Annotated in this window: 50 protein-coding genes and 2 tRNA genes (1 of these 52 only partly in view); 36 read left to right on the forward strand and 16 right to left on the reverse strand. The window is 69.8% G+C overall.

What is annotated here, in order from left to right; all coding sequences use genetic code 11:
* Positions 1–108 (forward strand): transposase (locus ABE488_RS13375; protein WP_346448926.1); only part of this gene is annotated, 108 nt, incomplete at its 5' end.
* A gap of 123 nt (positions 109–231) precedes the next feature.
* Here ABE488_RS13375 and ABE488_RS13380 read toward each other — a convergent pair.
* Complete coding sequence (locus tag ABE488_RS13380) at positions 232–2,043, reverse strand: DUF885 domain-containing protein (RefSeq protein ID WP_346448854.1); 1,812 nt, start codon at positions 2,041–2,043, stop codon at positions 232–234.
* Positions 2,044–2,297: 254 nt separating this feature from the next.
* Here ABE488_RS13380 and ABE488_RS13385 point away from each other — a divergent pair, with 254 nt between their 5' ends.
* On the forward strand, positions 2,298–3,929 hold the full coding sequence (locus ABE488_RS13385; protein ID WP_346448856.1) for a TldD/PmbA family protein: 1,632 nt from the start codon (positions 2,298–2,300) through the stop codon (positions 3,927–3,929).
* Between the two features lie 55 nt (positions 3,930–3,984).
* Here the strand turns inward: ABE488_RS13385 and ABE488_RS13390 are convergent, their stop codons facing one another.
* Positions 3,985–4,542, reverse strand: coding sequence for a hypothetical protein (locus tag ABE488_RS13390; RefSeq protein WP_346448857.1), 558 nt, complete (start codon positions 4,540–4,542; stop codon positions 3,985–3,987).
* A gap of 280 nt (positions 4,543–4,822) precedes the next feature.
* Between ABE488_RS13390 and ABE488_RS13395 the strand changes: the two genes are divergently transcribed.
* From ABE488_RS13395 to ABE488_RS13435, 9 genes are all read left to right on the forward strand, one after another.
* Positions 4,823–6,457, forward strand: a complete 1,635-nt coding sequence (locus tag ABE488_RS13395; RefSeq protein ID WP_346448859.1) for a TldD/PmbA family protein — start codon at positions 4,823–4,825, stop codon at positions 6,455–6,457.
* A 12-nt stretch (positions 6,458–6,469) separates the two neighbouring features.
* On the forward strand, positions 6,470–7,804 hold the full coding sequence (locus ABE488_RS13400; protein ID WP_346448860.1) for a TldD/PmbA family protein: 1,335 nt from the start codon (positions 6,470–6,472) through the stop codon (positions 7,802–7,804).
* A gap of 102 nt (positions 7,805–7,906) precedes the next feature.
* Positions 7,907–8,605: a DUF4159 domain-containing protein gene (locus ABE488_RS13405; protein ID WP_346448862.1), complete on the forward strand. Its 699-nt coding sequence runs from the start codon at positions 7,907–7,909 to the stop codon at positions 8,603–8,605.
* A gap of 25 nt (positions 8,606–8,630) precedes the next feature.
* Positions 8,631–9,632 carry a MoxR family ATPase gene (locus ABE488_RS13410; protein ID WP_346448864.1) on the forward strand — a complete coding sequence of 334 codons (1,002 nt, stop codon included), beginning with the start codon at positions 8,631–8,633 and terminating at the stop codon, positions 9,630–9,632.
* Positions 9,633–9,666: 34 nt separating this feature from the next.
* A complete protein-coding gene (locus ABE488_RS13415; protein ID WP_346448866.1) occupies positions 9,667–10,569 on the forward strand; it encodes a DUF58 domain-containing protein in 903 nt (300 codons plus the stop codon).
* Complete coding sequence (locus ABE488_RS13420) at positions 10,566–11,699, forward strand: BatA domain-containing protein (RefSeq protein ID WP_346448867.1); 1,134 nt, start codon at positions 10,566–10,568, stop codon at positions 11,697–11,699. The genes ABE488_RS13415 and ABE488_RS13420 overlap by 4 nt, the downstream gene beginning before the upstream one ends.
* Entirely contained in the window at positions 11,696–13,948 is a 2,253-nt protein-coding gene (locus ABE488_RS13425) for a hypothetical protein (protein ID WP_346448869.1), read from the forward strand. Before ABE488_RS13420 ends, ABE488_RS13425 begins: the two co-directional genes overlap by 4 nt.
* Positions 13,945–15,774, forward strand: a complete 1,830-nt coding sequence (locus ABE488_RS13430; protein ID WP_346448871.1) for a carboxypeptidase regulatory-like domain-containing protein — start codon at positions 13,945–13,947, stop codon at positions 15,772–15,774. Before ABE488_RS13425 ends, ABE488_RS13430 begins: the two co-directional genes overlap by 4 nt.
* A gap of 16 nt (positions 15,775–15,790) precedes the next feature.
* Positions 15,791–16,135, forward strand: coding sequence for a GFA family protein (locus ABE488_RS13435; RefSeq protein WP_346448872.1), 345 nt, complete (start codon positions 15,791–15,793; stop codon positions 16,133–16,135).
* Positions 16,136–16,274: 139 nt separating this feature from the next.
* Here ABE488_RS13435 and ABE488_RS13440 read toward each other — a convergent pair whose 3' ends face one another.
* The 4 genes from ABE488_RS13440 to ABE488_RS13455 form a co-directional block, all read right to left on the reverse strand.
* The gene (locus ABE488_RS13440; RefSeq protein ID WP_346443742.1) at positions 16,275–16,571 is read right to left on the reverse strand and encodes a hypothetical protein; all 297 of its coding nucleotides are present in this window, start codon (positions 16,569–16,571) and stop codon (positions 16,275–16,277) included.
* Positions 16,572–16,682: 111 nt separating this feature from the next.
* On the reverse strand, positions 16,683–17,819 hold the full coding sequence (locus ABE488_RS13445) for an MFS transporter (protein ID WP_346448873.1): 1,137 nt from the start codon (positions 17,817–17,819) through the stop codon (positions 16,683–16,685).
* A 41-nt stretch (positions 17,820–17,860) separates the two neighbouring features.
* A complete protein-coding gene (locus ABE488_RS13450; RefSeq protein WP_346443738.1) occupies positions 17,861–18,649 on the reverse strand; it encodes a DeoR/GlpR family DNA-binding transcription regulator in 789 nt (262 codons plus the stop codon).
* A gap of 277 nt (positions 18,650–18,926) precedes the next feature.
* Positions 18,927–19,901, reverse strand: a complete 975-nt coding sequence (locus ABE488_RS13455) for a peptidylprolyl isomerase (RefSeq protein ID WP_346448875.1) — start codon at positions 19,899–19,901, stop codon at positions 18,927–18,929.
* A gap of 122 nt (positions 19,902–20,023) precedes the next feature.
* On the opposite strand from ABE488_RS13455, the gene ABE488_RS13460 reads away from it, so the two are divergent.
* Together ABE488_RS13460 and ABE488_RS13465 are read left to right on the forward strand one after the other, a co-directional pair.
* Positions 20,024–20,398, forward strand: coding sequence for a PadR family transcriptional regulator (locus ABE488_RS13460; RefSeq protein WP_346448876.1), 375 nt, complete (start codon positions 20,024–20,026; stop codon positions 20,396–20,398).
* Complete coding sequence (locus ABE488_RS13465) at positions 20,395–21,300, forward strand: sensor domain-containing protein (protein ID WP_346448878.1); 906 nt, start codon at positions 20,395–20,397, stop codon at positions 21,298–21,300. The genes ABE488_RS13460 and ABE488_RS13465 overlap by 4 nt, the downstream gene beginning before the upstream one ends.
* A gap of 214 nt (positions 21,301–21,514) precedes the next feature.
* Here the strand turns inward: ABE488_RS13465 and ABE488_RS13470 are convergent, their stop codons facing one another.
* Together ABE488_RS13470 and ABE488_RS13475 are read right to left on the reverse strand one after the other, a co-directional pair.
* Positions 21,515–22,171 carry a C40 family peptidase gene (locus tag ABE488_RS13470; RefSeq protein WP_346446207.1) on the reverse strand — a complete coding sequence of 219 codons (657 nt, stop codon included), beginning with the start codon at positions 22,169–22,171 and terminating at the stop codon, positions 21,515–21,517.
* Positions 22,172–22,279: 108 nt separating this feature from the next.
* Complete coding sequence (locus tag ABE488_RS13475) at positions 22,280–22,786, reverse strand: C40 family peptidase (RefSeq protein ID WP_346443732.1); 507 nt, start codon at positions 22,784–22,786, stop codon at positions 22,280–22,282.
* Between the two features lie 160 nt (positions 22,787–22,946).
* On the opposite strand from ABE488_RS13475, the gene ABE488_RS13480 reads away from it, so the two are divergent.
* The 4 genes from ABE488_RS13480 (at position 22,947) to gorA (ending at position 27,355) form a co-directional block, all read left to right on the forward strand.
* Positions 22,947–23,426, forward strand: coding sequence for a peptidylprolyl isomerase (locus ABE488_RS13480; RefSeq protein ID WP_346443730.1), 480 nt, complete (start codon positions 22,947–22,949; stop codon positions 23,424–23,426).
* 103 nt (positions 23,427–23,529) lie between these two features.
* Positions 23,530–24,735, forward strand: coding sequence for a DUF418 domain-containing protein (locus ABE488_RS13485; protein WP_346448879.1), 1,206 nt, complete (start codon positions 23,530–23,532; stop codon positions 24,733–24,735).
* Positions 24,732–25,979 (forward strand): FAD-dependent oxidoreductase, encoded by a 1,248-nt coding sequence (locus ABE488_RS13490; protein ID WP_346448881.1) that lies wholly within the window; start codon positions 24,732–24,734, stop codon positions 25,977–25,979. Before ABE488_RS13485 ends, ABE488_RS13490 begins: the two co-directional genes overlap by 4 nt.
* Positions 25,976–27,355: a glutathione-disulfide reductase gene (gene gorA, locus ABE488_RS13495; RefSeq protein WP_346448883.1), complete on the forward strand. Its 1,380-nt coding sequence runs from the start codon at positions 25,976–25,978 to the stop codon at positions 27,353–27,355. The genes ABE488_RS13490 and gorA overlap by 4 nt, the downstream gene beginning before the upstream one ends.
* 20 nt (positions 27,356–27,375) lie before the next feature.
* On the opposite strand, the gene ABE488_RS13500 is transcribed toward gorA, so the two are convergent.
* The 5 genes from ABE488_RS13500 to ABE488_RS13520 all read right to left on the reverse strand — a co-directional run bounded on the left by ABE488_RS13500 (position 27,376) and on the right by ABE488_RS13520 (position 33,349).
* Entirely contained in the window at positions 27,376–27,858 is a 483-nt protein-coding gene (locus tag ABE488_RS13500; RefSeq protein ID WP_346448885.1) for a TA system VapC family ribonuclease toxin, read from the reverse strand.
* A complete protein-coding gene (locus tag ABE488_RS13505; RefSeq protein WP_346443723.1) occupies positions 27,855–28,085 on the reverse strand; it encodes a hypothetical protein in 231 nt (76 codons plus the stop codon). The genes ABE488_RS13500 and ABE488_RS13505 overlap by 4 nt, the downstream gene beginning before the upstream one ends.
* 91 nt (positions 28,086–28,176) lie before the next feature.
* Complete coding sequence (locus ABE488_RS13510) at positions 28,177–28,899, reverse strand: basic secretory protein-like protein (protein ID WP_346448886.1); 723 nt, start codon at positions 28,897–28,899, stop codon at positions 28,177–28,179.
* The gene (locus ABE488_RS13515; protein WP_346448888.1) at positions 28,896–32,258 is read right to left on the reverse strand and encodes a GH92 family glycosyl hydrolase; all 3,363 of its coding nucleotides are present in this window, start codon (positions 32,256–32,258) and stop codon (positions 28,896–28,898) included. The genes ABE488_RS13510 and ABE488_RS13515 overlap by 4 nt, the downstream gene beginning before the upstream one ends.
* Positions 32,255–33,349 (reverse strand): LacI family DNA-binding transcriptional regulator, encoded by a 1,095-nt coding sequence (locus ABE488_RS13520; protein WP_346448890.1) that lies wholly within the window; start codon positions 33,347–33,349, stop codon positions 32,255–32,257. The genes ABE488_RS13515 and ABE488_RS13520 overlap by 4 nt, the downstream gene beginning before the upstream one ends.
* Before the next feature lie 356 nt (positions 33,350–33,705).
* Here ABE488_RS13520 and ABE488_RS13525 point away from each other — a divergent pair, with 356 nt between their 5' ends.
* From ABE488_RS13525 to mdtD, 3 genes are read left to right on the forward strand one after another with little or no spacing between them, the layout of a single operon-like run.
* Positions 33,706–36,471, forward strand: a complete 2,766-nt coding sequence (locus ABE488_RS13525; RefSeq protein ID WP_346448892.1) for a TonB-dependent receptor — start codon at positions 33,706–33,708, stop codon at positions 36,469–36,471.
* Positions 36,472–36,509: 38 nt separating this feature from the next.
* Positions 36,510–37,313, forward strand: a complete 804-nt coding sequence (hutG, locus tag ABE488_RS13530; RefSeq protein ID WP_346448894.1) for an N-formylglutamate deformylase — start codon at positions 36,510–36,512, stop codon at positions 37,311–37,313.
* Positions 37,314–37,356: 43 nt separating this feature from the next.
* Entirely contained in the window at positions 37,357–38,766 is a 1,410-nt protein-coding gene (gene mdtD / locus ABE488_RS13535) for a multidrug transporter subunit MdtD (protein ID WP_346448895.1), read from the forward strand.
* 15 nt (positions 38,767–38,781) lie between these two features.
* On the opposite strand, the gene ABE488_RS13540 is transcribed toward mdtD, so the two are convergent.
* Together ABE488_RS13540 and parE are read right to left on the reverse strand one after the other, a co-directional pair.
* Positions 38,782–39,699: an AEC family transporter gene (locus ABE488_RS13540; RefSeq protein ID WP_346448897.1), complete on the reverse strand. Its 918-nt coding sequence runs from the start codon at positions 39,697–39,699 to the stop codon at positions 38,782–38,784.
* A 171-nt stretch (positions 39,700–39,870) separates the two neighbouring features.
* Complete coding sequence (gene parE / locus ABE488_RS13545) at positions 39,871–41,760, reverse strand: DNA topoisomerase IV subunit B (protein WP_346448899.1); 1,890 nt, start codon at positions 41,758–41,760, stop codon at positions 39,871–39,873.
* Between the two features lie 279 nt (positions 41,761–42,039).
* Between parE and ABE488_RS13550 the strand changes: the two genes are divergently transcribed.
* From ABE488_RS13550 to ABE488_RS13625, 16 genes are all read left to right on the forward strand, one after another.
* Entirely contained in the window at positions 42,040–42,345 is a 306-nt protein-coding gene (locus tag ABE488_RS13550; RefSeq protein WP_346448900.1) for a hypothetical protein, read from the forward strand.
* Between the two features lie 149 nt (positions 42,346–42,494).
* Positions 42,495–44,159, forward strand: a complete 1,665-nt coding sequence (locus ABE488_RS13555; RefSeq protein WP_346448928.1) for a CTP synthase — start codon at positions 42,495–42,497, stop codon at positions 44,157–44,159.
* Positions 44,156–44,455 (forward strand): hypothetical protein, encoded by a 300-nt coding sequence (locus tag ABE488_RS13560; protein ID WP_346448902.1) that lies wholly within the window; start codon positions 44,156–44,158, stop codon positions 44,453–44,455. The genes ABE488_RS13555 and ABE488_RS13560 overlap by 4 nt, the downstream gene beginning before the upstream one ends.
* Positions 44,452–45,285, forward strand: coding sequence for a 3-deoxy-8-phosphooctulonate synthase (gene kdsA, locus ABE488_RS13565; protein WP_346448904.1), 834 nt, complete (start codon positions 44,452–44,454; stop codon positions 45,283–45,285). The genes ABE488_RS13560 and kdsA overlap by 4 nt, the downstream gene beginning before the upstream one ends.
* Positions 45,286–45,426: 141 nt before the next feature.
* Entirely contained in the window at positions 45,427–46,830 is a 1,404-nt protein-coding gene (gene eno / locus ABE488_RS13570; protein ID WP_346448905.1) for a phosphopyruvate hydratase, read from the forward strand.
* A 15-nt stretch (positions 46,831–46,845) separates the two neighbouring features.
* On the forward strand, positions 46,846–47,193 hold the full coding sequence (gene ftsB / locus ABE488_RS13575) for a cell division protein FtsB (RefSeq protein WP_346448907.1): 348 nt from the start codon (positions 46,846–46,848) through the stop codon (positions 47,191–47,193).
* A complete protein-coding gene (gene ispD / locus ABE488_RS13580) occupies positions 47,190–47,906 on the forward strand; it encodes a 2-C-methyl-D-erythritol 4-phosphate cytidylyltransferase (protein ID WP_346443703.1) in 717 nt (238 codons plus the stop codon). Before ftsB ends, ispD begins: the two co-directional genes overlap by 4 nt.
* Positions 47,907–47,993: 87 nt before the next feature.
* Entirely contained in the window at positions 47,994–48,485 is a 492-nt protein-coding gene (ispF, locus tag ABE488_RS13585; protein ID WP_346448909.1) for a 2-C-methyl-D-erythritol 2,4-cyclodiphosphate synthase, read from the forward strand.
* Complete coding sequence (gene truD / locus ABE488_RS13590; RefSeq protein ID WP_346448910.1) at positions 48,482–49,570, forward strand: tRNA pseudouridine(13) synthase TruD; 1,089 nt, start codon at positions 48,482–48,484, stop codon at positions 49,568–49,570. Before ispF ends, truD begins: the two co-directional genes overlap by 4 nt.
* Positions 49,571–49,621: 51 nt before the next feature.
* Complete coding sequence (lexA, locus tag ABE488_RS13595; protein WP_346443699.1) at positions 49,622–50,269, forward strand: transcriptional repressor LexA; 648 nt, start codon at positions 49,622–49,624, stop codon at positions 50,267–50,269.
* 195 nt (positions 50,270–50,464) lie between these two features.
* Positions 50,465–51,499 (forward strand): recombinase RecA, encoded by a 1,035-nt coding sequence (recA, locus tag ABE488_RS13600; RefSeq protein ID WP_346443826.1) that lies wholly within the window; start codon positions 50,465–50,467, stop codon positions 51,497–51,499.
* A gap of 142 nt (positions 51,500–51,641) precedes the next feature.
* Positions 51,642–52,097, forward strand: a complete 456-nt coding sequence (locus tag ABE488_RS13605; protein ID WP_346448912.1) for a regulatory protein RecX — start codon at positions 51,642–51,644, stop codon at positions 52,095–52,097.
* Positions 52,098–52,253: 156 nt separating this feature from the next.
* Positions 52,254–54,896, forward strand: a complete 2,643-nt coding sequence (gene alaS / locus ABE488_RS13610) for an alanine--tRNA ligase (protein ID WP_346448914.1) — start codon at positions 52,254–52,256, stop codon at positions 54,894–54,896.
* Between the two features lie 157 nt (positions 54,897–55,053).
* A complete protein-coding gene (csrA, locus tag ABE488_RS13615) occupies positions 55,054–55,269 on the forward strand; it encodes a carbon storage regulator CsrA (protein WP_346443696.1) in 216 nt (71 codons plus the stop codon).
* A gap of 52 nt (positions 55,270–55,321) precedes the next feature.
* Positions 55,322–55,414, forward strand: a tRNA-Ser gene (locus ABE488_RS13620).
* A 102-nt stretch (positions 55,415–55,516) separates the two neighbouring features.
* Positions 55,517–55,593, forward strand: a tRNA-Arg gene (locus ABE488_RS13625).
* 343 nt (positions 55,594–55,936) lie between these two features.
* Here ABE488_RS13625 and ABE488_RS13630 read toward each other — a convergent pair.
* Positions 55,937–56,346 carry the 3' portion of an energy transducer TonB gene (locus tag ABE488_RS13630; protein ID WP_346448916.1) on the reverse strand. 283 nt of this gene lie beyond the right edge of the window, so 410 of the gene's 693 nt are visible here — the last part of the coding sequence; its start codon lies off the right edge, out of view — the gene reads right to left on this strand; it ends in the stop codon at positions 55,937–55,939.

A 56,346-nucleotide genomic window follows, 5' to 3' on the forward strand; every position in this document is an offset into this window, starting at 1 on the left:
GGCATCAACAACACCATCAAGGTCATCAAACGCCGCGCCTACGGATACCGCGATCAGGAGTACTTCTTCCTGAAGATCCGCGCAGCCTTCCCCGGAATTCAGCGATGAACCATAAAAAAATGGGGTCAATAGAAATGGGGTCTAGAAAATGGGGTCAGAGTGCAATTTCGAGGGATCGCGCTGCATGTCGATCCTGCATTCGAAATTGCACTCTGACCCCGGTTTTGCGGGTTACTGGATGTCTTCGTTGAGCATCAGCTGGCGCGCGAAGCGGACCGGCGGTGCGCCCTGGGCGAGCATGTCGTCGTGGTACTGCTTGAGGTTGAACGTCTCGCCGCGTGCGGCCTCGGCCGCCTTGCGGGCGTCGAAGTGCTCCTGCGCGCCGACGAAGTAGGTCGCCAACTGGGTCGACGACAGCTGCGCGCGCGTCCACTTGCCCTCGGCCTCGCTCTGCTGCTGGAACGTCTGGCGCACCATCAGGTCCAGCGCCTGCTCCTTGGTCCAGTTGTCGACGTGGATGCCCTGGTCGAGGATCGCGTTGGCGACCGCGCGCGCATAGAACTTGAGTTGCATCAGTCGAAACAGCGGGTCGCTGTCGGCGTAGCCGGCGTCGGCCATCATCCGCTCGGTGTACACCGCCCAGCCTTCGGCGAACGGCCCGGAGCGGAACACAGCGCGCAGCGTCGAGGGGTGATTCACCGAATGCGCGCCTTCCAGGTAGTGGCCGGGCATCGCTTCGTGGATCGTCAGCACGTGCAGCATGTGCTTGTTGTACTCGCGCAGGAACGAATCGACTTGGGCGTCGTTCCAGTCTTCGGGAATCGGCGAGATCGCGTAGTAAGTGTCCAGGCCCTTGTCGAGCGGACCGGGCGAATCGCAATACGCCGCCGCGACGCCGCGCTGGAACTCCGGCATCAGGATGATCTTGACCGGGTCGTTGGGCACCGTCACCAGGTCGTGCTTGCGGACGAACTCGGTGGCCACGTCCAGCGTGTGGCGGGCGTACTCGACCACCTCGTCGCGGCCGGGGCGATCGGCATAGGCGACTTCCATCGCCGCCTCGATCGCCGCCTGGCGCTGGTCTTCGGTCGGCTGCGCGGGCGTCTCGGGCGCGCCGTCGCGGCCTTCGAGCACCGTCTGCGCGACGGCATACATCTCGTCGCGGATGCGGGCCAGCTCGGCTTCGGCACGCTGGCGGATGTCCTGGCGCGAGAGCGAAGAGTTGAGCGCGAACTTGAGCTTCTGGTCGTACTTTTCCGCGCCGATGCGGAACTCACCCTTGGCATTGGGCACCAGCGTGCCATCGAGCCAGGTCTGGTGTTCCTCGACCGCGGCGCGCAGCGTCTCGACCGCCGCATCCAGACGCGCGCGATCCTGTCCCTGCAATTGGTCGGCATTGGGCGTGATGAACGTCTCGATCAGCGCCAGGACGCCTTTGTTCTGCGCCGCGACCGTGTGCGCGTGGGTCGGCGGCACCCGCGCCGGATCCAGGTTCTCGCGCGCCTGGGCGAGGATCGCCGGGATCTTCTCCATGCGCTGCGTCGCCGACTTCAGGCGCTCGGGCATCGGCGCGAACTCGCGTGCCATCAATCCGTAGATCGCGCCACCGGCCAGTCCGCTGTAGGTCTGCGGATCCCAGGCCCAGCTCTGCATGACCTCGGTGTCCCAGATGCCGTATTCGAGCTGGTTGCGCAGGATCAGCGCGTCCACGTGGTTCTCGCGCGAGAGCTTGTCGACGTCGATCGCGCCGAGCTCGGCCAGGTAGCGGCGATTGAAGTCCAGGGCCGCTTGCCGACCCGCCGCCGACAGATCGTCGACCTCGGCATCGAAACGGTGGTCGCCGATCTGCGTGGCCGACACCGGCGACAGCGCCATCACCTCGTCGAGGTAGCGCTTCGACAGTTCGGCGAACGCCGCGTCGGCGGGCGAGGGCGCCGTGGCAACTGCGCCGTCCTGCGCGTTGGCGGGGGCGCTCGGCGCCTCCCGGTTGCAGCCGGCAAGGGCGGCGGTGAGCACGGCAACGGCGAGCAGGGAACGACGCATGCGGCAACTTCCAGGCATGGAGACAGCGCGCAAGCATAGAGGCGCCGCCACCGCGCCGCATGTGCCGATCGTGTCGTCTCGGCGCACTGCCCCAAAACCGGGGTCAGAGTGCATTTTTCGCAAGTCGCGCGGCCTTGTGTGAGTCACGTGGCAAGAAATGCACTCTGACCCCGGTTTTGGGGTTGATTTGACGCGTCAGCGCTGCGCGCAGAAGAATCGGGGGCTGTGCGGCCATCGCCGCGGGGGAGAGTGCAATGCGGCGTCGTGACTTCATGGCCCTGGGCGGGATCGGGCTGGGCGGCCTGCTGTTGCCCGGCGGCATCGGCCGGGCGATCGCGGCCGAGGAACTGACGCACGCGCTCGATCCGGCCTTCAAGAAGCGGCTTGCCGATGTCGCCTTGCAGGCCGCGCGCGATGGCGGCGCCGGCTACTGCGACGTGCGCATCGGTCGCTACCTGCGCCAGTACGTGATGACCCGCGAGGCGCGGGTGGAAAACGTGGTCAACGAGGAGTCGATCGGCGCGGGTATCCGCGTGCTTGCCGACGGCGCCTGGGGGTTCGCGGCGACCAATGCCCTTGACCCCGACAGTATTTCCGCGGCCGCGCGCCAGGCGGTGGCGATCGCCAAGGCCAATGCCCGCATCCAGACGACGCCGGTGCAGCTGGCACCGGTTGCGGGCGTAGGCGAGGTCACCTGGCGCACGCCGATCGCCCGCAACGGCATGGCCGTGCCGGTCGAGGACAAGGTCGCGCTGCTGCTCGACGTCAATGCCGCCGCGATCGCCGCCGGTGCCGACTTCGTCGGCTCGCGGCTGTTCCTGGTCAACGAGCAGAAGTACTTCGCCAGCACCGATGGGTCATACATCGACCAGGACGTGCACCGGATCTGGGCACCGTTCACGGTGACCGCGATCGACAAGGCCAGCGGCAAGTTCCGCACCCGTGACGGCCTGTCGGCGCCGATGGGGCTGGGCTACGAATACCTCACGCCGGACCCGGCGCAGCGCTTCGACCTGCCGGGCGGCGTGGTCGCCTACGGCCGCGCCTACGACATGCGCGAAGACGCGGTCGCCGCCGCTCGGCAGGCCCGCGAGAAACTGCGTGCGCCCTCGGTCCAGCCCGGCCGCTACGACCTCGTGCTCGATCCGTCGAACCTGTTTCTGACCATCCACGAGAACGTCGGCCACCCGCTGGAGCTCGACCGCGTGCTCGGCTACGAGGCCAACTACGCCGGCACCAGCTTCGCCACGCTCGACAAGCGCGATGCGGGCTACCGCTGGGGCAGCGAGATCGTGAACTTCGTCGCCGACAAGACCCAGCCCGGGAGCCTGGCCGCGGTCGGCTACGACGACGAAGGCGTGCGCTGCAAGCAATGGGACCTGGTCAAGGACGGCATCCTGGTCGACTACCAAGCCACACGCGACCAGGCGCATCTGTTGGGCAAGACCGAATCCGATGGCTGCAGCTATGCCGATGCCTGGTCGAGCGTGCAGTTCCAGCGCATGCCCAACGTCTCACTGTCGCCGGGCAGGTCGCCGCTGACAGTGCGCGAGATGATCGCCGGCGTCGAGCGTGGCCTCTACATCCACGGGCGCGGCTCATACTCGATCGACCAGCAGCGCTACAACGCCCAGTTCGGCGGCCAGCTGTATTACGAGATCCGCAATGGCGAGATCGTCGGCATGGTCGAGGACGCCGCCTACCAGATCCGCACGCCGGAGTTCTGGAACGCCTGCAGCGCGATCTGCGATGCACGCGACTATCGCCTGGGCGGGTCGTTCTTCGACGGCAAGGGCCAGCCCGGCCAGGTCTCGGCGGTGTCGCACGGTTCGGCGACTGCGCGCTTCGACGGCATCAACGTGATCAACACCGCACGCTCGCTGTAGCGGCGAGCGGGGGCGTCGGGGCGATGCGGGGTCTGCATCGCCCGACGCCGGGCCGCTACAGCGACTGGCAGATCGCGAGCGCGGCCGCGCCGAACGACGGCGGCGGCTGCCCGGCCATCGCGTGCGCAAGCGTCTCGACATGACGGACGCGGTCGGCACCGGCGGGGTGGTCGCCGCTGGCGTGTTCGTCGAAGATCCCGTTCTGTTGCCAGGCCCGTACGCTGGTCAGGACCTCGGGCCAGCCGTGTCCGATCCGCGTCAGCAGGTAGGCGGAAGCGAGATCGGCGATGACCTCGGTGGCCGGCCCGCTGATCCCGTGCAGGCCGATGTCGGCGAGGATCCGTTCGCTCATGCCGTGTCCGGCTTCGTGGGCGAGTGCGAACTTGATCGCGACGTCGTCGTCCAGGCCGAGCAGGCCCTGGCTGGCCTCGATGCCGTAGCCGCCGGGCGCCGGCGCCAGGTTGCCATTGGGCTGGGCGCCCGGCACTTCGATCACGATCGGCACCATCGCCTCGCCGAACACGGTCGGCCGGTCGCCGCCGTAGAACAGCTCGGCGCTCGCGTCGAGCAGGGCGGCGACGGCCGCGCTCGCTTGGGTCGGGGTCAGTGGCATTGCGGTGTCTCCTGATGTCGATGCACCCGGTCGCGGATGCGGGCGTGCAGGGTCGCCGTGGCTGCCCGCCGCGGGCATCGGTCGTGTGCTGGGTTCGGCCTGCGTGACCACCGAGTCGCCGGCACGCCGGATCCGAATCCGCTGGCGGGTCTGTGCCATTCGTCACTGGACGCGGCCGGCGTGGCATGTCATCAATCCGGACGGCGCGTAGGGGACGCGTCGCCATCTCATCGCCAACGTCCGCACCCGCCGCGGACCCTCGCTTTTCGGGAGAGCTGCTGTGCATAGACGCGATTTCCTCGCCCTCGCTGGTGTCGGCGCGGGCGGCTTGTTGCTGCCCGCCGTCTTCGGCAAGGTGATTGCCGCCGAGCAATTGCTGTCCGCGCTCGATGTGGGCGTCAAGAAGCGGTTGGCCGATGCCGGCCTGAATGCAGCGACCGCCGCGGGCGCAAGCTACTGCGACGTGCGTGTGGGCCGTTACCTGCGCCAGTTCGTGATGACCCGCGAGGACAAGGTCCAGAACGTGGTCAGCACCGAGTCGACCGGCGTGGGCGTGCGCGTCGTCGCCGGCGGGGCCTGGGGCTTCGCCGCGACCAACACGCTGACCGAGCAGGGTGTGGCCGAGGCCGCGCACCAGGCCGTCGCGATCGCGCTGGCCAACGCCAAGGTGCAGACCGCGCCAGTGCAGCTGGCGCCGGTCAAGGGCGTGGGCGAGGTCGCCTGGCGCACCCCGATCGCCCGCAACGGCATGGAGGTGCCGGTCAAGGACAAGGTGGACCTGCTGCTGGGCGTCAACGCCGCGGCGCTGTCGGCCGGCGCGAGCTTCGTGAATTCCACGCTGTTCCTGGTCAACGAGCAGAAGTACTTCGCCAGCACCGATGGCTCGTACATCGACCAGGACGTGCACCGGATCTGGGCGCCGATGACGGTGACCGCGATCGACAAGGCCAGCGGCAAGTTCCGCACCCGCGAGGGCCTGTCGGCGCCGATGGGCATGGGCTTCGAGTACCTCGACGGGGCCGCCGCAGGCAAGATCGTCTCGCCCAATGGCGTGGTCAATTACAGCACCTCCTACGACATGCGCGAGGATGCGATCGCTGCGGCGCGCCAGGCGCAGGAGAAGCTGCGTGCGCCATCGGTCAAGCCTGGTCGCTACGACCTCGTGCTCGACCCCTCGCACACCTGGCTGACCATCCACGAGTCGATCGGCCACCCGCTCGAGCTCGACCGCGTGCTCGGCTACGAGGCCAACTACGCCGGCACCAGCTTCGCCACGCTCGACAAGCGCGAGCAGCGCTTCCAGTACGGCAGCGACCAGGTGACCGTGTTCGCCGACAAGACCCAGCCCGGGAGCCTGGGCGCGGTGGCCTACGACGACGAAGGCGTGGCGACCAAGCGCTGGAACCTGATCGACGCCGGCAAGTTGGTCGATTACCAGGCCACGCGCGACCAGGCGCACATCCTGGGCAAGACCGAGTCCGACGGCTGCAGCTACGCCGACGCCTGGTCGAGCGTGCAGTTCCAGCGCATGCCCAACGTCTCGCTGGCCGCCGGCCGCACGCCGCTGAGCGTGGAGCAGATGATCGGCGACGTGGAGAACGGCATCTACATTGTCGGCGATGGGTCGTTCTCGATCGACCAGCAGCGCTACAACGCCCAGTTCGGCGGCCAGCTGTTCTACGAGATCCGCAACGGCAAGATTGCCGGCATGATCGAGGACGTCGCCTACCAGATCCGCACGCCGGAGTTCTGGAACGCCTGCGTCGCGGTCTGCGACGAGCGCGATTACCGCCTCGGCGGCTCGTTCTTCGACGGCAAGGGCCAGCCCAGCCAGGTCTCGGCGGTCTCGCACGGCTCGGCGACCGCACGCTTCAACGGCATCAACGTCATCAACACCGCGCGTTCGCTCGGCTAAGGAGTCCCGACCATGACCATCTTCACCGAAGCCCAGGCCCGCGAACTGCTCGAGAAGACCGTCGCGTTGTCGACCGCCGACGAGTGCACCGCCACACTGTCGGGCTCGATCGACGGCAACATCCGTTTCGCGCTCAACAACGTGTCCACCAGCGGCATCGTCAGCAATGCCGAACTCAGCGTGCAGGTCGCCTTCGGCAAGCGCGTGGGTACGGCCAGCATCAACGCCTTCGACGAGGCCTCGCTGCGCAATGTGGTCAAGCGCGCCGAAGACCTCGCCCGCCTGGCGCCCGAGAACCCCGAGTTCCTGCCGGCGATCGGCAAGCAGGACTATCGCGCCAGTCCGACATTCAGCGAATCCACCGCGGCGATCACCCCGGAGTTCCGCGCGCAGGTCGCAGCCGATTCGATCGCCCCGTGCCGGGCCGAGAAGCTGATCGCCGCCGGCTTCCTCGACGATGGTCGCAGCTTCGTCGCGTTCGCCAACAGCAATGGCAACTTCGGCTACCAGCAGGCGACCAACTTCAACTACACCTGCACCGTGCGCACCGAGGACGGCCGCGGGTCGGGCTGGGTGGGGCGCAACCTCAAGGACGCCAGCGCATTCGACGCCGGCCGCGATGTGCGGGTCGCGATGCGCAAGGCCAGCGAGTCGGCGCAGGCCCAGGCGCTGGAGCCGGGCAAGTACACCGTGATCCTGGAGCCGGCCGCGGCGGCCGGGCTGATCTCGTTCATGATGCGCTACTTCGATGCGCGTACCGCCGACGAGGGCCGCAGTTTCCTGTCCAAGCGTGGCGGCGGCAACAAGCTCGGCGAACAGGTCTACGACCCGCGCGTCAACATCGTCGCCGACCCGTGGCACCCGGAAGCGCCGGTGCTGCCGTGGGACGGCGACGGGCTGCCGCGCGAGAAGATGGCGATCATCGAAAACGGCAAGGTCGCCAATCTCGACTATTCGCGGTTCTGGGCGCAGCAGCAGGGCAAGCGCGCGGTCGGCCGGCCGGGCAACCTGTTGATGGCGGGCGGCGACAAATCGACCGCCGACCTGATTGCAGGCACCGATCGCGGCATCCTGGTCACGCGTACCTGGTACATCCGCATGGTCGACCCGCAGACCGTGCTGCTGACCGGGCTGACCCGCGACGGCACCTTCTACATCGAGAACGGCGAGATCAAGTACCCGCTGAAGAACTTCCGCTTCAACGAATCGCCGGTGATCATGCTCAACAACATCGACGAACTCGGTCGGCCAGTGCGCGTGGGCGGCGACGAGTCGTCGATGGTGATGATGCTGCCGCCGATGCGGCTGCGCGACTTCACGTTCACTTCGCTGTCGGATGCGGTCTGAGGCGTCCGCATCGCGGGTGATGCCGGTGCCCGGGCGGCGGCGGCCGCCTGGGCATGACCTGCCGCAGGCGCGACCCCGCCCGAGCTGGGGCGGGGCGGGGCGATGAATCGGCGTCACGCGTTGCAGTGGGTGCTGGGTGCGGCGGCCGGGCTGGCCCTGCCGCCGGTGCTGGCGCAGTCGGCGCGCTACGATTTCTGGTTCACCCGGCTGCGCTACGAGTCGGGCGACTGGGACGTCGATGCGCGGATGCCGTCCAATGTGATCACCTCGCTGATCGACTACACCGACCTGCGTGTCGATCCGACCGAGCATGTGGTCGCGCTGTCGGACGCGAAGATGCTCGCCGCGCCGTTCTGCTATCTCGCCGGCCATCGCTTGGTCGAGTTCAGCCCAGCCGAGCGGCGCAACTTCGAGCGCTACGTGCGCGGCGGCGGTTTCGTGTTCGTCGATGACTGCAACCACGACATCGACGGCCTGTTCGCCAAGTCGTTCGAGGCGCAGATGGCCGCGATCTTCGGCGCGTCGGCGATGCGCAAGCTGCCGAATTCGCATGCGCTCTACCACAGCTTCTTCCGCTTCCCCGAGGGTCCGCCGGCGACCGGCTTCGAGCTCAATGGCTGGGGTGACGACCTGGTGCACGACTACCTCAAGGGCATCGAGATCGATGGCCGGCTGGCGGTGCTCTACAGCAACAAGGATTACGGCTGCGAATGGGACTACGACTGGCGCAACAAGCGCTTCCTGGCGCAGGACAACACCAAGTTCGCGGTCAATATCGTGATGTACGCACTGACCGCATGACTTCCGCTTTCGCAGGACCCGCCGCATGACCGCGACCACCCCCACCGAAGCCGACCTGCAGGCGCGCCTGGCGCAGCTTGATGCGCTGCGCGATGCGATCGCGCGCGCCGTCGTCGGCCAGACCGATGTCGTCGAACAACTGCTGGTCGCGCTGCTCGCCGGCGGGCACGTGCTGCTCGAAGGCGTGCCGGGGCTGGGCAAGACGCTGCTGGTACGCACGCTCGGCCGGGCGCTCGACCTCGACTTCCGGCGCGTGCAGTTCACGCCCGACCTGATGCCCAGCGACCTGCTGGGGACCGAATTGCTCGAGGAGGACCATGGCACCGGGCGGCGGCATTTCCGTTTTCAGGAAGGGCCGGTGTTCACCCAGCTGCTGCTGGCCGACGAACTCAATCGCACACCGCCCAAGACCCAGGCCGCGCTGCTCGAGGCGATGGCCGAGCGCACCGTCAGCCATGCCGGCGTGACCCGCGCGCTGCCGCAGCTGTTCTTCGTGCTGGCCACGCAGAATCCGATCGAGCAGGCCGGCACCTATCCGCTGCCCGAGGCGCAGCTCGACCGCTTCCTGCTGCATGTCGCACTGGGCTATCCCGATGCCGATGAGGAGCAGGCGATCCTCGCGCGCACGACCGGCGCTGCCGAGGCCGAGGTGCCGCAGGTCATGGACGCCGCCGCGGTGCTGACGCTGCAGGCGCTGGTGCGCCAGGTGCACCTGGGCGAAGACCTGCTGGCCTGGATCGCCGCGCTGGTGCGCGCGACCCGACCGGGCGACGGGGCGCCGCAGATCGTGCGCGAGTACGTGCGTTGGGGCGCCGGGCCGCGTGCCGGGCAGTCGCTGGTGCTGGCCGCCAAGGCGCGCGCGCTGCTGCGCGGCCGGCTTGCGGCGACGCGCGAGGATGTGGCGGCGTTGATCGCGCCGGTGTTGCGTCACCGGCTGGTGCTGTCGTTCGCGGCCGAGGCTGGGCAGATCGACGCCGATGCGGTGGTCGCCGGGCTGCTGCGCGCGCTGCCCGCACCGGACCGCTGAGCGCAGCGTGGTGGCCGCGAGCCCGGCACCGCCGATGTCGCCGGACGGTCCGCCGTCCGGTGATGGGCTGACGCCTGCGCTGCGGGCCTGCCTGGCGACGCTGCGGCTGCGCCCGCGCTACGCGCGGGGGCGCGACGGTCCGGGCCAACACGCCAGCCGCAATCGCGGCGCGGGCCTGGAGTTTGCCCAGTACCGCGCCTATGAGCCGGGCGACGAGCCACGGCAGATCGACTGGAAGCTCTACGCACGCAGCGATCGCTTTTTCGTGCGCGAGTCCGAGCGCGAGAGCCCGATCCGGGCCTGGGTGCTGCTCGACACCACCGCGTCGATGGCCCAGGCCGACGACGCCGCGCCGCAGCGCACACGCCTGGACGTCGCGCGCTTGCTGGCGGCCTGCGTGGTGGAGATCGCGCACCGCCAGGGCGATGCCTGCGGGTTGGCGACCTGCGGCGGCACCGGCCTGACGCTGATTGCGCCCGGGACCGGTCCACGACAGCGCGACCGGCTGCGCCACGCGTTGGCGCAGGCGAGGGCCGTCGGTGACTGGCCCGATGCCGCGACGCTCGTGCCGGCCTGGGGCCGCATCGCGCGCGGCGACCTGGTCGTCGCGATCGGCGACTGGTTCGACACGGCCGCGGTCGAGGACCTGCTGCAACTCGCGCGCGCCGGGCGCGAGGTCGTCGCGCTGCAGGTGCTGACCGCCGACGAGCGCGACTTTCCGTTTCGCGATGGGCGCCGGTTCCTTGATCCGGAGACCGGCGAGGCGCTGCTCGGCGACGGGCCGGCACTGCGCGCCGACTACCTCGCGCGCTTCGCTGCGGCGCAACGCGCACTGGCGGCGCGGCTGGCCGCGGACGGCATCGCATTCGCGAGCCACGTCGTCGACACGCCGCCCGAAGGCGTGCTGCGCGCGCTGTTCGGCGATCGCCCGCGATGAGTCTCGGCCTGCTTGCGCCGACCGCGCTCGCGATGCTGGCGACGCTGTTGCTGCCGCTGCTGTTGCACCTGGCGCGTCGTGACGCCACGCGGCCGACGCCGTTCGCGGCCTTGCGCTGGCTGCGGGAGCGACCGAAGCCGCATCGGCGCCTGCGTTTCGATGACTGGCCGCTGCTGTTGGCCCGCCTGCTGCTGCTGGCCGTGTTCGCGCTGTGGCTGGCGTGGCCGGTGTTGCACGGCGGCGCGGCCCCGGCGCGCTGGACGGTCGTGGTGCCGGGCGCGGCGGCTGATGCGCTGCCGCCAGCCGATCCCGATGCGCCGTTGCGTTGGCTGGCGCCGGGCTTCCCCGAAGCGAGCGGCACCATCGCACCGACCGGTGCGGTGCCGGTCGCCAGCTTGCTGCGCGAACTGGACGCGATGCTGCCCAGCGGCACCGCGCTGACCGTGGTCGTGCCCGAGACCGTCGACGGCGCCGATGGCGGACGGGTGACCTTGTCGCGCACCGTGGACTGGCAGGTCGTGCCGGTGGCGTCATCGCCGGGCATGACTTCCGATACGTCCTGGCCGCAGCTCGATGTGTTCGGCATCGCCGATGACGATCCGGCGCTGCGTATCCTGGCCGCAGTCGCCCGCGCCTGGCGTCCCGACGATGCCGATGCGCTGCGACGCGTAACGTCCGGCGAGACGCCGCGCGCGGAAGCCGCGCTCGCCTGGTGGAGCGCCAGCGCACCGCCGCCCGCGCTGCTCGAGGCCACGGCCGGCCGCACCTGGCTGCTGGGCCCGGCGGCGCCGCTGCCCGAGGGCACGGACTGGCAGCCGAGTGCCGAAGACGCGGCCTTCGAACGCGCGGCCTGCGGCGCGTCGACCTGCGTGCGCTGGCGCGGCGCGTTCGATCCGGCGCGCGACCCGGAACTGCTCGATCCGGGCTTTCCCGCACGGTTGCACGATCGTCTGAGACCGGGGCCGATGCCGGCGCGCATCGCCGCGGCGGACCTGGCGCCCGCCAGCGGGCTGACGGCGTATCCGCCGGTGCCGCGCGACCTGCGGCCGTGGTGGGCGCTGCTGGTGGCGCTGGCGTTCGCGCTCGAGCGCTGGTTGGCTGCCGCCGCGCGTCGGAGTACGGCCGCATGAGCGTCGTGTCCGCACTGCTGCGCGTGCGCGCCGCGGCGCGTCGGCGTGCGGTCATCGCTGTCGTGCTGGTGGCCGCGCCCTTGGTGGTTGGTCTGGCCGCGCTCGCCTGGCGGATGGCTGACGGACCGGCGGCGGTCGTGGCAGCGTTGTTGGTCGGCGCGCTCGCCGCGGTCATCGCCGCACGCCGGGTCCGCCGTACCGACCGCCGCTGGCTCGTGCGCCGGCTCGATGCCGACCGCCGCGACATGGAGGACAGCGCCGCACTGCTGTTTGCCGATCCCGCCGCGCTTGCGCCACTGGCGCAACTGCAACGTGCGCGGCTGGAGGCCCGACTCGCCGCGCAGCCTTGGCACCCGCCGCCGGCGCCCTGGCCGTGGCGCGCGGTGCTCTTGGCGTGGTCGGTGGGTGCGCTGCTGACCGTCGCCGTGCTGGCATGGCCGACGCGGGCCCCCCCTGGGACGAGCGACAGCGTGTCCACGCGGGCCGGAGCCGCTGGCGCGCCGGTGGTGCGATCGCAGGCGCTGCGCATCGACGCGCCGGCCTACACGGGCCTGGCACCGCGGACCCAGGCCGAGCTCGACGCGCAGGCCACGACCGGCGCGACCTTGCGCTGGACACTGCGCTTTTCGCCGCAGCCCCAGCGTGTGGCCCTGCAGTTCCACGACGGCCGCGAATTGGCGTTCGTGCGCCAGGGCGAGGATTGGACGGCCACGCTGCGGCTCGATCACTCGGCGCTGTACCGCATCGCGGTCGATGGCGACACCGACGGCGTTCTCGCGCGTGCGCAGCCCTGGCGGCTCGAGGCCGTGCCCGACCGCCCGCCTGAGGTGCGCGTGCGTGCGCCCGAGACCACGCTGTCGACGTATACCCGCGGACAACGCGCCTGGGTGCTGGCGTTCGAGGCGACCGATGATTTCGGCGTCGCGGCGGACGCGCGCCTGCGCATCACCGTGACCCGCGGCAGCGGCGAGGCGATCACGTTCGAGGATCACACGCGGACGCTGCGCGGCAGCGGCGATGCGCGCGCGCGCGCATTTGCGGCGACGCTCGACCCGATCGCGCTGGGCCTGGAGGAGGGCGGCGATCTGGTCGCCCAACTGGAGGTCCGCGACCACCGCGTGCCGGCCCCGCAGGTCGCCCGCAGCGCCAGCCTGATCCTGCGCTGGCTGCCGCCAATACCGCCCGATGCCGACGGACTCGAGGGCCTGGCGCGCGACGTGCTTCCGGCGTACTTCCGCAGTCAGCGCCAGATCATCCTCGATGCCGAAGCGCTGATCGCCGAGCAGCCGCGACTGGCGCGCGAGACGTTCGAGACGCGCTCCGACACGCTGGGTGTCGATCAGCGCTTGCTGCGGCTGCGCTACGGGCAGTTCCTGGGCGAGGAATCGGAGGGCCATGCGCGGCCGCCGCCGACTGCCGATGCCGACGACACGCTGCCCGCGCCCCCGCGCAAGCCATTGCCGATCGACGACTTCGGCCAGGGCGATCCGCCTGCCGATGACGTGTCGGCGCAGGCGCCACAGGGGCACGACGCGGCGCACGATGATCACGACCACGACCACGACCACGACCACGACCACGACCACGACCACGACCACGACCACGCGCCGCGCGACGCGACGACGTTCGGCCGCGCCGACGACGTGCTCGAGACCTTCGGCCACACCCACGACCTGCCGGAAGCGGCGACCCTGCTGGACCCGAAGACGCGCGAATTGCTGCGCGGCGCACTGCGCGAGATGTGGCAATCCGAGCTACACCTGCGCCAGGCCGCGCCGCGCGAGGCGCTGGCACCTGCGAACCGCGCGCTGGTGCTGATCAAGGAAGTCCAGCAGGCCGACCGCATCTATCTGGCGCGGGTGGGCACGGCGCTGCCGCCGGTCGATTTCGCCCGGCGGCTGGGGGGCGACCGCGACGGCATCGCGCCCCGCGCGGTGCCAGGTCCGGCGACGGTCGCGCTCGACGCCCCGACGGCGGCCTGGCAGGCGCTGGCCTGGAACGAGGCCTTCGATCCGGCGGCGCTCGTCGCCTGGGCACAGACGCAGCCGCGTGCGCTCGACGATCCGCTTGCGTTGCTGGCCGCGATCGACACGCTGCAGCGCGATCCTGCCTGTACCGCGTGCCGGCAGGCCCTGCGCGGGCAGCTGTGGCATGTCTTGCAGCGTCCGCTGCCCGCACCGCCGCGTCGCGCTGCGATCGACGCGATGGGCACACGCTACCTCGACGCGTTGCGGGAGGATGCCCGATGACGCCCGAGCGCTGGTTGCTCCCGCTGCTCTGTGCCGCCGCCGCGCTGTCGATCCAGCGACTGGCGATCGCGCACCTGCGCGCGCCGCGCGAGGCCCGGCCCGCCGCTTGGCGCACCTGCGCGCTCGCCACGCTGACAGCGGTCTCGGCGGGATTGTTGGCGCTCACGTTGCAGCCGCCACCGGTACCGGCCGCAGGCGGCGCGCTGGTGGTACTGACCGCGAGTTGGGACGACCTGCCGCTGCCCGCGTCGCAACCGGTCATTGCATTGCCCGAGGCCGGCGAAGGCCCGTCCGGGGCGCTGCGGATGCCCGATCTGGCGACCGCATTGCGGCGTCACCCCGAGGTGCAGGCGCTGACGATCGTCGGCGCCGGGCTGACGGCGCGCGACCGCGACGCGGTCGGCGATCGCGCATTGGCGTTCGTGCCGGCGGCACTGCCTGACGGCATCGTCGCCCTCGAGGTGCCGCGCGGCGTCGCGCCGGGTGCGCGCTTCGAGGTGCGTGGCCGTGTCGCCGGTCTCGATGGCGCGCAGGTCGCATTGGTCGACCCGGCCGGCCGCATCGTCGATACCTCGGCCCTGGACGAGGCAGATGGGTTCCGCCTGGCCGGTACCGCGCGCGGTGTCGGCGCGGACCTGTTCGTCGTGCGCGTGCGCGATGCCGACGACGCCGAGCGATCCCGGGTCGAGGTGCCGGTGGTGGTGGTCGAGGACGCGGCGCCGGTGCGCGTGCTGCTGCTCGCCGGTGCGCCGAATCCGGACCTGCGCGCGCTGCGACGTTGGGCCGAGGACACGGGCCTGCGCTTGCGCTGGCGGGTGGCCCTGGGCGGCGGCACCGGTGTCGGCGACGCGCCGGCGCTCGATGCGGCCAGCTTGGCCGAACAGGATCTGGTGCTGCTCGAAGCGCGGGCATTCGACGGCTTGAGCGCGGGCGCGCGGGCCGCGCTGCGCAGCGCGGTGGCGAATGGCCTTGGCGTGCTGGTACATGCACCGCAGCCACCGTCGAGGGCGTTGCGCGACTGGCTGCGCGGTACCGGCCTGGCGATCGACGCGGGGCCGGCCCGCACCTGGCGTCCCGACCCGGGTCCGACCGATGCGGCGCGGTTGCGCGCGTGGACCGGCCCCGGCAGCGACGATGCGCCATTCGATCCGCTGCTGGCGGGCGAGGCGCCACCGGCGCTCGCCTACCGGCCTTTGGCCGGAGGACTGCCGGGCAGCGAGGACAGCCCGCCGGACATGATGCGCTGGCAGGCCTGGGGCCGCGGCCGCATCGGTCTGGTGACGCTGGCCGACAGTTGGCGCCTGCCGTTGGCCGGCCGCGCCGACCTGCACGCGGCGCTGTGGAGCGGCTGGGCCGGCACGCTGGCACGTGTTGGCGACCAGGCCGCAGTGGCGGTCGAGCGGCCGGCCTGGGCTGGCGAACGTGTCGTTTTGTGCGGACTCGCTCCAAACGCGCAGGCGATCGCCCCGGACGGGCGTGCGATCTCGCTGTTGGGCGATCCGGCGGCGCGTGACTGCGCCGGCCTGTGGCCGCGCGCCGCCGGCTGGTATCGGATCGTCGATGCCGATCGGCACTGGCCACTGCGCGTGCGCGCCAGCGACGAGGCCTCGGGCCTGTGGGCCGCGCAGCAGCGTGCCCGCACACAGGCGCTGGTGCGCGCGCCCGCGGGCGACCCTGCACCGCAGGCGCAGGCCACCGCGCCCGGTTCGAGCTGGCCCTGGGCGCTGGCCTGGCTGTTGGCGACCGCGGCGCTCTGGGCGCTCGGCCGTGCACGGCTGGGGCGCGTACAGCTGACCCCGCCAGGATCGCCTAATCTTTCGGCCTGACGACGGAGGAACGGCGATGACGTATCGCGGACGCTGCCATTGCGGCAGTCTGGCCTTCGAACTGGACAGCGAGATCGCTGAGGTCTACGACTGCAATTGCTCGATGTGCCGACGGCGCGGCGGTCTGCTGGCGTTCGCGCCCGCCGAGGCATTACGGGAGACCGGGACCGGCAGCGCGGGCACGTATCGCTTCAATACGCACCGGATCGACCATCATTTCTGCACGGTCTGCGGCATCGCGCCCTACAGTCGCGGCATCGCTCCCGATGGGGCGCCGATGACCTGCGTCAACGTGCGCTGCATCGACGGATTGGACCTGGCATCACTGAAGATCGTGCAGATCGACGGTGCTCGATTCTGATCGGATACGGCTTGGCTGTGCGGCGATCGCTGCGGACGGGATAGCCAGCCGAGCGGACAGCCTTGGCTGCGCGTTGTCGTCTCCACCTCGGCGCCGGCCGGACGGCCGGCCGGCGCGTGCGCAGCGACGATGTTGTGGCTCAGCCTTCCTCTTCTTCCTCGAACTCCACCAGGGCATCGAGATCGAACGCCATCGCTTCGACCGCCTCGCGCACCTTGCGCGCAGTCGCGGCGTTGCCGGCCTCGACCTCGATTTCGTGCATCTGCGGGCCGTTGACGTCGCTCAGGCCGGCGGAACTGGAGTCGGCGTCGTCCATGTGCGGCATCAGGTCGTCGATCTCTTCGACATGCTCGATGCCATCGATGCTCTGCAGAAGGTTGATGACCGTGCGGGCGGTGTCGTCGCTGCCGGTCAGGCGGATGCGGAGCATGGGCATGGCGGTTCCTCTTCGTGTTCGGTCGGGCGGGAACCGTGAGGCTGGGAGAGCCGGGGGCAAGCCTGCGTGACGAGCGCGCCACGATCGCGTTGCACGCACCGGGCGCAAGACCTAGACGCGCAGCCAACGCATCGAAAGCGCGACACCGATCATCGCTGCGGCGACGCCGAGGAACGCGACGACCAGTCCGGTCGCCTGCGCGGCGAATCCGATCAACGCCGGACCTGCGAGCACGCCGGCATAGCCGATCGTGCTGATCGCAGGGATCGCCTGCGCTTCGGGCATGGTCGTCTGCCGTCCGGCCATCGAGAACATCACCGGCACCACATTGGCGCAGCCCGCGCCCACCAGCGCATAGCCGGCCAGCGCGATCGCCCCGCTGGGCACCAGTGTGGCAATGCCCAGGCCCACGCAGGCGCATAGCGCACCGAGCACGACCGCGCGGCGATCGCCCAGGCGGCGGACGAGGCCGTCGCCGCACAGCCGCGCGACCGTCATCGCCAGTGAGAACACGACAAAGCCCAAGCCTGCGCGGTCGGCGTCCACGCCGCGGACCTCGTGCAGGAACACCGCGCTCCAGTCGAGCATCGAGCCTTCGACCAGGAACGCGGCGAAGCACAGCACGCCGATGCACGCGACCACGCCGCGCGGCCAGGCGAAGGCGGCGGTGTCGCGCGCCACGCGTTCGCTGCGCCAGTGCCGTGCCGACGGCACGTACAGCGCCAGCACGATCAACGCGACCAGTCCGGTCGCCAGCCACTGCGCCAGGCCCGCGCTCAGCAATGCGGTCGTGCCGGCGGCGCCGACGAAACCGCCGACGCTGTAGAACGCATGGAAGCCGGACATCATCGGGCGTGCACTGTCGCGTTCGACCGCCACTGCCTGCAGGTTCATCGCGCAGTCCATCGCGCCGATACCGGCGCCGAACGCCGCCAGCGCAGCCGCCAGCAGCCAGGGCGTTGCGGCCATCGCGAGCATCGGCAACGTGATGCAGATCAGCAGCAGCGCGGCCACCATGACGCGCTTGCAGCCTTGGCGTGCGGCGAGCGCACCGGCGGCCGGCATCGCCAGCAGCGAGCCGGTGCCCAGGCACAGCAGCACCAGACCGAGCGATGCCTCGTCGAGCCCGGTCCGGGCCTTGGCGAACGGCACGATCGGCGCCCAGGCGGCGATCGCGAACCCGGGAATGAAGAACGCGGCGCGCGTTGCATGTTGCTGCGCGCGGGGGGAAGAGGTGGGGACGGGCATGGCGGACGACGTGGGAGGAGGACGGGGAAGGCCGGTGGCGCTCAGGGCGGGGCCGCGACGTGCACCGCGATACCGCGTGCAACGAAGCGTGCCCGTTGTGCAGGCGGCGCATCGTGTTCGACAACGAGTGTGGCGATGGCTTCGAGGGCCGCGACGCGGTGCGCGGCCTGCGTGCCGAGCTTGGCGTTGGTCGCCACGACGACGGCCTCGCCGCTGGCCTCGATCATCAGGCGCTTGAAGCGGGCCTGCTCGCCGTCGACGCTCCACAGGCCGTGGTCGGCATCGATCGCGCAGGCACCGGGAAAGCACAGGTCGGCGCGCAGGTCGCGCAGCTGTGCCATGGCCTGCGCACCGAGCGCCGCGCCGCTGCGCGGGTCGATCCGACCGCCGATCAGCAGGACCTCGAAGCCGTCGCGGGCCATCAGCGTCTGGGCGATGTCGGGGGCGTTGGTCGCGACGGTCAGCGCCTGGCGTTCGGGCAAGGCGGCGGCGATCGCGCTATTCGTGGACCCGGCGTCGAGCAGCAGCATCTGGCCGGGGCGGATCCGGGCGGCCGCTACGGCGGCGATCGCAAGCGCGCGCTTGCCTGCTACGTGCTCGTGGTGGCGTCGCGCCAGTGGCGGGAAGTCGGGCGTGGGGGGCAGCGCGCCGCCGTAGACGCGACGGCACAGACCGCGCGCGGCCAGTTCGCGCAGGTCGCGCCGAATCGAATCCTCAGACACGCCGAACTCTGCTGCCAGTTCGGTCGCCACGACCCGGCCCTCGGCCGCGAGGCGGCGCAGGATCGTCTGCTGGCGCTCCTGCGGCAACGCATCGCCGGACGCGGTCATCGAAAGTGACCGCCAGCGATGAGAGGGGCTGCGCGCGCGCCCTGGGCGCTCGCGTCACGCGCCAAGGGCGCGTCGCGGCGCATCGACGCGGCCAGGCAAGCGTGGTGACCCTCCAACTCCCTGCGCTGAGACATCAGGCACTCCCGTCACATGAGAGCGCGAAGTCTGGATCAGTCGGTGTAAACGTGCAACATCGTGCATTCGTATGCACGCGCTCGGCATGGGGCGGGCGGCCTCCCCACGCTGTCAACGGTCTTCGTGGTCTGCCGTCCGCGGCTCAGGGCTGCGCGACGGGTGTCCGCACCGGCACCGTGATGTTGCACAGGTCGATGTGCCCGGCCGGATGCAGGTACCAGGCGTCGCGGCGGTTGCGGCGCGATTCGACCACCGCATCGAACAGCGGCGTGTCGGTGCGCAGCACCTCGAGCGGGGTGCGCTGCGCGGGCGGCAGTTCCGAGGCCAGGCGCACCGCGCGGATCGGCGTGCGCTGCGCCGGATCGGTGTAGAAGCCCAGCGGGCCGGTGCCGCGCGGCAGCACGCTGAGCAGTTCCATGCCCTGCAGCACGCGGCCGACGACGGTGATGTTGCGGTCGAGCTGGCGCGGCGACTGGCCGGTGACGACATAGAGCTCGGTGCCGTTGCTCGAGTCGGGCGCGGTGTCGCGGCCGGCGCCGAGCGTGCCGTAGCAGTGCGCGAGCCAGGCGCGTCCCCCGCGGCTGGCCTGCGCATCGGCATCGCGCGCGGCCGGGAAGCCGGCGGTGAATCCGGTCTGCGCCGCCCAGCCGTCGCGGTCGGGCAGGGCGTGGAAGGCCACCCCCGCGGCCGGGCGGTCGAACTCTGCAGGCAACTGCGCGCGTGCGCTGCCGATCGGCTTGCCTGGGGCGCCGTCCTCGACGATGTCGCCGAACTGCACGACGAAATTGTCCTGCGCGCGGTAGAGCGTCAGCCCGTCCCAGAAGCCCTCGCGCGCGAGCGTGCGGATGTTGGCCACGTGCGCGGGCGCGAAGTCCGGCGCCAGCTCGATGATCACCCGGCCGGTCTCCAGATCGAGATACAGCGTGTTCTGCGGGTCGGGCGTGCGCCAGTCCGCGGGCGTCGAGGCGTCGAGCAGGTCCTGGGTCGAGCGCGGGTCGGCTGCGCGCGAGTTCGCGACGTCGGCCGCGGGCGTGCTGGCGCAGCCGGCGATCAGCAGCGCGAGTGCCGCAGCGCAGGCGGCGACGGGACGGCGCAGTCGGGACGGGGGCAGGCGCATGGGCGAAGTCCATTGGAGTGGAGCGCCGATTGTGGCTGACGTGGCGGCCCGCATGACTAGCGGCACATTCGCTATAGCGAAGTTCGCAATAGAGTCCCGATCGAGCACGTGGAGGGCGGGCATTGACCGGAAGCGACGAGGCGGAGGACGCGGGTCTGCGCAAGTTCCAGAAGGAGCTGAGCGCAGGCACGGTCTCGCTCGCGCTGCTGGCGGTACTGGCCGCCAGTGCGGAGCCGATGTACGGCTACCAGATCGCCAAGCGGCTCGAACGGCTCGACGGCGTACTCGCCGGCAAGCAGAGCGCGCTGTATCCGGTGCTGCGCAATCTCGGCGCTGCGGGGCTGCTCGACAGCCACGTCGCGCCCTCCGATGCCGGGCCGCCGCGTCGCTACTACCGCATCACCGAGGCAGGGCGGACGACCCTGCGCAATTGGGCCGCCGCCTGGCGCGCCACCCGCGATTCCGTCGACGCCGTCCTGGAGGGGATGATCGAATGAACACCCAAGGTCTGCCGCAAAGCATCCCCGAGTACCTGGAACACCTGCGCCGCGCGCTGGCCGGCGCCGACCCGGCGCTGGTGCAGGACGCGCTATACGACGCCGAGGAATACCTGCGCTCGGAACTGGCCGAGCATCCGGGCCGCAGCGAGGCCGAGGTGATCGCCGCGGTCGCCTCGAGCTACGGCGCGCCCGACGAGGTCGCCGACATCTACCGCGATACCGAGGTCAAGGTGCAGACCGCGCTGCGGCCGCCGGCGCCGGCGCCGCGCAGTTCACTGGTCGGCCGCTTCTTCGGGGTCGCCGGCGACCCGCGGACCTGGTCGTCGCTGTTCTACATGCTGCTGTCGCTGGCGACCGGCATCTTCTACTTCCTGTGGGTGGTGCTGGGTCTGTCGATCTCCGGCGGCCTGGTGATCGTGCTGGTTGGCATTCCGCTGCTGATCCTGTTCCTGGGCTCGGTGCGGGTGCTGTCGCTGGTCGAAGGCCGGCTGGTCGAGGTCATGCTCGGCGAGCGCATGCCGCGCCGACCGCTGTACGCGGCCCACGGCCGCAGCTGGACCAGCCGCATCGGCGAAATGTTCACCGACGCGCGGACCTGGAGCACGCTGCTGTACATGCTGCTGATGCTGCCGCTGGGCATCGTTTACTTCACGCTGGTGGTGACCCTGATCAGCGCGTCCTTGCCGCTGATCGCGGCCCCGCTGTCGCTGCTGCCCGGTTTGAACCTGAACGTCTGGATCGGGGGCATCGACGTACCGCGACAGGCCCCGTTCCTGCTGCCGCTGCTGTCGGGCATCGGCGTGCTGCTGCTGTTCGCCACCCTGCACCTGTGCCGCGGCATCGGCCGCCTGCACGGCGCGATCGCCAAGCATCTGCTGGTGCGTACCGCCCAATACTGATCCACCCCAAAACCGGGGTCAGAGTCCATTTTTCGCCGGGGTCGGAGCAGACGGCCCCGGTCGATGGATCGAAATTCGACTCTGACCCCGGTTTGGCTGGAGGTGATCGTCGTTCCGACGCGGGCCGTGCGCCCACAAAAAAACCGGGGTCAGAGTCGCTTTCCGGAGAAAAGTGGCTCTGACCCCGGGTTTCGGGGGGGGGGGGGGCGGTGGCTCAGACGCCGGAGACGCGGCGGGCGACCTGGAAGCGGGTGGCCCAGTAGCCGGAGTCGAGGTCGGAGACCATGACGTCCTTGCCGCTGCGCGGGGCGTGCACGAAACGGCCTTCGCCCAGGTAGATGCCGACGTGGTCGATGCGATTGCCGCGGCGGCCGAAGAAGACCAGGTCGCCGGCGGTCAGCGCGGTGCGGTCGATGCGTTCGCCGTTCTGGGCCATCTCGCGCGAGACGCGCGGCAGTTCGATGCCCAGCGCGGTGCGGAACACGTAACCGACCAGACCGCTGCAGTCGAACCCGCTGTCGGGGCTGGAGCCGCCCCAGCGGTAGGGGGTGCCAAGCAGGGTGAGGGCGCGCTTGAGCAGCGATTCGACCCGACCATCGGCGACTTGCACCGGCTTGTCGACATCCATCGCGATGAGCTGGTTGATATCGCTGGCCAGGAGCATCTGCGGCTGCTGCAACTGGGCGGCGGGTGTGACGATCGCCTTGGCGACCGATGTGGTTTGATCGAATTGGTCGGCCGAGTCGGCGGCCAGGCCAGGACCTGCGAAAACCGGAGCGGCGGCCAGCGCCAGGAGCAGCGTGGCGGCGGTGTTGCGGAGAAGGCTGCGGGAGGCGCCAGCGCCATTCAGAGACGCGTCTGTCGTCGTCACGTGTGCTTCACATCTTCCGGACCAGCGGGGGAAGCTACCGGGTTTGCGCGAAGGAGTTGTTAAGCGAAAGTTACTGAATGCGCGCAAGTGCCTGTTTGTGTTCGCTATTCAGTGAAGAATGCGTCGTGAACCCGTGTAGTTGCGACGCCAGTAGCTGCCGTCCAGGTGGTCCAGGCGCACCGTGCCGCCTGTGCTGGGCGCATGGACGAACCGGCCCTCGCCGACGTAGATCCCCACGTGGGACACCGTGCCGCCGCTGCCGAAAAACACCAGGTCACCGGGTGCCAGGCGCTCGGCGTCGATTTTCGGCCCTTGGTAGGCGTAGAGCTCGCGCGATGAGCGCGGCAGCCGTACGTCGAGCATGTCGCGGAACACGTAGTTCACCAGGCCGCTGCAGTCGAAGCCGCCCTCGGGCGTATTGCCGCCATACCGGTAGGGCGTACCGACCAGGCTGATCGCGCGCATCAGCACGGCGTTGGCTGCCGCCGGGTCGGTCGGCGACACCGCGTGCCAGGTGCGTTGCGGGGTCGGCGCAGAGGCGGCCGGCGCGGCGGGACGGACATCGCGTCCGCCGCAGCCGGCCAGCGCGAGCAGCGCAATTGCCGTGGCCAGCACGCACCCTCCGCGGCGTCGTGCGGTTGGCGCGAACGCGTCGGAGTCGGGATAATGCGGACTTGCCTGCATATACGTCATTCCACCTGCCAATCTCGGCATCGTGCCGCATGTGCGCCACCGTCCTCAAGCGGCCTTGCCGCCGCCCCACCAGGGATCCCCAATGAAGATCGAGAAAGACCGCGTCGTCCGTTTCCACTACAGCGTTGCGGAGGCTGGCCAGGCGCCGGTGGAGACGTCGCGCGATCGCGATCCGCTGGCGATCCTGTTCGGCCACGGCAACATCATCCCGGGCCTGGAGAAGGCGATGGAAGGCCGCGAGGCCGGCGAGAGCTTCAAGGCCGACGTCACTGCCGCCGAGGCTTATGGCGAGCGCCGCGAGGGCATGACCCAGCGCGTACCCAAGAAGCACTTCGGTGACCAGAAGCTCAGCGTCGGCCAGCAAGTGGTGCTCAACACCAGCTTCGGCCCGCGCGCGGTGACGATCGAGAAGGTCGGCATGAGCGTGGTCGACGTCGACCTGAACCATCCGATGGCCGGCAAGGACCTGGCGTTCGATATCGAGATCGTCGAAGTCCGCGAGGCCTCGCCCGAAGAAATCGAGCACGGCCACGTACACGGCGACGGCGGCCACCACCACTGATCCGCCAACGGTGCGCGACGCGGGGAGGCGTCGCGCGGCCGGGCCGGGTCCGTCGATCGGGGGACATGCGATGAGTGCGCCACGGCACGCCGTTCTGGGCCCGGTGCCCGCTATCGAGCGGATGGAGATCCTCGACGTCCTGCGCGGCGTCGCGCTGCTGGGCGTGTTCGCGATGAACATCGAAGGGTTCTCGCGGCCGATGCAGGAGATGGGTGCGGGCATCGCGCCCGAGGCCAGCGGTTTGGACTGGGCGGTCGCCTGGAGCGTCCACGTCTTCGTCGCCGGCAAGTTCTGGACGATGTTCTCGCTGCTGTTCGGCATGGGCTTTGCGCTGATGAGCGCGCGCATCGCCGCCTCGGGGCATCCGGTCGCGCCGGTGGTCCTGCGTCGCCAAGCGGTCCTGCTGGCCTTCGGCCTGCTGCATATCACGCTGATGTGGTGGGGCGACATCCTGCACAGCTATGCGATCGCCGGATTGTTGCTGCTGGCGATGCGCGAGATTGCGCCGCGCTGGCAGCTCGCCGTCGGGCTGGCGCTGTATGGCGGCGTCGGGGCGTTCTATCTGGCCAATGCCGCGCTGCTGGCGCTGGTGCCCGAATCGATGCTGGCCGATCTTGCGGGCGCGCTTGCGTCGGGGCGCGAAGCTGCCGAGCGCATCTACCCGACCGGCAGCTTCGCTGAGATCACCCAACGGCGTGTGTCCGACTATCTGCAACTGGGGCTGCAGAGTCAGCTGTTCCAGGTGCCGATGATCGCCGGCGTGTTCTTGGTCGGCAGCTGGTTGCTGCGCGGCGGCTGGCTGCGCGCACCTGCCCGGCACCGTAGCTTCTGGTGGCGGCTGCTGGCCTGGGTGACGCCGCCCGCGGTGCTGTTCACGGGCCTGGGCGTGTGGCTGGGCACGTCGTTCGACAGTCCGCTCGCGCCGCGCGCTGCGTTGTCGACGGGCTTGATGCTGCTCGGGTCGCTGCCGATGTCGCTGGCCTATGTCGCACTGCTGGTGCTGGCCTGGACGTCGGCGTCCGGGCAGCGGGCGCTGCGCGTCTTCGCGCCCGCCGGGCGCATGGCGTTGACGCACTACCTCGCGCAATCGCTGGTGTGTTCGCTGCTGTTCTACGGCTACGGCGCCGGCCTTTGGGGCGAACTTGGGCGCGCAGCGCAGACCGGCCTGGTGCTGGCGGTGTTCGCGCTGCAGCTTGCGATCAGCCCGGTCTGGCTGGCGCGGCATCGACACGGGCCGGTGGAATGGCTGTGGCGCTGGGCGACCTACGGCCACCGGCCGGCGTGGCGGCGCGCCTACCAGGTGGCATGAGCCCTCGCGACGACGTATTGATCGTCGGCGGCGGCGCGGTCGGCCTCGCTTGCGGGCTGGCGCTGGTCGAAGCCGGGCGCGGGGTGCGGGTGCTCGAGGCAGGCACGGCGGGCTGCGGCAGCTCGCACGGCAACTGCGGCACGATCACGCCCAGTCATGCCGCACCGCTGGCGGCGCCGGGTGCGATCGCGCGTGCGTTGCGCTGGATGTTCGCCAGCGATGCGCCGCTGCGCATCGCACCGCGTTTCGATCCCGCGCTGTGGGCCTGGCTGGCGGGGTTCGCACTGCGCTGCAACCGCCGTGACTGGCAGCACGCCACGCGCGCGCGGGCCGCGATCCTGCAGGCCTCGCGCGCGGCCTTCCCGGGCTGGCTCGCCGATCACGGTATCGCGTGCGAGTTCGCAGCGACCGGGATCGACTACGTCTATCGTGATCGCGCGCAGTTCGATGCCTTCGAGGCGGAGGCGCGCGTACTGCGCGGGCTGGGCCTGGCGCTGGAGCAGATCGACGGCCCGCGCGCGCTGCGCGAGGAGCCGGCGTTGCGCGAAGGCGTTGCCGGCGTCGTGCGCTTTCCGGGCGATGCACGCCTGCGGCCCGATGCGTATGTCGCGGGGTTGGCCGCGGCGTTCCGCGCGGCGGGCGGTACGCTGGAAGAACACTGCGAGGTACTGTCGGCCGAGGAAACCGCCGAGGGCGTGCATGTGGCGACCTCGCGCGGCGACTTCGTCGGCCGCGATCTGCTGCTGGCCGCCGGGGCCTGGTCGCCCGGCGTCGCGCGTGGGCTGCGGCTGCGCGTGCCGGTACAGCCGGGCAAGGGCTACTCGATGACCTACGCACGTCCGGCGTCCGCGCCCCGACGGTCGATGGTGTTACACGAACGCAGCGTGTTCGTGACGGTCTGGGACGCCGGCCTGCGGCTGGGCGGCACGATGGAGTTCGCCGGCTACGACCGCAGCCTCAATCGCGTTCGGATCGATGCGATCGAACACGCGGCCGCCGAGTATCTGCATCTGCCGGCGTCGCCGCGGCGCGAGGAGACGTGGACGGGCTTGCGCCCAGTCTGTGTCGACGACCTGCCGCTGATCGGTGCCGCGCCCGGGCATCGTCACACCTGGATGGCGACCGGGCATGGCATGCTCGGCATCAGCATGAGTGTCGCCACTGCCCACCTGATCCGCGACCTGATCTGCGGAACACCGCCCGGCTTCGACCCGGCCCCCTTCGCGCCGGCGAGGTTTGCATGAGCGCGTCCGGCGATGCGCTCGCATTCGATCTGATCGTCGTGGGCGGCGGGTCGGGCGGGCTCGCCGCGGCCTTTCGGGCTGCCGAGTACGGCCGGCGGGTCGCACTGCTCGAACCGGGAGACCTGGGCGGCACCTGCGTCAACGTCGGCTGCGTGCCCAAGAAGGCGATGTGGCTGGCCGCCGATCTGGGTTTGCGCATCGGCCATGCCGCGCGGCTGGGATACGACTTGCCGCGCGGTGGCCGTCCGGCCTTCGACTGGCCATGCTTTCTGACCGATCGCCAGCGTTACATCCACGGCATCCACGCCAGCTATCGCCGGCGGCTCGATCGCGACGGCGTGCTGCTGCTGCCCACGCGTGGCCGGCTGGCGGGGGAGGGGGCGGTGGAGACGGCCGACGGCGCGTTGCTGCGCGCCCCTCACATCGTGCTTGCGACTGGATCGCGCCCGATCGTCCCGCAGATTCCCGGCGCATCGCTGGGCGTGGTGTCGGACGATTTCTTCCACTGGACACAGGCGCCGGCGCGCGTGGCGGTCATCGGTGGCGGCTACGTCGCGGTCGAACTGGCCGGCGTGCTGCAGGCGCTGGGCAGCCAGGTGGATCTGGTCGTGCGCGACGGCCGGCTGTTGCGCCAGGCCGAGCCCGAGCTGGTCGCCCAGTTGCAGGACAACTACATCCAGCAGGGGGTCGTGCTGCGCCTGGGGGTGGCCTCACAGGCCCTGCATCGGCAGGCCGACGGTCGGATTGCGATCGAGACCGATGGTGACGAGCGGCTCGCCGACTACGACCAGGTCCTGTTCGCGACCGGGCGGCGGCCCAACACCGACGACCTGGGCCTGGAGCGCGTGGGCATCGTGCCCGACCCGCAGGGCCACCTGCCGGTCGATGCGTTCCAGGACACGCCCGCGCCGGGCGTACATGCGGTGGGCGACATCTGCGGCTGTGGTCCGGCGCTCACGCCGGTCGCGATCGCGGCTGCGCGCCGGCTGTGCGACCGCTTGTTCGGCGGCCGGCCCGATGCGCGCCTCGATGCGGAGAACGTGCCCAGTGCGATCTTCTCGCACCCGCCGCTGGCGATGGTCGGCCTGACCGAGGCCCAGGCGCGCGAACGGCATGGCGACGACGTGCACGTGTACACCAGCCGCTTCCGCCCGATGATCGAGGCGCTGGCCGATACCTCGCAGTGCAGCCTGTTCAAGCTGATCTGCGTGGGCGAGGCGCGTCGTGTGGTCGGCCTGCACCTGCTCGGCGATGCCGCCGACGAGATCCTGCAGGGTTTCGCGGTCGCGCTGAAGATGGGCGCCACGCTGGACGACTTCCACGACACCGTTGCCATCCATCCCACCAGCGCCGAGGAAGTGGTGCTGATGCGCTGACCGGTGCGCCGCTCGATCGCTCAGGGCAGCAGATGCAGCGCCTGCGCACCACCGCGGACTGCATCGGCCACCAAGCGGCGATCGAAGCTGGCCAGGCGGCCGCCCATCTGGACGGCGAGTGCCAACAGGTAGGTATCGGTGACCTGGCCTGAGGTCAGCAGCCGGTCGTGCGCGACGTGCGGCGCATCGAGCAGGCTCAGCGCATCGGGCCAGAAGCGATGCCCCGGATGCGCGCACAGACCGGCCAGCACCTGCGCCGCCTCGGTGACCGAATCGGCCGGGTTGGCATAGCGCGGGTTGGACATGATCCGCAGGGCACCGTTCTGGGTGATCGGGCACGACGCCCAGCCTTGCGCGCCTTCCTGTGCGAACCAGTCGTGGGCGCGGTCGTGGTGTGCGTGGAGGGGGTCGAGCAACGCCAGCAGCACGTTGACGTCGAGTAGGTGCACCGGCGCACCCGGCGGCCAGCCGGGCGCGCGCTCTTCCACGCGATGCGGTGTCATGGCGCCTCGTCGCGGAGGCGATTCACCAGCTCGAGTGTTGCCCGCTCGGCGCCAGGCCGGGCCGGCAGCAGCGGAATCCCGTTGCGATAACGCGGCGGTGGTGCGGCCGGCGTCAGGCCCTTGCGGACCAAGTCGGACACCACCTCCCCAAGGCTACGCCCCTGCGCCTGGGCCAACGCGCGGGCCGCGGCGAGGATATCGTCGTCGAGTGACAGGGTCGTGCGCATAGGTGGCGCTCCATGATGGACCGCATCAAGCATCGCGCATCACGCATCATTACGCAAATGGACGGCTCGTTGCGGTGCCGAACTCGTGGTCTCAGAGGCGTCGGGCGCGCGGCAGCGACTTCGCGTCGCGCTCGCCAGCGCGCGCCTGCGCATAACGGGTCCAGGTCGCGTCGATCGTCTCGCCTGTCAGCGCGGCCCAGGTGTCGGCCGTGTAGGCCCCCGCCCGAAGCGCGGCATCGAGCTTGTGCACCAAGCCCGGGTGCGCAGTGTCGGCCCATTTGAGGAATGCGCCGCTGACCCGGTAGCCGGTGTCGTAGCGGTGCTCGTCGGCGACGGTGTCCGGGAGCGCCCAACCGCTGGCGGCGTTGTCCAGGCCGTAACGATCGCGTGCATAGTCGGCGATGCCTTCGGTCAGCCACACCGGCGCGCCATCGCCGTAGCCGGGATAGGACTGGACGATGTGCATGGCTTCGTGGGTCACCAGATCGACATCGCCAGGGCGCTCGATGAGCCAGGCCGGGTTGATCGTCATCGTCGCCTGGCCCTTGTTGTCGACGAAGGCGACGCCGTCGTAGTCCGGGTCGATGACGATGTCGACAGCATCGGCCGCTGCGGGGTTGAAGTCCGCGCGCTGGCGCGCATAGGTCGAGAAGAACGTGTCGACGATGCGGTCGCGCATGCCGGCATCGAGCGCATCGGTCGCGTCGCGGTAGACGAGCGTCACGCCGTCGCGCTCGATCGTGGTCTCCATTGCCGCAGCCGTGGCGAGCGGCAGCAGGCACAGCAGCGGGAGCAGACGGGCAGGGCGGGTCATCGGCGGGTCTCCAGCGGGACGGGGGTGAAGGGGGCGAGCAGTTCGAGTTCAGCCAATTGCAGGCGACCGGGCGCCGAGAAGCGCACGCGGTAGGTATCGAAGTCGCCAGGCGTCTGAATGCGGAACGGGCGCGTCTGGCGCGGCCATTCGAAGGTCTGGGCCTGGCGGGTGTCGATCGTGCGCCACGGGCCGTCGCCGCGACGCGCCTCGAGCGTCCAGTCCGCGTCCCGGATCGTGCGTTCGCCGGAGGTCAACGTGTAGAAGCGTGCGCGGCCAGGCTGCGGCAGCGCGACCTCGACCGCGGTGTCGTCGCCACGCAGCCACAGGCCGCTGGTGCCATCGTCATCGATCAGGATGCCTGCCTCCTCGCCGGCCACCGTGGCGCGCGCGCCCGCGACCGCCAGGTCGGCCAGCGTCGACGGTGCCTGGCCGACAGGCGTCAGCGAGGGCGGCGCGTCTTCCGGCCGGCTGCCCCAGGTCGAGGGCTCGGGTCCCATATGGAATTCCAGCGTGGCGCCGGCCGCGATGATCTCGTGTGGGATCCACGTGCGGTGCCAGGGGCGCCCGTTGACGGTCAGCGATTGCACGTAGACATGCTCCGGCGCGTAGTCGATGGCACGGACCTCCAGCGTCCTGCCTTCGCCCAGGCGCACGCGGGCGCGTTCGAACAGCGGCGAACCGATCACATACTCGGGCGCGCCCATGCGCAGCGGGTACAGGCCGAGCGATGCGAACAGATACCAGGCCGACATCTCGCCGTTGTCCTCGTCGCCGGGGTAGCCCTGGCCGATCTCGCTGCCCAGGTACAGCCGCGACAGCACTTCGCGCACGATCCGCTGGGTCTTCCAGGGCTGCCCGGCATAGAGATACATCCACGGAATGTGGTGCGCGGGCTGGTTGCTGTGCGCGTACATGCCCAGGCGCACGTCGCGGGCCTCGGTCATCTCGTGGATCACGCCGCCATAGGAACCGACCAACGTCGGGTCCGCCGTCTCGGGCGTGGCGAAGAACGCGTCGAGCTTGGCCGCCAGGGCCTGGCGGCCACCATAGAGCGCAGCCAGCCCGTTGCCGTCGTGCGGCGCGGTGAACGCGAACGTCCAGCCGTTGGACTCGGTGTAGTCGTGGCCCCAGACGCGCGGGTCGTACTGCGCCGACGGCACGCGCCACGCGCCACTGGCATCGCGGCCCTGGAAGAACCCGGCCTGCCGGTCGAACAGGTGCGCATAGGCGGCCGCGCGGTAGCGGAAATACTCGGCTTCCTCGTCGTAGCGCTGTCGGGACTGCGGTGTCTCGGCGCGGTCGGCCAGCGCCTGGGCCATGCCGGCGATGCCGAAGTCGTTGAGCGCACCCTCCATCGTCCACGACATGCCCTCGGGCACGCGGGTGTCGACATAGCCGCGGAAGGTCGCCTCGGCCATGCCCTTGCGCCCGACGTGACGGCTGGGCGGGACCACGGTCGCGTTCTTGAGCGCGGCCTCGTAGGCCAGCGCCGGATCGAACCCCGCCACGCCCTTGCGCCAGGCATCGGCGAAGGCGACATCGGTGCTGGTGCCCACCATCAGGTCGGCGTAGCCGGGCGACGACCAGCGCGCCAGCCAGCCGCCGGCGCGGTATTGATCGAGAAAGCCATCGACCAGTGCACCGGCGTTGTCGGCCGCGAACAGCGTGTAGGCCGGCCACGCAGTGCGGAACGTGTCCCACAGCCCGTTGTTGATCACGATCCGGCCGTCGCGCACCGGCGCGAAGGTACGCCGGGCGTTGCCCTGGGCGTTGTCGTCGGCGCTGCTCATCTGGCTGGCATAACGCCAGTCGGGCTGGGTCGTGCTGCCGGCGTTCTCTGCGCCGCTGTTGGGATACAGGAACAGCCGGTACAGATTGGAATAGAGCGTCGTGCGCTGGTCGTCGCTGGCGCCTTCGACCTCGAAGCGGCCCAGCAATGCATCCCATCGCGCACGGGCGCGCTCCGATACGCTGGCAACGGTGTCGGACTCGCCCATCTCCAGTGCCAGGTTGTGCCAGGCCTGCTCGACCGAGATCAGCGAGGTCGCGACGTGCATGCGTACCGTGCGCGCGCCGTCGCCGGCGAACTTGATGTAGCCGGTGGGCCGGCCGGTGTCGATGACGCCGCTGTCGCGCCACGGCGTATCGAAGCGGGCGACCACGAACATGCGCGTCGCGCCGGTGGACAGGCCGCTGCGCACGTCGGTGTAGCCGGTCAGTGTCCCGGTCTCAGCGTCGAGTTCCAGCCCGCCGCGCGCATCGACGTTGTCCAAGAGCAGGTTCGCATCGCCGTTGGCGGGAAAAGCGAACTCGAATACGGCTGCGTGGTCGGTCGGCGCCAGTGCCGCCTCGATGCCATTGTCGAAGCGCACCCGGTACAGGTGCGGCCGCGCGGTCTCGGTCTTGCGGTCGAACGCCAGGGCACGCGTCCGGCGATCGGCTTCGGGCACGCCGCGATCGCTGGAGGGCATGAACTGGAAGGTTTGGCGGTCGCCCATCCAGGGGCTGGTCTGGTGACTGAGCGCCAGCGCCTGCAGTCGCGGCCGGTTGGCCGCGTCGTTCTGTTCGTTCCAGCGATAGAGCCAGTTCAGCACCCCCGCATCGGTCACCGGCGTCCAGAAGTTGAAGCCGTGCGGTACCGCAGTCGCAGGAACGTTGTTGCCGCGCGAGAAGCGGCCGTTGGACTGGGTACCACGCGTGGTCAGTACCCAGTCGCTGGGATGCGCCCGTGTCTGGCGCGGCACCTGCGCCAGTGCGATGTCGTCGATCCAGCCGCGCGCAACGGTGCCGCCCGGCGGTTGCACGTCGAGCTCGATCGCAACCACGCGCCGGCCGCGCAATCCGGCCACGTCGCCCAGGCGCACCGCCTTGCGCGCCCATTGCTGTGGATACAGCGATTTCGATGCGCCCTGCGCGGGCGCGCCGATCCTCACGCCGTGCTGATCGCGCGCGTCGCCGGCAGACAACCGGCTGCCGTCGTCGAGCAGCAGATCCAGCGAGACCCATGTCGATGCGTCGGTATCGCCGTCGACGATCTCCGGCAGCACCAGCCACGACAGTTCGGTGTCCGGCTCGACGGCGATGTCGACGTCGAACAGCCGCTGACGACCAGGCGCCGCGGCCTCGTAGCGCAATGCCCGCAGACCGCTGTAGCCAGCGCCGACACGCGCGGCGTAGGGCGCCTCGGGGCCATTGCCCACGCGCACGGCGAGTGCGCCAGTCGCCTCCATCGCCGGCTCGGGGTCTCCGGATTCGAACGAACTGGCGAAGCCGGGCGCGTCTTGCGCCTGCGCGGGGAGCACGAAGGCGGCGGCGAGCGCGCACGCCAGCAGCGTGCGCGTCGAGAGGCGTGGGGTCATGCCGGGGTGCTCCGGTCGCGAGTGGGAGGACGCGCCGTGCGGTCGCGCTGTCCGCCAGGCGCATGCGCGTAGGTCAGCGAACTGTCGCGCTCGACCAGATGCACCGGCGCGATCGTCGTGCACCGCGGCGCATCGGGTGCGCGGCCGCGCTCGAGGACCATGTCCACCGCCTGCCGTCCGAGCGCGCGTGGGCCGGTGGCCAGCGTCGTGAGTGCCGGCACCTGGGCGCAGGCCTCGGGCGTGTCATCGAAGCCGGTGATCGCGAAATCGCGGCCTGGCGCAATGTTGCGCGCGCGCAGGCCCATCATCAGTCCGAAAGCGACGCCATCGTTGTAGGCCACCACCGCGGTCGGCGCGGGATCGCGTGCGAACAGCGCCGCTGTCGCCAGGCTTGCCGCGATCCGCGTGGGTGGGCACTCGACGATCCACTGCGGCTCGAGCGCAATCCCGGCCTGGGCGAGCGCAGCGCGGTAGCCGTCGGCGCGTTGGCGGAACGAACTCGATGTGCGGCTGCCGCCGAAGAACGCGATGCGCCGGTGGCCTTGCGCCAGCAGGTGCTCGGTGGCCAGGCGTGCGCCGGTCGCGTTGTCGGCGCCCAGGTAGTCCCAGTCGCCGTCGGCCACCTCGCGGTTGAACAACAGCACAGGCGTGTGCAGCCCGACGACCGGCCGCAGATCGTCGGCGCGCGTCCCATCGGCGGGCGTCAGGATGACCCCGGCCGGGCCGTGCTCGATCAGCGACGCCAGCACCGCGCGCTGGCGCTCGACTGACTCGCCGCTGCTGCCCAGCAACATCACGCAGCCGGCGCCGGCCAGCGCTTCGTCCACGCCAGCGGCGAACTCCGCCACGAAAGGGTTCGATAGATCGTTGACGACCAGGGCAACGCTGGTGGAGGTCTTTCGGCGCAGGTTGGCAGCGCTGCGGTTGTAGACGTAGCCCTGGCGGCGGATCTCCGCTTCGACGCGTTGCCGGGTCCGGGCTGCGACCACCGGACTGCCGCTGAGCACCAAGGAGACGGTGGCCGGCGACACACCGCAGGCGCGCGCGATGTCGGCCAGGGTCACCCGTCGACGCGTTTCGGATCGGGTCATGTCTGGATCGATTTAAGGGTGGCATCGATCCTGCAGAAAATCCCCGGGCTTGGCAAACCGCGCTGCAACATTCGCGTCAGCCCCATTGGATTCGATGCGTTTGGTGGTTGCGGTCGCGCGACGCCGGCACGGCGCCAGTGGCCAGCATGCTTGCCGCAGTGCAGCGTGACACGCTTAATTGAAACGATTAAATCGATCAGCGGAGCGAAGCCGAGGGGGCGGCGTCGTTCGGTCAAGCGCTCGCCGCCGGTGCTTCTGGGGCCGAGGCGGGCGATATGCGAACCATTCGGCACTGCGGTGCCACGACACGCCGGCCGCACGCCGGGCGTGCCTCACGTCCTGATGGGAGAGATCAGATGCGCAGCAGTCCCTTGTCGATGTTGATCGCCGCGGCATTGGTGTCGGGCGCCGTATCCGCCCAGACCACCGCACCGCCGGCCGCGCCGTCGGATGCGGCCCGGCCTTCCGGCCAGCCCACCGATATCGATGCGATCCGGGTCACCGGATCGCTGATTCCACGTGCGCAGATCGAAGGGCCGTCCCCGGTCACCACGATCACCGCCGAGCAGATGGAGCAGCAGGGCTTCACCAATCTGTTCGACGCATTGCGCGCGTTGCCGCAGTCCAGCGGGCCCGTCCAGGATGCACAGAGCACCGGGACCTATACGCCCGGCGCCAAGACCGTGAGCCTGTTCGGTCTGTCGCCCAGCTACACGCTCACGCTGATCAACGGCCGGCCCGTCAACAGCTACCCTCTGGGCTACAACGGCAACACCAGCATCGTCGACATTGCCAACATCCCGATGGGCATGGTCGAGCGGGTCGATGTGCTGACTGGCGGGCAATCGTCGGTCTACGGCTCGGCGGCGATCGCCGGCGTGGTCAACATCGTGCTCAAGGACCGCATCGAGGGCGCGCATGCGCGCTATCGCATCGGCGGCTACAGCGACGGCGGCGGCGAGAATCACCGGCTGCAGTTCAGCATGGGCCATGCGCTCGGCGACTGGGATGTCAGCTACGGCCTGCAGTACGAGCGGCAAAAACCGATCTACGCCTTCGAGCGCGACGCCACCGACAGCGCCGCCGACAACCCGACCGGGCCGGTCGATCCGGCGCGCACGTTCCTGCGCCAGGATCTGACCGCCGGGGCGACGGGCTACATCGACCCCGGCGCGGCGGCCTGCGCGCCACTGTCGTACCTCTACGGGGACAGCACCGAGTACGCGTTGCGCGACATCGACGGTGGCGGCCGCTACTGCGGCAGCCTGCGCAACGTCGGCACGGCCTCGCTGCTCAGCGAGAGCGAAAGCGCCAGCGGCAGCCTGTTCCTGCGCCGCGCGCTCGGCGAGCACGCCGAGTTCTATACCGATGTGCTGCTCAGCTACAGCCGACCGACCTACACCGGCGGCAGCCCGTCGTGGAACCAGAGTTTCTACAACCAGACCACCGGCCGCTATGAACAGTGGCAGCGCATCTTCGCCCCCGAGGAAGTGGGGCTGCACGCCAAGGACCAGCGTGTCTACACCCGCAGCTACAACATCGCGGCTGGCGTGCGCGGCACGCTGGGCGACAGCGGCTTCGACTACGACGTGTATCTCAACCGTTCTGGCACCGGCGCTATCCGCAAGGCCACCGATTTCCTCGCCCGCAACGGCGTCGACGACCACTACCTCGGCCCGAAGCTGGGCGTGGACGCCGCCGGGTATCCGATCCATGCACCCGACGAGGCAGCGCTGTATCGGCCGATCACGCCGGAACACTACGACGCCTGGAGCGCGATCAACCGCGCCAAATCCACCGCCTGGAACCAAGGGGGCACGGCGCTGCTCACCCATGCCGAGCTGTTCACGCTGCCTGCCGGGCCCGTGGGCTTTGCGGCGATCGTGCAGGGCCAGCGCGAGCGCTTCTCCAACCGTTCGCAGTCGGCCGATGCGCGCGATCTGTTCCGCAATGCCGGCGGCGGCACGATCGCCCGCGGCGAGCGTGACCTATACGCGGCCGGTGTCGAGTTCCAGGTGCCGGTGACCGGCAACTTCGACATCAATCTGTCGGGGCGCTACGACAAGTACGCGCTCGACGGAGGGGGCGGCAACGGCAAGCCGACCTGGAAGGCCGGTCTGGAGTTCCGTCCGCTGGACACCCTGCTGCTGCGCGGCAGCTACGCCACCGCGTTCCGCTCGCCGGACATGTTCTATCTCTATGCGTCGGAGACCAGCGGGTTCACCAGCACCACCGACTACTATCGCTGCCGGCAGGCGGGTTATGGCGTCGACGACTACGACGCATGCCCGCAGTCCGACCAGTCCACCCGGCATCTGGGGCAGGGCAATCGCGACCTGCGCGACATCACCGCCCGGACGTTCACCTATGGCGTGGTGTGGTCGACGCCGGGCAATGCGTTCACGATGTCGCTCGACTACAACGCCATCGAGATCGAGGACGAGGTCGAACTGCTGGGCATCGCCGATATCCTGGAACTGGAAGCCAACTGCCGGCTGGGCGTGTCGGAGAACGGGCAGACCCGCTACGACATCGATTCGCCGACCTGTCGCGACGTGATCGCCCAGGTCCAGCGGCGCCCGGACAGTGATCCGGTCGATCCCAACGGCGTTGCCGAAGTCCGGACGTATCCGATCAATCTCGCGCGCCAGCGTCAGACCGGTGTGCAGGCGGCGGCACGCTATCGCTGGACTGCCGGCAGCGTCGGCGACTTCGATGTCGACCTGGGCTACTACCGCACGCTCAGTCATGACCGCCAGCCGCAGGCCGACGATCCGGTCGAGGATCTGTTGTGCTGCGCCAACTCCAACGAGCTGCAGCACCGCACCACCGCCAGCATCGCCTGGAACCGCGGCCCGCTGGCCGCGACGCTGTGGGGCGTGCGCAACGCGCGCAGTTGGAACGCGGCGGGCCGCGCCCGCGACATCGGGCCCTGGACGACGTTCAATGGCAGCGTCTCCTATCGCTTCGGCGACCGCTACGGGATGCTGTTCTCGGTCAACAACATCGCCAACCGCAAGCCGCCGGTGGACCGCACCAACGGCAACTGGCCGTTCTACGACCGCGGGCTCTACAACGCCCTGGGGCGTTCGCTGCAGATGGAATGGTCGATGGATCTCTAGTGCGCGATGGCGGCGGCGTGGGGGCCCTACAATGGGCCATGGCCGACATCCTCGAACTCCATCGCGGCACCGCGCCGCTGCTGGTCAGCCTGCCGCATGACGGCACCCGGCTGCCCGACGATCTCGCACAGCGCCTCACCCCCGAGGCCCGGGCCGTGCCGGATACCGACTGGCACGTGTCCCGGCTGTACGCCTTCGCGCGCGCACTCGGCGCCTCGATCCTGGTCCCGCGCTACTCGCGCTATGTGATCGACCTCAACCGACCCGAGGACGACACGTCGCTGTATCCGGGACAGAACACCACCGGACTGTGCCCGCAGGTGCGTTTCGACGGCGGGCCGGTCTACTTGGACGGGGCCGCGCCGGACGAGGGCGAGATCGCCGAGCGGGTCGACCGCTACTGGCGGCCCTACCATGCCGCCTTGCGCGACGAACTCGCTCGTCTGCGCGCCCGCCATCGCCGGGTGGTGCTGTGGGAAGGGCACTCGATTCGCGGCACCCTGCCGTTCCTGTTCGACGGGCGCCTGCCCGATCTCAACCTCGGCACCGCCGGTGGCAGCAGTTGCAGCCTGGCGCTCGAAGCGCGGATTTCGGGATTGCTCGAGGGACAGGCGGACTACGAATGGGTCGCCAACGGCCGTTTCCGCGGCGGCTACATCACCCGGCATTACGCGGCGCCCGACGAGGGCATCGAAGCGGTCCAGCTGGAAATCAGCCAGCGCTGCTACATGGACGAGGCCAGCTTCGCCTGGGACGCGGCCCGGGCCGCAGCGCTGCAGCCGCTGCTGCAGCGCCTGCTTCAGACCGCGATCGCCCACGCGCAGGGCAGTCGAACCGGCTGACGCTTGGCAGATTCGTGACACCCAAGGCCGCATGCTGCCCGCCATGAGCCGACCCGATGTCCTGCGCCCCCACCGGCCGATGCTGTGGCTGGTCGCGGCGGCGGTGTTCATGCAGATGCTGGACACCACGATCGTCAACACCGCGCTGCCGGCCATGGCCGCCAGTCTCCAACAGTCGCCACTGCGGATGCAGGCGGTGGTCGTGGCGTATGCGCTGACGGTGGCGGTGCTGATCCCCGCCTCGGGCTGGCTGGCCGACCGCTTCGGCACCCGCCGGGTATTCCTGGCCGCGATCGTCGTCTTCACCCTGGGGTCGCTGGCCTGCGCGTTGTCGCAGACGCTGCAGGCACTGGTCGCCTCGCGCGTGCTGCAGGGCGTGGGCGGCGCCATGCTGCTGCCGATCGGACGACTCGCGGTGCTGCGCGCGGTGCCGCGGACCGAGTTCCTCGCCGCGATGACCTTCGTCACCGTGCCCGGCCTGATCGGGCCCCTGATCGGCCCCTCGCTCGGGGGCTGGTTGGTCGAGGTCGCAAGCTGGCACTGGATCTTCCTGATCAACCTGCCGCTGGGCGTGGCCGGCGCGCTGGCCACGCTCCGCTTGATGCCGGACCTGCGCGCGCCGGTGTCGCGCTTCGACCTGCTCGGCTACGGCCTGCTGGCCTTCGGCATGGCGGCGGTATCGCTGTCGGTCGATGCCCTGTCGGGGCACGCCGCGCGGGGCGCGGCGCTGGTGGTGGTGCTGGTCGCCGGCTTCGGCGCGCTGGTCGCCTACTGGCTGCATGCCGCGCGCACCCCGGCGCCGCTGTTCCCGCTGTCGCTGTTCCGGGTGCGGACCTTCAGCGTCGGCGTACTCGGCAACCTGTTCGCGCGGCTGGGCAGTGGTGGCATGCCCTATCTGATCCCGCTGCTGCTGCAGGTCGGCCTCGGGGTGCCGCCAGCGCGCGCGGGCATGATGATGATTCCAGTGGTGGTCGCGGGCATGTTCTCCAAGCGCATCGTGGTGCCGCTGGTGCAGCGCTTCGGCTACCGCCGGGTGTTGGTGGTCAACACCCTGTTGACCGGGCTGGCGATGGCGAGCTTCGCGCTGGTGCAGCCGGGCCAGCCGCTTTGGCTGCAGATCGTCCAGTTCGCGTGCTTCGGCGCGGTCAACTCGCTGCAGTTCACCGCGATGAACACCTTGACGCTGCGCGACCTCGACGGCGAGCACGCCAGCGCCGGCAACAGCCTGCTGTCGATGGTGATGATGCTCGCGATGAGCCTGGGGGTCGCGACCGCCGGCGGCCTGCTGGCCGCCTTCGGCGAGTCGGGCGGCGGCGAGCCGGTCATCGCCGCATTCCGCTGGACGTTCGTCTGCGTCGGCGCGCTCACCCTGGTCTCGGCCGGTATCTTCGCCCAGCTCGGCCGCACGCGGCGCATTCCCGAGCAAGCCGTCGGCCAGGCCGATCAGGGCTGAGGCCGCCCCCGTGGGTCAGCCCGCGAGCCAGGCCGGCAGGTGCATCGCCAGCGGCACCGTGACCACCGCCAGCAGGGTCTGCAGTGTGATCAGCGCGGCCATCAGCGGCGCATCGCCGCCCATCTGACGCGCCATGATGTAGGCGTTGGACGCCGTCGGCAGCGCGGCATAGAAGCAACTGGCGGCCGTCACCCCCTCGCTGGCGCCGAGCAGCCGGCAGGCGAGCACTGCGACCAGCGGCAGCGCCAGCAGTTTGAGTGCCGAGGTCGCGGCCAGTGCCGCCGGGCGGGAGGCCGACCATGCGAACACCAGGCCGCCGCCGACGCAGACCAGGCCCAGCGCGAGCGCCGCGCCGCCCAGAATCTCCAGGCCATGAGCGAGCGCGATCGGCAGCGGCAGCCCGGAGAGATTGACCGCTGCGCCGGCGGCGGTCGCCATGATGATCGGATTGCTGGCCAAGCCGCGCGCGACCCGCCCTGGACTTGTCGGCCGTTCGCTCCAATGGGTCAGCGCCACCACCGCGATCACGTTGACCGCCGGTAGGCAGATCGCCAGCGCCAGCATCACCAGCGCGGCCGTGTCGCGCTCGAACACAACCGCGGCGACCGACAGGCCGAAGTAGGTGCTCGGCCGGGTCGCGCCCTGGATCACCGAGGATCGGCTGGCATCGGGCAGGCCGCGGGCCAGCCGCAGCGACAGCGCGACGGCAGCGGCGAACAGCAACGTCGGTAGCAGCGTGGCCGCCGCCAGGTCGCGCAACTGCACCGCCGAGACGGCCAACTGCGCAGTATTGACGAACAGCAGCGCTGGAAATGCGACGTAGAACGTGAACCATTCGATCGCCGGGAAGAAGCCCTCGGGCGTGCGCGGTGAACGCCGCAGCCAGACGCCGAGCAGCACCACCAGCACGACCGGGAGGGTGTGGGCGATCACTGGAATGTCCGCGGCACAGGGGCTTGCCTACACATGCAACATCGTGAGCGATTCGCCATCAAACCTCCAACGTGGCCAGATCGCCCGCGCCATGCGCCACGCGCCACGCGCGACGCGCCGTCGCGGCAATGTCCACGCCGTCACCACGGCGGGACGGAACACGAATCGCCGTCAAACTTCCAGTGTTGCCAGATCGCCCTTCGTCTCCAGCCACGCCTTCCGATCTCCGGCCCGCTTCTTCGCCAACAACATGTCGATCAGCGAGCGCGTCTCCAGGTCGTCGTCCACGGTCAGTTGCACCAGGCGCCGGGTGTCGGGATGGATCGCCGATTCGCGCAACTGCGAGGGATTCATCTCGCCCAGGCCCTTGAAGCGGGTGACATTGACCTGCCCCTTGAGCTTTTCGCGCGCGATTTTCTCCAGCAGCAGTCGCTTTTCCTCTTCGTCGAGCGCGTAGAACACCTGCTTGCCGACATCGACGCGGAACAGCGGCGGCATCGCGACGAACACGTGGCCAGCCGCGACCAGTGCGGGGAAATGTCGCAGGAACAGCGCGCTGAGCAGCGTCGCGATGTGCAGGCCGTCGGAATCGGCGTCGGCCAGAATCACGACCTTGCCGTAGCGCAGCCCGGCAATGTCGTCCTTGCCCGGATCGCAGCCGATTGCGACCGCGAGGTTGTGCACTTCTTCGGAGCCGAGCACCGTGGTGCTGGCCACTTCCCAGGTGTTGAGGATCTTGCCGCGCAGCGGCAGGATCGCCTGGAAATCCTTGTCTCGCGCCTGCTTGGCGCTGCCGCCGGCCGAGTCGCCCTCGACGAGGAACAGCTCGGTGCGTGAGAGGTCCTGGCTGATGCAGTCGGCCAGCTTGCCGGGCAGGGCGGGGCCCTGGGTGACCTTCTTGCGGACGATCTGCTTCTCGGTCTTCAGCCGCGCGCTCGCGCGCTCGATCGCCAATTGCGCGATCCGCTCGCCCAGTTCGACGTGCTGGTTGAGCCACAGCGAGAACGCGTCGTGGGCGGCGCCCTCGACGAAGCCGGCCGCCTGCCGCGACGACAGGCGCTCCTTGGTCTGGCCGCTGAACTGCGGATCGGTCATCTTCAGCGACAGCACGAACGCGACGCGGTCCCAGACGTCCTCGGGCGCGAGCTTGACCCCGCGCGGCAGCAGGCTGCGGAAATCGCAGAACTCGCGCAGCGCATCGGTGAAGCCGGTACGCAGGCCGTTGACGTGGGTGCCGTGCTGCGCGGTCGGGATCAGGTTGACGTAGCTCTCCTGGACCAGTTCGCCCTCCGGCAGCCAGGCGACCGCCCACTCGACGGTCTCGGTCTCCCGGCCCAGGCCGCCGACGAACAGTTCGGGCGGCAGCAGTTCGCGCCCCTCGAGCGCGCCGCGCAGGTAATCGCGCAGGCCGTCCTCGTAGTACCACGCGTCGCGTTCGCCGCTGACCTCGTCGTGCAAGGTGACGCGCAGGCCCGGGCACAGCACTGCCTTGGCGCGTAGCAGGTGGCGCAACGCGCGCAGGCTGAACTTCGGCGAGTCGAAGTACTTCGGGTCCGGCCAGAAGCGCACGCGCGTGCCGGTGTTCTTGCGGCCGACGCTGCCGACCACTTCCAGCGGCGTGGCGCGATCGCCATCGCGGAAGGTGATGCGGTGCTCGCTGCCTTCGCGCTTGATATGCACCTCGACCAGCGTCGAGAGCGCATTGACCACGCTGACGCCGACGCCGTGCAGGCCGCCGCTGAAGGTGTAGTTGCGGTTGTTGAACTTGCCGCCCGCATGCAGCCGCGTGAGGATCAGTTCCACGCCCGGAATCTTCTCCTCGGGATGGATGTCCACCGGCATGCCACGGCCATCGTCGGCGACCTCGCAGCTGCCGTCGGCGTAGAGCCGCACTTCGATGCCGCGCGCATGCCCGGCCAGCGCTTCGTCGACCGCGTTGTCGATGACCTCCTGCGCCAGATGGTTCGGGCGCGCGGTGTCGGTGTACATGCCCGGGCGGCGCTTGACAGGGTCCAGGCCCGAAAGGACTTCGATGTCGGCAGCGTTGTAACGGTTGTTCATTCGGCGATGCAGCGGGGAGGTCGGCGCATGGTAAAGGAATTGCCCGGACGTCGATTCGGACCTGTGTCCGAGCACAACCGCGCCACGACGCGATGTAGTCGATTTCGGGTCCGTTAAGCCGGTGTGCAGCCGATGTAAGCGGCCAGTTGTTCAGTTGGAGGCCGGTCGCGCGTGGCTAGGTTGGACCCGTCGCCGCTCCCAAGCGGCACGCCGCGCCCCAGGGCGCACCCATCATCGAGGTATCGCAACCGGGACCTGTCCCGCATTGGAGAACCACCTATGAAGACCCGCACTCTGCTGTTCGCTGTCGCCGCTGCCACCGCCTTCGCCGCCCCTGCGTTCGCGCAGGATGCCCAGGACGTCCAACAGCAGGTCCGCCAGGCAGAGGTCGCGGCGCAGCAGGCCGAACAGGACGCGCAGACCGCCGAGGCCGCCGCCCAGGCCGCTGAGCAGGCTGCGGCCGAGACCTATGCATCCGATGCCATGAACGAGGCGCAGGATATCGAGGACGAAGCGAGGGATGCAGCCAAGCTCGACACCGAGGCGTCCGAGCGCGCGGCCGACCAGGCCGACGTCCCGGCCTGACCGTCCGGCTCCCGTAGCCAGCCCGCGAACGCCCCGGCCTGCCGGGGCGTTCGTCCATCCGGGCGCCGGTGCCCAGCGCGGCGGCGCCGCAGCCTGTAGAATGGGGCTTTCCAGCGACCGCTGTTCTCATGACGCTCCCCACCAGCTCCATCACTCCGCTCGTATTCGTGACCGGCGGCGTGGTCTCTTCCCTCGGGAAGGGCATCGCCGCAGCGTCCCTGGCCGCCATCCTCGAAGCCCGCGGTCTGCGGGTGACGATGATGAAGCTCGATCCCTACATCAACGTCGATCCGGGCACGATGAGCCCGTTCCAGCACGGCGAGGTCTACGTGACCGACGACGGTGCCGAGACCGACTTGGATCTGGGCCACTACGAGCGTTTCATCAACGTCCGCCTCTCGGGCAAGAACTCGATCACCACCGGCAAGATCTACGAGAGCGTGATCCGCAAGGAGCGCCGCGGCGACTACCTGGGCGCGACGGTGCAGGTGATCCCGCACATCACCGATGCGATCAAGCGTGCGATCGACCAGGCGACCCAGGGCTTCGACGTGGCGCTGGTGGAGATCGGCGGCACCGTCGGCGACATCGAGTCGCTGCCGTTCCTGGAGGCGATCCGCCAGATCCGCACCGACCGCGGCAGCGAGAAAGCGGTGTTCATGCACCTGACGCTGGTGCCGTTCATCGCCGCGGCCGGCGAGCTCAAGACCAAGCCCACCCAGCACTCGGTCAAGGAACTGCGCTCGATCGGCATCCAGCCCGATGTGCTGCTGTGCCGCAGCGAGCAGCCGCTGCCCGACGGCGAGCGGCGCAAGATCGCCTCGTTCACCAACGTCTCCGAGAAAGCGGTGATCTCGGCGGTCGACCTGGACAATATCCACAAGATTCCGATGTGGCTGCATGCCCAGGGCCTGGACCAGTTGATCGTCCAGCGTCTGGGCCTGGATGCCAAGGCCGCGCCGACGGCCGACCTGTCGGAGTGGCTGGCCGTCGTCGACGCGGTCGAACGCCCGCTCGACGAGGTCACGATCGCGGTCGTCGGCAAGTACGTCGACCACAAGGACGCCTACAAGTCGGTCGGCGAGGCGCTCAAGCACGGCGGCATCCGTCAGCGCACGCGCGTGAGCCTGAAGTGGATCGAATCGCAGGACATCGAGCGCGACGGCGCGGCCGCGTGGCTGGCCGATGTCGATGGCGTGCTCGTGCCCGGCGGCTTTGGCGATCGTGGTTTCGAGGGCAAGGTGCTGGCGTCCGAGTACGCGCGCACCACCGGCCTGCCGTACTTCGGCATCTGCTACGGCATGCAGGCGGCGGTGGTCGACGTCGCCCGCAATCTCGCCGGGCTCGAGGGCGCCAACAGCACCGAGAACGACCGCCAGTCGCCGCACCCGGTGATCGGCCTGATCACCGAGTGGCGCACACAGTCGGGCGAGGTCGAGCGGCGCAGCGAGACCAGCGATCTGGGTGGGACGATGCGGCTTGGCCTGCAGGAGCAGCGGCTCAAGCCCGGCACCCGCGCCCGCGCGCTCTACGGCAAGGACGTGGTCGGCGAACGCCATCGGCACCGCTACGAGTTCAACAACCGCTACCGCACCCAGCTCGAGGACGCGGGCCTGGTGATCAGCGGCAAATCGATGGACGACCTCTTGGTCGAGATGATCGAGCTGCCTGACCATCCCTGGTTCATTGCCTGCCAGGCGCATCCCGAGTTCCTGTCTACGCCGCGCACCGGCCATCCGCTGTTCGTCGGCTTTGTCCGCGCCGCGCGCGAGAAGAAGGCCGGCGGCCAACTGCTCAAGGAAGCGCAGGCGTGACCAGCGCGCCCCTGGTGGAGACGGCGCCTGCCGTGTCGACGGGGGCGCCGCGCCTGGACACCGCGCGGCTCGGCGTGTGGTTGCTGATTGCCGCGACCGCCACCTGTGGGGCGGGCTTGGCTGCGTACGTGCTCTACTTGAAAGCGAATGGGTACAGCGATGCCTATGGCACGGCGTTCGCGCCCTTCGCTCTGATCATCCTGCTCGCTGCCGCGCCGTTGGCGCTGTGCGGCGCGGCCTGTCTGCTGGGCTCGGGCATCGCCCGGGTCTGGCGCCTGCTTGGAGAACTCGAGTGAATCTTTGCGGCTTCGACGTCGGTCTCGACCGGCCGTTTTTCCTGATCGCCGGTCCCTGCGTGATCGAGAGCGAGCAATTGCAACTCGACGTCGCCGGCCAGCTCAAGGAGATCACCGGCGCGCTGGGCATCCCCTTCATCTTCAAGTCCAGCTTCGACAAGGCCAACCGCACTTCCGGCACCAGCTTCCGCGGCCCGGGCATGGAGGAGGGGCTGCGGGTGCTGGCCGAGGTCAAGCGGCAGATCGGCGTGCCGGTGCTCACCGATGTCCACGAGTACACGCCGATGGACGAGGTCGCCAGCGTCGTCGACGTGCTCCAGACCCCCGCCTTCCTGGTGCGCCAGACCGACTTCATCAAGAAGGTCTGCAGCGCCGGCAAGCCGGTCAACATCAAGAAGGGGCAGTTCCTCTCGCCGTGGGACATGAAGCCGGTCGTCGACAAGGCCAAGTCCACCGGCAACGACGCGATCATGGTCTGCGAGCGCGGCGCGAGCTTCGGCTACAACAACCTGGTCTCGGACATGCGCTCGCTTGCGGTGATGCGCGACACCGGCTGCCCGGTCGTGTTCGACGCCACCCATTCGGTGCAGTTGCCGGGCGGGCAGGGCACCTCCAGCGGCGGCCAGCGCGAGTTCGTGCCGGTGCTGGCGCGCGCGGCGGTCGCGGTCGGCGTCGCCGGCGTGTTCATGGAAACCCACCCGCGCCCGGCCGAAGCGCTCAGCGACGGTCCCAATGCCTGGCCGCTGGACCGGATGCGCGCGCTGCTGGAGACCATGCTCGAGCTCGACGCGGTCACCAAGCGCCACGGCCTGCTCGAATCCGAGGTCTAAACGGCCCGGTGCAGGCGGGAGCGCGGACCGACGGATCCACCGGTCCTGCGCCGCGCCCCGCACCGATCCGTCCCATCGGCGGACGTCTGCAGCCACAATGCGTCTTCCTCACTTCTCCGTCCAACACGACACAGCGAGCCCATGACCACAATCGCCAAGATCCACGCCCGTGAAATCCTCGACTCGCGCGGCAACCCGACCCTGGAAGCGGAAGTCACCCTGGCCGATGGCAGCTTCGGCCGCGCGATGGTGCCCTCGGGCGCTTCGACCGGTGCACGCGAGGCGGTGGAGCTGCGCGATGGCGACCGCACCCGCTACCTGGGCAAGGGCGTGACCAAGGCGGTGGCCAACGTCAACGGCGCGATCGCCGAGGCGCTGACCGGGTTCGACGCGACCGATCAGGCCGGGCTGGACAAGCGGCTGATCGACCTCGACGGCACCGAGAACAAGGGCCGGCTGGGCGCGAACGCACTGCTGGGCGTGTCGCTGGCGAACGCGCACGCGCTCGCCGCCTCGAAGAAGGTGCCGCTGTGGAAGCACCTGGCCGATATCGATGTGACGCAAGTGGCTGCCGTCCATGGCGCAACGCGATCGGCTTCGGATGGCCCCGCCCGGCTATCCGTGGCCGGGCGCTCGCAGGCGCAGCCGTCGCCGGAGGGGCGACGGCTCAACGCGCCCACTCTCCCAGTGCCGATGATGAACATCATCAACGGCGGCGCGCACGCCGACAACAATGTCGACTTCCAGGAATTCATGGTCCTGCCGGTTGGATTTTCGAGCTTTTCCGAGTCGCTGCGCGCGGGCACCGAGATCTTCCACGCGCTCAAGTCAGTGCTCAAGGGGCACGGCCTGAGCACGGCAGTGGGCGACGAGGGCGGCTTCGCGCCGGACTTCCGCAGCAACGTCGAGGCGCTCGACACCATTCTCGAGGCGATCGGCAAGGCCGGCTACGCCGCGGGCGAGGACGTGCTGCTGGGCCTGGACGTGGCCTCGAGCGAGTTCCACGACAACGGCAAGTACCACTTGGTGGGCGAGGGCAAGCGCCTGAGCGGCGAGCAGTTCGTCGACTTCCTCGCCGACTGGGCCGCGCAGTACCCGATCGTCACGATCGAGGACGGCATGGCCGAGGACGACTGGGCGGGCTGGAAGCTGCTGACCGAGCGCATCGGCCAGAAGGTGCAGTTGGTCGGCGACGATTTGTTCGTGACCAACCCGCGCATCTTCAAGGAAGGCATCGATTCGCAGACCGCGAATGCCATCCTGATCAAGGTCAACCAGATCGGCACGCTGAGCGAAACGCTCGAGGCGATCGCGATGGCCGATGCCGCCGGCTATGCGGCGATCGTCTCCCATCGCTCCGGCGAGACCGAGGACACGACGATCGCCGACATCGCGGTCGCCACCACCGCCACGCAGATCAAGACCGGCTCGCTGTGCCGCAGCGACCGCGTCGCCAAGTACAACCAGTTGCTGCGGATCGAGGAGGCGTTGGGCGGCCAGGCTCGCTACGCCGGCCGCGACGCGTTCGTCTCGCTCAAGCGCTGATCCCGGACCACCGCCATGCGCGCGATCCTCGTCGTCCTGCTGATGCTGACCGTACTGCTGGGATGGTTGCAGTACCGGCTGTGGTACGGCGTCGGCGGGACGACGCAGGTCGAGGAGTTGCGTGCGCGGGTCGAGGCGCAGGCCCGGCAGAACGAGGGCCTGCAGCAGCGCAACGACGCGCTGGCCGCCGAGGTCGCCGACCTGAAGTCCGGCGAGGCCGCGATCGAGGAGCGCGCGCGGGGCGAACTGGGCATGATCAAGCCCGGCGAAACCTTCTACCGCGTGGTCGACGATGTGCGGGTGGCGCCGTTGCCGGCCGAGCACACGGCCGCTCCGGACGCCGACGACGGAGATCCTCGATGATCGCCGAACCCGCGCGCGGCGGCCTGTGGGCGATCGTGCCCGCCGCCGGGCGCGGGACGCGTTTCGGTGGCGACGTGCCCAAGCAATACCTGGAGGTCGGGGGCCGCAGCGTGCTGGCGCATACGTTGGCATGTCTTGCGGGCCACCCGGGCGTGGCGGGCATCGTGCTGGTGCTGGCCGCCGCCGATGCCGTGGACCTCGATGGCCTGCGGGCTGGGCTGGGCGACACGCCGCTGCTGCGGGCTGATGGGGGCGACAGTCGCGCCGATTCGGTGCTCGCCGGGCTGCATGCGCTGCCCGACACCGTGCGCGCGGACGATTTCGTGCTCGTCCACGACGCCGCGCGGCCCAATCTCGCCGCCGCCGATCTCGACGCGTTGCTCGAGCGCGGGCGCACCGATCCGGTCGGGGCCATTCTGGCCGCGCCGGTGCGCGACACCCTCAAGCGGGCCGGCGACGATGGCGGCATCGACCGCACTGAGCCGCGCGAGCGGCTGTGGCGCGCGTTGACCCCGCAGTTGTTCCGGCGCCTGCAACTGGGGCGTGCGCTCGAAGCAGCGCATGCTGCCGGCATCGTCGTCACCGACGAGGCGATGGCGATGGAGCGCCAGGGGGCCCGCCCGTTGTTGGTCGAGGGCCGCGACGACAACTTCAAGATCACGACCCCGGCCGATCTGGCGCGCTTCGCGTTCGAGCTCTCCCAGCGCGGCTGAGGCTGCGTCTGGCACGGCGCAGCGCGCTGCGCTTGCCTTGCCGTCGAACCGTGGCAAGCTGCGGCCCCCTTCCCACAGGTGCGCACCATGTCCGACACGCCCCGTTTCCGCATCGGTCAGGGCTTCGATGTCCACGCTTTCGGCGACGGCGATCACGTGATGATCGGCGGCGTGCGCGTGCCGCATGGGCGCGGGGTGCTCGCGCACAGCGACGGCGATGTCGCGCTGCACGCCCTGTGCGATGCGATGCTCGGCGCGCTCGCGCTGGGCGACATCGGCGTGCATTTCCCGCCCAGCGACGATCGCTGGAAGGGCGCCGACAGCCGCGCGCTGCTGCGGCATTGCAACGCGCTGCTCAGTGAACGCGGCTGGCGGGTCGGCAATGTCGATGTCACCGTGATCTGCGAGCGGCCGAAGATCGGCCCGCACGCGTTGGCGATGCGCGAGGCGATCGCCGCCGACCTCGGGATCGCACTGGACTGCGTCAGCGTCAAGGCCACGACCAGCGAAACGCTCGGCTTCACCGGTCGCGGCGAGGGCATCGCCGCGCAGGCCGCCTGCCTGCTCGTGTCCGCGTGAGCACGCCCGCGCTGCCGCGCGCCCACGGGCAGGCGGCGCTGTCGGCGACGATTCGTCAGGACGCCGAGGATTTCCGGGTCGACGAACTTGACGCCTTCGCGCCCTCGGGGAGCGGCGAGCACCTGCTGCTGACGATCGAGAAGCGCGGCATGAACACCGCCTTCGTCGCGCGGCTGCTCGCGCAGTGGGCCGGCGTCGACGAGCGCGCGGTCGGCTACGCCGGGCTCAAGGACCGGCACGCGCTGACCACCCAGCGCTTCACCGTGCAGTTGCCCGGGCGCGAGGACCCCGACATCGCGGCACTGGAGGCGATGGGCGAGGGCGCCGGCCAGGGGCTGCGGGTACTGGCGACGTCGCGGCATGCGCGCAAGCTGCCGCGCGGCGCGCTGGCCGGCAACCGCTTTGCGCTGACCTTGCGCGACGTGGCCGGCGACCGCGCAACGATCGAGTCCCGGCTGCGCGCGATCGCCGCCGAAGGCGTGCCCAATTACTTCGGCGAGCAGCGCTTCGGCCATGGGGGCGGCAATGTCGACAAGGCGCTGGCCTTCTTCGCCGCGCCACGGCGACGGCTCGGTCGCGAGCAGCGTGCACTGCTGCTGTCGTCGGCGCGCTCGGCGCTGTTCAACCAGGTCCTGGCCGCGCGCGTGACCGCAGGCACCTGGGCGACCGGCTGCGAGGGCGAAGTCTGGATGCTCGACGGCAGCCGCAGTTTGTTCGGCCCCGAGCCGTGGAGCGAGGCGCTGGCCGTGCGGGCCGCTGCGCACGACATCCATCCCACCGGGCCGCTGTGGGGCCGGGGCGAGACGCGAGCGGTCGGCGCTGCGCGTGAGATCGAGATGGCAGCGCTGGCCGACGCGCGCGCGCGCGCGCTGCGCGAGGGGCTCGAGCGCGCCGGTCTGAGCCAGGAGCGCCGCGCGACCCGCCTGCTGCCCGGCACGCTGGCGTGGGCCTGGCAGGGCGAGGCCGTGCTGCAGTTGGCATTCGCACTGCCGCCCGGCTGCTATGCGACCGCGGTGCTCGCCGAACTGGGCACCATTGCCAACGCCGCCGCGCCGCGGTCCCTGCCGGCGGCACCGGCCGACTGAAGCGCGCGTGGGGACTTGCTTGGGCGTGGGTTAGTAGTAATACTACTCACCATGGACCTGTCGCCGACCCAGCACGCGATCCTCGACATGATCGCCGACCGCATCGAGAACGAGGGCATGCCGCCCTCGCAGACCGAGATCGCCCGCGCCTTCGGATTCAGCGGCGTCCGCGCCGCGCAGTACCACCTTGATGCACTCGAGGCCGCCGGTGCCATCGAGCGGCTGCCCGGCCGTGCACGCGGCATCCGCCTGCGTGTCGCGCCGCAGGCGGCGGTACTGGCGGAAGTGGTGTCGGGCGACGCGCTGCGGTTGCCGGTGCTCGGGCAGGTCGCGGCCGGCACGCCGATCGGCGCCCACGCGCCCGACGACATGCCCACCCCGGACGACTACATCGTCCTGGACCGCGTGCTGTTCTCGCCGTCGCCCGACTACCTGCTCAAGGTCAAGGGCGATTCGATGCGCGAGGAAGGCATCTTCGAGGGCGACCTGATCGGCGTGCACCGCACGCGCGACGCGCAGTCGGGCCAGATCGTCGTCGCCCGGCTCGACGACGCGATCACCGTCAAGCTGCTGAAGATCGGCAAGGATCGGATCCGTCTGCTGCCGCGCAATCCCGACTACGCCCCGATCGAGGTGCTGCCCGACCAGGATTTCGCGATCGAGGGCCTGTACTGCGGCCTCGTCAGGCCCAACCGGTGACGGCCGCCCGATGCCCCGGATGACGTCCGATCGCCGACGGGGCGTTCCCCGAAGCTCGCGTGCGGACTCCCCCGCTGTCCTGCGCGCCGATGGCGGCGCAGGATCGAGATCACCGCATCGCGTCGCAGCCCGTGCGATCCACGCCTGCGACGATGCCTTCAACTTCCTGGAACACGAATGACAAGGACCACCACGATGGACGAGAACAAGAAGCGCGCGCTCGCAGCTGCCCTGGGCCAGATCGAGAAGCAGTTCGGCAAGGGCTCGGTGATGCGCATGGGCGACGGCAGCGCCGAGGCGGCCGAGGTCATTGGCACCGGCTCGCTGCAGCTCGACCTCGCGCTCGGCATCGGCGGCCTGCCCAAGGGCCGGGTGGTCGAGATCTACGGCCCCGAGTCCTCGGGCAAGACCACACTGACGCTGCAGACGATCGCCCAGTGCCAGAAGGCCGGCGGCACCGCGGCGTTCATCGACGCCGAGCACGCGCTCGACCCCACCTACGCCACCAAGCTCGGCGTCAATCTCGACGACCTGCTGGTGTCGCAGCCCGATACCGGCGAGCAGGCGCTGGAGATCGCCGACATGCTGGTGCGCTCCAACGCCGTCGATATGGTCGTCGTCGACTCGGTCGCCGCGCTCACGCCCAAGGCCGAGATCGAAGGCGAGATGGGCGATCAGCTGCCCGGCCTGCAGGCGCGCCTGATGAGCCAGGCGCTGCGCAAGCTCACCGGCAACATCAAGCGCAGCAACTGCATGGTGATCTTCATCAACCAGCTGCGCATGAAGATCGGCATCATGATGCCGGGCCAGAGTCCGGAAACCACCACCGGTGGCAACGCGCTGAAGTTCTACGCCTCGGTCCGCCTCGACATCCGCCGCATCGGCGCGATCAAGAAGGGCGACGAGATCATCGGCAACCAGACGCGCATCAAGGTCGTCAAGAACAAGATGGCGCCGCCGTTCAAGCAGATCGTCACCGAGATCCTCTACGGCGAGGGCATCAGCCGCGAGGGCGAGCTGATCGACATGGGTGTGGAAGCCAAGCTGGTCGACAAGGCTGGCGCCTGGTACAGCTGCGGCGACGAGCGCATCGGACAGGGCAAGGAGAACGCGCGCCAGTACCTCAAGGACAACCCGGAAGTCGCCGCCCGGATCGAGGCCGCGCTGCGCGAGCGGCTGATGCCGGCGGTTGTGGTGGCAGGCGATGGCGAAGACGCCGCCGACGACTGAGGCGAGCGCCGGAGGCGCCCGGTTGGCGTCCGGCATCGGGGACCACGATGGTTCCGTGCCGGACGTGGGGCGGGGCAGCGCGTTGGCGGCCGACGAGGGGGATGCGATCGAGGCTGCGCCCCCGCGTCGGCGTGGTCGGCAGATGACGCCTGCGCAGCGGGCGCTGTCGTTGTTGGTGCGGCGTGAGCACTCGCAGTTGGAACTGCGGCGCAAGCTGGTGGCCAAAGGCGTCGAGACCGAAGACGCCGACGCCGCGGTCGAGCGGATGACCCGCGAGGGCTGGCAGGACGACGCCCGGTTTGCGGCCAGCCTGGCCCGCTCGCGCGCCGGTAATGGCTACGGGCCGCTGCGCATCGAGGCCGAACTGGCGATGCACCAACTCGATTCGGCGCAGGTCGCCGCCGCATTCGAAGCACTGGACGAGGACGGCGAGGGCGACTGGCAGGCCCGGGCTTGCGACCTGCTCGCCCGACGCTACGACGGGGCCGCGCTCCAGGCCGATCCGGCGCTCCGGCGCAAGGCGGTGGATTTCCTGCTCCGGCGCGGGTTCGGCGGCGAGGTCGCCTACGCGGCGGTCCGGCGTCTGCGCGAGGCGTGAATCTCCGGCGGCGCCGATGGCGCCTGGGCGGACGGTTGGGCCATCGAAGGCGACCGGCCTGCTAATCTTGCCGTTCTTGGGCGCGAGTTCCGGACCGGCCCCGCCAACGGCGGTGATTCCCGGCCTGGGGCATGCCCGTCCCGTCACGCCAGGCACATGACCACGCACAGCTCCACGACCGCGCAGATCCGCAGCGATTTCATCGAGTTCTTCCGCAGCAAGGGCCACACCATCGTGCCATCGGCACCCTTGGTGCCGGGCAACGATCCCACGCTGCTGTTCACCAACTCCGGCATGGTGCAGTTCAAGGATGTGTTCCTGGGCGCGGAAAAGCGCAGCTATGTGCGTGCGGCGGACGTACAGCGCTGTCTGCGCGCGGGCGGCAAGCACAACGATCTCGATGCGGTGGGCTACACCGCGCGTCACCACACGTTCTTCGAGATGCTGGGCAACTGGTCGTTCGGCGACTACTTCAAGAAGGACGCGATCGCCTGGGCCTGGGAGCTGCTGACCCAGGTCTGGAAGCTGCCGGCCGAGCGTCTGCTGGTCACCGTCTATCAGACCGATGACGAGGCGTACGCGCTGTGGCGCGACATGGTCGGCGTGCCGGAGGACCGCATCGTCCGCATCGGCGACAACAAAGGGGCGCCGTTCGCTTCCGACAATTTCTGGCAGATGGCCGACACCGGCCCCTGCGGGCCGTGCACCGAGATCTTCTACGACCACGGCGCGCACATTCCCGGTGGGCCGCCCGGTTCGCCCGACGAGGACGGCGACCGTTTCATCGAGATCTGGAACCTGGTGTTCATGCAGTTCGACCGCCAGGCTGACGGTACGCTGGCGCCGCTGCCTGCGCCGTGCGTGGACACCGGTATGGGCCTGGAGCGCCTGGCGGCGATCCTGCAGGGCGTGCACAGCAACTACGAGATCGATCTGTTCCAGGCGCTGATCCGCAAGGCCGCCGAGCTCACCGGCACCGCGGACCTGGAGAACAAGTCGCTGCGCGTGATCGCCGATCACATCCGCGCCTGCAGCTTCCTGATCGTCGACGGTGTGCTGCCGTCCAACGAAGGGCGCGGCTACGTGCTGCGCCGGATCATCCGCCGCGCATTGCGTCACGGCTGGATGCTGGGCGTCCGTCAGCCGTTCTTCCACGCGATGGTGGACACGCTCGATGCGGCGATGGGCGAAGCCTATCCCGAACTGCGCGACAAGCGCACGCTGGTCGAACGCGCACTGCGCGCCGAAGAGGAGCGCTTTGCCGAGACGCTCGATGCCGGCATGCGCATCTTCGATGAGGTCGCCGCCCGCAGCCAGGGCGCGATTCCCGGCGAGGATGCGTTCCGGCTCTACGACACCTACGGTTTCCCGCTGGATCTGACGGCCGACATCGCGCGCGAGCGCGGGCTCGAGGTCGACATGACCGGCTTCGACGCCGCGATGCAGCGTCAGCGCGAAACCGCGCGCGCGGCCGGACGCTTCGCATCGGGTACGGCGCTGCCGGCCGAACTGGTTGCGCAGCTTTCGCCGACCGCGTTTGTCGGCTACGACGCCACGCAGGCCGACGGCCTGGAGGTCGTCGCGCTGCTCAAGAGCGGCCGGCCGGTCGATGCGATCGAGGCGGGTGACGAGGCGGTGGTGATCCTGGACCGCACGCCGTTCTATGGCGAGTCGGGCGGGCAGGTCGGTGACACCGGCGTGCTCGAGGCTGAGGGGCTGCGCTTCGAGGTCGGCGACACACAGAAGCTCGCCGGTCAGTTCCATGGCCACCTGGGGCGACTCGCCAACGGTGCGCTGCGGCGTGGCGACCGTGTGCGCGGCGCGGTGGATGCCGAGCGCCGCGGCACGATCGTACTCAACCACAGTGCGACCCACCTGCTGCATGGCGCGCTGCGCGAGCTGCTCGGCACGCACGTCGCGCAGAAGGGCTCGCTGGTGGCGCCGGAGCGGCTTCGCTTCGACTTCTCGCATTTCCAGCCGGTCGCAGCCGAGGAACTGGCCGAGATCGAGCGCCGGGTCAACGTCGAGGTCCGGGCGAACCATCCGGTCTCGATCGAGCAGATGGACATGCAGGCCGCGCTCGACGCCGGCGCGATGGCGTTGTTCGGCGAGAAGTACGGCGAGCGCGTCCGCGTGGTCACGATGGGCGAGTCGGTCGAGCTGTGCGGCGGCACCCACGTCGACCGGACCGGCCGCATCGGGCTGTTCAAACTGGTGTCCGAGGGCGGTGTGTCGGCCGGCGTGCGACGGATCGAGGCGCTGACCGGCCAGGCGGCGCTCGACCATGTGCGTGCCGAGGAGGATCGCCTGCGTCAGGCGGCGGGCCTGCTGGGCGGCACCGGTGCGGAGGTCGGCGAGCGGCTGCGGGCGCTGCTCGACCGGCAGAAGCAGCTCGAGCGCGAGCTCGATACGCTCAAGGCCAAGGCGGCCAGCGGTGCGACGGCGGACCTCGCCACGGGCGCGGTCGACGTGGGCGGTATCCACGTGGTGGCTGCACGCGTCGAAGGACTGGATGCGAAGGCACTGCGCGATGCGGTCGATCGGCTCAAACAGCAGCTGGGCGATGCGGTCATCGTGCTTGCCGGCGCCAGCAATGGACGTGCGGCGCTGGTTGCAGGTGTGTCCGGCAAGGCGAGCGGACGCGTCAAGGCCGGCGAATTGTTGTCGGAGATCGCAGGACGGATCGGCGGCAAGGGCGGTGGACGTCCTGATCTGGCGCAGGGTGGCGGCGAGGATGGCCCCGCACTGCGCTCGGCCCTGGCCGAGGTCGGGGCCTGGGTCGGGGCGCGGATCGGATAAGCGCACGCTAAACACGTTTCGGGCCCGGTTGACCAGCCGCGTTCGAGACGACATCCTTCACGGTTCAATTGGTCTGTAATCGGTTCCCAAGGTCGAGAACGGTCCGAATTGCAGGCCACGCCGGTGGGGCGTTCCACGCCGGCCTCAGGAGATTTCTATGTTGATTCTGACCCGTCGCGTCGGTGAGACGTTGATGATTGGGGACTCGGTTTCGGTAACGGTACTGGGCGTGAAGGGCAACCAGGTGCGCATTGGCATCACTGCGCCCAAGGATGTCGCCGTCCACCGCGAGGAGATCTACCAGCGGATCCACCGCGGCGAAGGCGTCGACGCACAGGCCGATGTGGACGAGGATTTGCCGCAGGCGAGGTGAGTCGGTATCCTTCGCACCGCGTCGAGCAATTCATCGCCTGACGTGATGTTTCGGAGAGTTGCCCGAGAGGCCGAAGGGGCTCCCCTGCTAAGGGAGTATGGGGTCAAAAGCTCCATCGAGGGTTCGAATCCCTCACTCTCCGCCATTGCCTGGATTCCGACGTCGGCGACACCGACGAAAGAAAAAAATCTTCGCAAAGGCATTGACGGAATTTCGCTTTACCTGCAAAATTCCGCTCCTGTTCAAGGCGCCCGTAGCTCAGTTGGATAGAGCACCAGGCTACGAACTTGGGGGTCGGAGGTTCGAATCCTTCCGGGCGCGCCAGAACAAACAGAGAAGCCGGCGAGAGATCGTCGGCTTTTTTGTTGCCTGTCGTTTCGCTCGTGCCGAAGTTCGCGCTATGCCCCGGATCTGCGGACCCGCATCGTCGACAGGCCGGTTCGACGACGCCCAGCGCGCGAGACGTCCAACGCGCGAGACGTCCGGCGCGCGACGTTGCCGCAATCGCGCTTCTGTACATCGCATCTCTCCAGGTTCGCGCACTTCGCCGCCGATGCCATGGCGACCGGCGCGCACGGCCGCGGGCTGCGTGATCGCGCGCTGCCGCACGTGTGCATATCCGCGCTTTTCCGACGCACCGGGCATGCCGGCGCGCAGGTTGCAGCGCTTAGCCGCGGTCGAGATCGAACGCGATGGGAACAACTCCTATCGCTTCGATCGGGCGCCCGTCGCGCATGGCCGGCTGGAACGTCCAGTGCCGCTGCACCTGACGCATCGCGGCCTGGTCGAGGTCGCGATGCCCGCTGCTGCGGTGCACGCGCACCGACAACGGCCGCCCATCGATGCCGACGTGCACCTCGAGCTGCACCACGCCGGTATGGGCGGCGCGCAACGAAGCGCGCGGATAGGACGGCGGTGGCGCAGCGGCGTACTGCAGTTGCACGCCGCTCGCAGGTGCGCTCAGTGCAGGGGGCGCCACCGCGCCATCGGTGCCGGGCGCGGGCGCCGCAACCGCGCTGGGCATGGGCTCGGCGACAGCGGCGGCATCGACCGCGGGTGCCACCGCGACCGGTGCCG

Source organism: Luteimonas sp. TWI662 (genome assembly GCF_039673825.1).
In the GTDB taxonomy this organism is placed as follows: domain Bacteria; phylum Pseudomonadota; class Gammaproteobacteria; order Xanthomonadales; family Xanthomonadaceae; genus Luteimonas.

What these genes read in the sequence shown, in the direction of transcription:
- ABE488_RS13380 (WP_346448854.1), bottom strand. Translation starts at nt 2,043, where the DNA reads ATGCGTCGTTCCCTGCTCGCCGTTGCCGTGCTCACCGCCGCCCTTGCC.
- ABE488_RS13385 (WP_346448856.1), top strand. Translation starts at nt 2,298, where the DNA reads ATGCGGCGTCGTGACTTCATGGCCCTGGGCGGGATCGGGCTGGGCGGC.
- ABE488_RS13390 (WP_346448857.1), bottom strand. Translation starts at nt 4,542, where the DNA reads ATGCCACTGACCCCGACCCAAGCGAGCGCGGCCGTCGCCGCCCTGCTC.
- ABE488_RS13400 (WP_346448860.1), top strand. Translation starts at nt 6,470, where the DNA reads ATGACCATCTTCACCGAAGCCCAGGCCCGCGAACTGCTCGAGAAGACC.
- ABE488_RS13405 (WP_346448862.1), top strand. Translation starts at nt 7,907, where the DNA reads ATGAATCGGCGTCACGCGTTGCAGTGGGTGCTGGGTGCGGCGGCCGGG.
- ABE488_RS13410 (WP_346448864.1), top strand. Translation starts at nt 8,631, where the DNA reads ATGACCGCGACCACCCCCACCGAAGCCGACCTGCAGGCGCGCCTGGCG.
- ABE488_RS13415 (WP_346448866.1), top strand. Translation starts at nt 9,667, where the DNA reads ATGTCGCCGGACGGTCCGCCGTCCGGTGATGGGCTGACGCCTGCGCTG.
- ABE488_RS13420 (WP_346448867.1), top strand. Translation starts at nt 10,566, where the DNA reads ATGAGTCTCGGCCTGCTTGCGCCGACCGCGCTCGCGATGCTGGCGACG.
- ABE488_RS13425 (WP_346448869.1), top strand. Translation starts at nt 11,696, where the DNA reads ATGAGCGTCGTGTCCGCACTGCTGCGCGTGCGCGCCGCGGCGCGTCGG.
- ABE488_RS13430 (WP_346448871.1), top strand. Translation starts at nt 13,945, where the DNA reads ATGACGCCCGAGCGCTGGTTGCTCCCGCTGCTCTGTGCCGCCGCCGCG.
- ABE488_RS13435 (WP_346448872.1), top strand. Translation starts at nt 15,791, where the DNA reads ATGACGTATCGCGGACGCTGCCATTGCGGCAGTCTGGCCTTCGAACTG.
- ABE488_RS13440 (WP_346443742.1), bottom strand. Translation starts at nt 16,571, where the DNA reads ATGCCCATGCTCCGCATCCGCCTGACCGGCAGCGACGACACCGCCCGC.
- ABE488_RS13445 (WP_346448873.1), bottom strand. Translation starts at nt 17,819, where the DNA reads ATGCCCGTCCCCACCTCTTCCCCCCGCGCGCAGCAACATGCAACGCGC.
- ABE488_RS13450 (WP_346443738.1), bottom strand. Translation starts at nt 18,649, where the DNA reads ATGACCGCGTCCGGCGATGCGTTGCCGCAGGAGCGCCAGCAGACGATC.
- ABE488_RS13455 (WP_346448875.1), bottom strand. Translation starts at nt 19,901, where the DNA reads ATGCGCCTGCCCCCGTCCCGACTGCGCCGTCCCGTCGCCGCCTGCGCT.
- ABE488_RS13465 (WP_346448878.1), top strand. Translation starts at nt 20,395, where the DNA reads ATGAACACCCAAGGTCTGCCGCAAAGCATCCCCGAGTACCTGGAACAC.
- ABE488_RS13480 (WP_346443730.1), top strand. Translation starts at nt 22,947, where the DNA reads ATGAAGATCGAGAAAGACCGCGTCGTCCGTTTCCACTACAGCGTTGCG.
- ABE488_RS13490 (WP_346448881.1), top strand. Translation starts at nt 24,732, where the DNA reads ATGAGCCCTCGCGACGACGTATTGATCGTCGGCGGCGGCGCGGTCGGC.
- gorA (WP_346448883.1), top strand. Translation starts at nt 25,976, where the DNA reads ATGAGCGCGTCCGGCGATGCGCTCGCATTCGATCTGATCGTCGTGGGC.
- ABE488_RS13500 (WP_346448885.1), bottom strand. Translation starts at nt 27,858, where the DNA reads ATGACACCGCATCGCGTGGAAGAGCGCGCGCCCGGCTGGCCGCCGGGT.
- ABE488_RS13505 (WP_346443723.1), bottom strand. Translation starts at nt 28,085, where the DNA reads ATGCGCACGACCCTGTCACTCGACGACGATATCCTCGCCGCGGCCCGC.
- ABE488_RS13510 (WP_346448886.1), bottom strand. Translation starts at nt 28,899, where the DNA reads ATGACCCGCCCTGCCCGTCTGCTCCCGCTGCTGTGCCTGCTGCCGCTC.
- ABE488_RS13515 (WP_346448888.1), bottom strand. Translation starts at nt 32,258, where the DNA reads ATGACCCCACGCCTCTCGACGCGCACGCTGCTGGCGTGCGCGCTCGCC.
- ABE488_RS13520 (WP_346448890.1), bottom strand. Translation starts at nt 33,349, where the DNA reads ATGACCCGATCCGAAACGCGTCGACGGGTGACCCTGGCCGACATCGCG.
- ABE488_RS13525 (WP_346448892.1), top strand. Translation starts at nt 33,706, where the DNA reads ATGCGCAGCAGTCCCTTGTCGATGTTGATCGCCGCGGCATTGGTGTCG.
- hutG (WP_346448894.1), top strand. Translation starts at nt 36,510, where the DNA reads ATGGCCGACATCCTCGAACTCCATCGCGGCACCGCGCCGCTGCTGGTC.
- mdtD (WP_346448895.1), top strand. Translation starts at nt 37,357, where the DNA reads ATGAGCCGACCCGATGTCCTGCGCCCCCACCGGCCGATGCTGTGGCTG.
- parE (WP_346448899.1), bottom strand. Translation starts at nt 41,760, where the DNA reads ATGAACAACCGTTACAACGCTGCCGACATCGAAGTCCTTTCGGGCCTG.
- ABE488_RS13550 (WP_346448900.1), top strand. Translation starts at nt 42,040, where the DNA reads ATGAAGACCCGCACTCTGCTGTTCGCTGTCGCCGCTGCCACCGCCTTC.
- eno (WP_346448905.1), top strand. Translation starts at nt 45,427, where the DNA reads ATGACCACAATCGCCAAGATCCACGCCCGTGAAATCCTCGACTCGCGC.
- ftsB (WP_346448907.1), top strand. Translation starts at nt 46,846, where the DNA reads ATGCGCGCGATCCTCGTCGTCCTGCTGATGCTGACCGTACTGCTGGGA.
- ispD (WP_346443703.1), top strand. Translation starts at nt 47,190, where the DNA reads ATGATCGCCGAACCCGCGCGCGGCGGCCTGTGGGCGATCGTGCCCGCC.
- ispF (WP_346448909.1), top strand. Translation starts at nt 47,994, where the DNA reads ATGTCCGACACGCCCCGTTTCCGCATCGGTCAGGGCTTCGATGTCCAC.
- lexA (WP_346443699.1), top strand. Translation starts at nt 49,622, where the DNA reads ATGGACCTGTCGCCGACCCAGCACGCGATCCTCGACATGATCGCCGAC.
- recA (WP_346443826.1), top strand. Translation starts at nt 50,465, where the DNA reads ATGGACGAGAACAAGAAGCGCGCGCTCGCAGCTGCCCTGGGCCAGATC.
- ABE488_RS13605 (WP_346448912.1), top strand. Translation starts at nt 51,642, where the DNA reads ATGACGCCTGCGCAGCGGGCGCTGTCGTTGTTGGTGCGGCGTGAGCAC.
- alaS (WP_346448914.1), top strand. Translation starts at nt 52,254, where the DNA reads ATGACCACGCACAGCTCCACGACCGCGCAGATCCGCAGCGATTTCATC.
- csrA (WP_346443696.1), top strand. Translation starts at nt 55,054, where the DNA reads ATGTTGATTCTGACCCGTCGCGTCGGTGAGACGTTGATGATTGGGGAC.